Here is a 52990-nt window from a genome sequence, read left to right on the forward strand (position 1 = left end):
CGACGTCGGCGACAGGCTGGCCTCAGCCGATGTACGGCTCGCCTGCCCGGCGTAGGTGCTGCTCGATCCGCATCCGCATCGAGCGGTCCATCGGCAAGGCGGCGACATCAGTTGCGGGGATCCAGCGGACCTCGCGCGACTCATCGCTCGGAGTCGGCTCGCCGTCCACCGGGCGGGCGGTCAGGACGATGGAGAACTCTTGGCGGGCCTCGCCGTTGCTGGTGTAGAGGATCACGTGGCGCGGGTCGGTGTAGGTGCCGACCAGGCCGGTGATCTCGCAGCGGATGCCGGTCTCCTCCAGCGTCTCCCGAACGGCCGCATCCGGGAGGGATTCGCCCAGGTCGATCGCACCGCCGGGCACGGCCCAGTTGTCGTTGTCGCTGCGGCGGATCATCAGCAGGTCCCCGGCGTCGTTGGTGACCACGACGTTGACCGAGGGGACGAGGCTGTTGGGCGCGGGGGCGTCCGGGTCGTCGTAGAAGTCGATGCGGCGGGCCACGTCAGGACCCCACCGGTCGGGCGCCGGTCCAGATGCGTTCGAAGCTGTCGAGGTAGGTGGCGACCATGTCCCCGCCGACGACCTTGCGCAGGTGCAGCACCGGCGCGTTCCCGGCTGGAGTGCCATAGATGTGCGTGTTGATCAGCAACTGATCGTCTCCGCGGTAGATGGAGTTGTACAGCACCGTGTCGTGCAGCCGGATCTCGACGTTGTCGCGGCCGATCAGCGGCCGGTACAGCACCAGCACGTTGCGGATCTTGGCGGCCATGCCGTCATCGATGCCCTCGTCCGCACCGCGCTGGGCGACCTCAGGGCATTCGGGGTCGCCGAGCAGGATCCGCACCCGCGTCCCCGCGTCGGCCTTCTGCCCGAACAGCCGGACCATCCCGGCGTCGTCCGCGAGGAACATGCCGCTGTAGACCAGCACGCCGATCTCCTGGTCGGCCTCGCCGAACAGCCGTCCCCACGCATCGCGCGGCACGGCCCAGCGATGCGGGTAGAGGGTGACGACCTCGCTCTCGGAGGCGGCGGCCACCTGCTCACGCGACAGGGCTTCGGGCCACAGGTAGGACTCCTCCATGCCCAGGAACGCGGCCACGGCGAACCGGTGACGGCGGTACGGCGTGCGGGCCTGGGTGATCCACCGCTCGACGGTCTTGGGATCGACGCCGGTCGCCTCGGCCAGGTCGCTCACCTGCGCACCGCGCTGGAGCAACGCCGCGCGCAGCCGCTCGTTCGCCATCTCACCTGCCCATAAGGACGTCCGGGGACCTGGCAATGGTACGCCGGACGTCTTGAACATGTCCCGTCGTGCAGTGATCTCGTCCTGCCGTCTCGGCGCACTCTCGGTATCGCAAGCAGTTACGGACAGTGACCGAGAGGAGTGATCATGAGTAGCAAAGATCCTCAGCCGGGCGAGAGCGCGGCGTGTGAGTGCGGCGCGCGTCTGGAGGAGGGACGCGACCGCTGCCGCAAGTGCCTGGCGTGGGACCGCTGGCGCAGGCGGCAGGCCGCCCGTCAGAGGAACCTCAGCAGGTCGCGCGATGACCGCCGTCCGCCGCGCGGGTCGCGCCGTACCGGCAGGCCGGGGGTGACCCGATGATGACGATGCTTCCGCTGATCATCGCCGCGGTGCTCGGGGCCGCTCTGCTCGTCGGCTACGCGGCCGTGCTGATCGGCATCCGCCGTGAGGACAAGATGATGAGCCTCGCCCACCCGCCCAAGAGCGCGGCCGCGTCACTGGCGCGACGGGTGACCGGCTGTCACGTCAGGACGGCGAGGCCGGGCGTTCAGTGGACTCGGGCAGCAGCGACTCGACCCGCGCCAGCCGTACGGACAGGTCCCGCACAGCGGTGCGCAGCTCACTGACCTCCCCGGCAAGATCGGCCGACGGCCCCGGGGCGACGTCGTCGCGGACGAACACGCCCTTGCCCTGCTGGCCGACGACCAGGCCCTCGTTGCGCAGGATCCCGACGGCCATCTTCACCACCGACAGCGACGCGTCGTACGTCTCGGCGAGCTGGGCCGTGGACGGCAGCGCGGCGCCGGGCGCGAGGGATCCGCCGTGGATCTGCTGGCGCAGGTCGTCGGCGATCTGAAGGTAGCCGGGCTGGCCGGTCTTCTTGATCATCGCTCCCCTTCATCCCCACGAGCGTGGGGAGCAAGCATTCGCAGGCTCCACCAGAGGAACCCGAGGCTCATCCCCGCGAGCGCGGGGAGCGGCCTCTGTCATCACATCACGAAGTTTCAACCAAGCCAACCGAGAGCACATTGACAACTGAGCCAACTAGGTTAACTATGTTGCTCACGACGAAAGAGGAGGTCACAGCACATGCGCAACATCCCGATCCCGGTCGACACCGGCCGACTCCGCTTCACCTGCGTCAAACCGCCCCGGCCCCGCCTGCTCAACCGCGAGACCGGCGAACTCAAGACCGACAAGTCCAGCGGCCAGACCATCTACGAGGTGATGCTGTCGGTCGAGGACGACTCCGACCGCATCGAACTCGTCAAGATCGGCACCGTCGGCGAGCCCGCCGTGTCGCCCGGCGACGAAGTCACCCCGGTCGGGCTGGTCGGCTACGTCTGGGAGATGGCCGGCCGCTGGGGCATCTCCTACCGCGCCGCCACCATGGTCCCGGCCACGGGGGCCAAGAGTGCCTGAATCGCTGCACCTGCCGCTCGCAGTCCTGGCCCTCCTCGGGGCCGGGCTGTGGGCCTGGCGCCGCTGGCACCCCGCGTCGTTCTGGCTGGTCATCGGCTACCCGCTCAACGCGATCACCGTCCGGGCGACCTGGCGCAAGATCGCGCTCGGCTGCGGGCTGACCAAGAAGCGGCAACGCTGGTGGTTCACCACCGTGCCCGGCGCGATCGCCTCGACCGGCCTGGTGCAGGTACGGCGGCGCTTCCAGCGGGTCGCCGTGGACACCAAGCCGTTCATGTGGCTGCCGCTGCCCACCCGGTACGGCTGGCGGGTCACCGTCCACACGCTGGAAGGGCAGATCCCGGACGACTACGCGGCAGCGGCCGAGCGGCTGGCGCATTCGTGGGGCGTGCACGCCGTACGGGTCTCCTCGCCCCGGCCGGGGCGGGTCGTGCTGGCCGCGACGATCCGCGATCCGCTGGTCACCGTCAACGAGCTACCACCCTCCAGTGACCTGCTCAAGGTCACCGTGGGACGGCTGGAGACCGGCGGCCCGTGGACGATCGACTTCCGGGTCGTCCCGCACTGGCTGAACGCCGGAGCCACCCAGTCCGGCAAGTCCAACCTCGCCAACGTGCTCATCGTCGGCCTGGCGCCGCAGCCGGTCGCGCTGGTCGGCTTCGACCTCAAGGGCGGCGTGGAGTTCACCCCCTACGCGCCCCGGCTCTCAGCGTTGGCCACCTGCCGCACCGAGTCCGTCGCGTTGCTCGATGACCTGGTGACGCTGATGACCGAGCGTATGGGGCTGTGCCGGACGGCGGGCGCGCGCAACATCTGGCAACTCGCCCCGGCCGTCCGCCCGACCCCGATCGTGGCCCTGGTCGACGAGCTGGCCGAGCTGTACCTGATGGCCGACAAGTCCGAGAAGGACGAGATCGCCCATACCTCCACGGCCCTGCTGCGCGTCGCCCAGCTCGGCCGGGCGTTCGGCATCTACCTGTTCTGCTGCGGCCAGCGCATCGGCTCCGACCTTGGCCCCGGCGTTACCGCGCTCCGTGCTCAGTGCTCCGGGCGGATCTGTCATCGGGTCAACGATCCGGAGACCGCCACCATGACCCTCGGCGACCTCGACCCCGCCGCCCTGGCCTCCGCCCGGACCATCCCGGCCGAGACACCCGGCGTGGCCATCGTCGCCTCCTCCGACGGCCAGTGGTACCGCGCCCGCTCCTTCTACGTCAGCGAGCAGGCCGCCGAACACGCCGCTCGGATGTACGCCGACCTCGCCCCGTCCTGGGCCGAGATCACCACCACCAGGCCCACCGAACTACAGAACGCCTGATCAAGGAAAGGGGACACGATGCGACGCCTCGCCTGCCGACTGCTGGACACCGGACCCGTCGTGGTCCTGGCCGTCATCGCGGGTGCCGGATCGTTCACCCACATCCGCGACACCGCGCACCAGAGCGGCCAGACCGGCTGGATGTCCTACGCCATCGCCGTGTGCGTCGATCTGACCTGCGTCATGGCCGCCCGCGAACGGCAACGCGACAAGAAGACCGGCCGTACCCGGCGCGGGCCGATCTCCTGGCCCGCCCTCGTCCTGACCGGCGGCGTCGTCCTGTCCTTGGCGGCCAATCTGCACCAGGCCGCCCCAAGCGTGTGGGGGTGGATCACCGCTGCCACCCCGGCGGGCGCGTTTCTGATCGCCGTGTCCATGCTCGAACGCCGCGCCACCACCTCGGAACCGCTCCCCGAAGAGGACGAACAACAGGTCGCCCAAGACGAGGCTCCAGCACCGTCCTCAACCCTCATCGACTACGCCCGCCGTGTCGCCGACGAACACCACGCCCGGCACGGCGAGCCCATCACCTGCGACGCGCTGCGCGCCCGCCTGGGCGTTTCCCACCAGCTCGCCTCTGACCTCCTCCAAGCCCTGCGCATCACACCCGAACCCGCCTGATGAAAGGAGACACATCATGAACGGCCCCGACCGAACCGCCTTCACCACCGGACTACGCGCCCTGGCCGACTTCCTGGACGCCAACCCGGCCGTCCCGGCTCCGCCGTACCTCACCGCCCACCACTTCCCGGCCCGCGCCGACGACACCACGATGCGCGCCGCCATCGACCAGATCGCCGCCCGTCTCGGCACACCGGCCGAGATCGAAGACGCCGACTGCGGCCACTACAGCACATCGATCCACTTCGGCCCGGTCGAGTACAAGGCCCTGGCCATCTTCGCCGACGCCCGCGCCCGCCATGCCGCCGAGACCAGCTACTCCGGCTGCGTCCGCCCCGACCACACCACCAGCGAAAGGAGGTGACACCCCACATGGACACCGACGAGCCGCCCGAGCCTGAGCCCCAGCCGCAACGCTGGCGCTGCTGCCACTGCGGCGGCACCGGAGTCGACTCCTACGGCGACACCTGCCGCCACTGCGACGGGCTCGGCTTCTGCTGAACCCCGCCGACGCCCCCGGCCTGGCCGTACATCCGCCAAGACAACCGCCAGGTCGGGGGCCATCCCTTCACCCGAACGAGCGAAAGGAGACCACCATCATGCCCACATCCACCGCAAACGCGCACGCGATCCGCACCGCCATCACCCGTCTGAACCACCAGGACTACACCCGCTGGGCCACCCAGACCCGAAAGATCGGCGGCTGCCGACAGCCCATCCACCTGCGCGGCAAGGTCGAACACCACGACCGCGCCACCGGCGCCCTGCTCCACCGCTACACCACCCGCACCGAACCTGACGGCCTGCTTCGCGTCCCGTGCAAGACCCGCCGCGCCTCCCGCTGCCCGTCCTGCGCCGAGACCTACCGCGCCGACACCTACCACCTCATCCGCGCCGGCCTGGCCGGTGGCAAAGGCGTCCCGGAAACGGTCACCACCCATCCCACGCTGTTCGTCACCCTGACCGCCCCGTCCTTCGGCCCCGTCCACACCCGGGCAGGCAACCGCTCCTGCCACCCCCGCCGCGACGCCCCGATCTGCCCGCACGGCCGGACCATGTCCTGCATCGCCAAACACCACCCCGACGACCCGCGCCTCGGCGAGCCGCTCTGCCCGGACTGCTACGACTACACCGCCAGCGTTCTGTTCAACGCCCTGGCCCCGCTGCTGTGGAAACGCTTCACCGACGCCCTGCGTTGGCAACTCGCCAAACTCGGCGGCCTCACCCTCACCGAGCTACGCCGCCACCTGGTCCTCTCCTTCGCCAAGGTCGCCGAATACCAGCGACGCGGCGTCGTCCACTTCCACGCCATCATCCGCCTGGACGGCCGCACCGGCCCGACCACCACACCACCGGCCTGGGCCACCACCGACCTACTCACCGCCGCCGTCCAGCACGCCGCGACCGCCGTCACCGCCACCGCCCACGGCCACACCCTGCGCTGGGGCACCCAACTCGACATCCGCCCCATCACCACGAACGGCGACCTCACCGAACAAGCCGTCGCCGGATACGTCGCCAAGTACGCCACCAAAGCCGCCGAATGCGTCGGCACCCTCGACCGCCGCATCAAACCCCTGGAAGACCTCACCGCCCTGCCCATCCGGCCGCACGCCCGCCGCCTCATCGCCGAATGCCTCCGCCTCGGAGCCCTCGACGACCTGACCGATCTCCGCCTCACCGCCTGGGCCCACATGCTCGGCTTCCGAGGCCACTTCTCCACCCGCTCCCGCCGCTACTCCACCACCCTCGGCCAAATCCGCGCCGACCGCGCCACCCACGCCCGCGACCAGACGATCACCACCGGCCGCCTCCCGCTCTTCGACGAAGACACCGTGCTCGTCGTCGCCGAATGGCAATACACCGGACGCGGCTACAGCCTCGGAGACGCCCTCATCGCCGCAGCGCTGAACCAGTCGCCTACGAAGGGCAGCGGGCTTTGACCCGCCTCCTCCTGCGCGTCCCTGAAGCAGCGGAAGCGCTGGCCATTTCCCGGGCCAAGCTCTACCGCCTGATGGACGCCGGAGAGATTCCTTATCTCCACATCGATCGCTCTCGCCGTATCCCCCTGTCCGCTCTGGAGACGTATGTCGCCGCGCTGATCGCAGAGGAGAGCACACCTTGACCAGCGCTGCTGCTTCCCAGACCCCGGCAAGAAGGCCAAGACGAGCACGCCGAAGCTTCGCGACGGCGTGATGAAGCGCGGTTCCACCTGGTCATACGTAATCCGCGTTAAGGATCCCGAGACAGGCACCAGCAAGCCCAAATGGGTCGGCGGGTTCGCGACCGAGAACGACGCCAAGGAGGCCCGCGACGACGCGCGCGTCAAGGCTCGGCGCGGTGAGTACGTAGACCGGAACGCGGTCACTGTCGCCGAGTACATGGAGGAATGGATCAACGGCCACGCCATCGAAATCAAACCCAAGACGCTCCGCGACTACCGGCTGATGATCCGGCTCTACATCGTGCCGCGCATCGGGGGCCTTCGCCTTCAGGCCATCCGACCCGCCACCCTGACCAAGCTCTATCGAGATCTCCACACCAGCGGCGGAGCGAAGGGCAAGGCGCTGTCCGCCCGCACGGTCCGCTACGTCCACACCGTAATGAGAAAGGCCCTGCGTGATGCTGTGGAGGTCGAGGAACTGCTGCCCAGCAACCCGGCGGAACGGGCCAAGCTCCCGCGCACGGACACCCCTGAAGCTGGGACGATATGGACCACCGCCCAACTCCGCGCCTTTCTCACCCACGCCCGCCCGCATCGCTTGTACGCCTTCTTTCACCTGGCCGCCTACAGCGGCGCTCGTCGGGGTGAACTGTTGAATCTCCGCTGGCGTGACGTCGACTTCGAAGGACGGCAGATCCGCATCACCGGCACGACGAACGTGATCGATCGCCGACGCGTCGAAGGCACCACCAAGAACGGCAGATCGCGGACCGTCAGCCTGGACGGCGAGACGGTCAAGGTCCTCCAGGATCACCGTGAGCGGCAGGAGGCCGAACAGCTCAAGGCCGGTGAGGAATGGAAGAACGGACAGCACTACGTCTTCGTCACAGGCTTCGGTGAGCCCGTCTACCCCGACACCGTGTCGTCGCTGGTGCGTACGTTCATCGCGGCCTACAACGCGCCGAAGGGCGGCCCCAAGCCAGCCGTACCGCTCCCTCCGGCTCGTCTGCACGACCTGCGGCACCTCCACGCGACGACACTGCTCCTGGCGGGCGTGGCCGTACACGTCGTGGCGGCCCGGCTCGGGCACACGGACCCGGCGATCACGCTTCGCGTCTACGCGCACGTGATCTCCGAGCAGATGGCCACGGCGGCCGAGGTCTTCGCTGAGGCGATCAACAGCCCGGCGGCGTGACGGAGCCGCTGTTAGCAAACCCGTTAGCAAAAGGCCCCTCGCGGTAAGCGCAAGGGGCCTTTGACGTGCGAGCCGACGAGGGGAATCGAACCCCTGACCTGCTGTTTACAAGACAGCCGCTCTGCCGATTGAGCTACGTCGGCGACGACTCACCAAGTCTAGTCGTCGTGAACGCTCAGCGTCACCATGAGGGCTTGCGTGGTGGTCAGCGGCGGCGGTGGCGGGCGGCTTCGTAGAGGGCGATGCCGGTGGCGACGCCGGCGTTGAGGGATTCGGCGGCGGCGTGGATGGGGATGCGGGCGACGGTGTCGCAGGTTTCGCGGACGAGGCGGGAGAGGCCCTTGCCCTCGGAGCCGACGACGACGACGAGGGGCTCGGTGAGGAGGTCGACGGCGGCGAGGTCGGTGCTGGCCTCGCCGTCGAGGCCGACGACGAAGAGGCCGGACTCGCGGTACTGGCGCAGGGCGGCGGTGAGGTTGGCGGCGCGGGCGACCGGCATGGTGGCGAGGGTGCCCGCGGAGGTCTTCCAGGCGCCCGCTGAGACTCCGGCGGAGCGGCGGGAGGGGATGAGCAGGCCGTGGGCGCCGAAGGCGGTGGCGGAGCGGGCGATGGCGCCGAGGTTGCGCGGGTCGGTGACGCCGTCGAGGGCGACGATGAGGGCGGGCTCCGCGGCGTTGAGGGCGGCCGTCACGAGGTCTTCCGGGTGGGCGTACTCGTACGGCGGGAGCTGCAGCCCGAGCCCCTGGTGGACGGCGCCGTCGGTCAGCCGGTCGAGCTTGTCGCGGGAGACCTCGAGGAGGGCGATGCCCCGGTCGGTGGCGAGTTTGATGGCCTCGCGCACGCGGTCGTCGTTGTCGATGCGCTGGGCGACGTAGAGCGTGGTGGCCGGGATGGCGGCGCGCAGGGCCTCGACCACCGGGTTGCGGCCGCCCATGACCTCGGGCGCGTCGTCGCGGCGGGGGCGCCGGGCACGGATCTGGGACGCGGACGTGCTGGAAGAGCCCGTGTCGGAGCCGGACGCGGCGCCCGGGGGCTTCTGCCGGTCTTTGTACCAGTGCCGCATGTGGGCGGGCGGGGTCGCGCCGCGCCCTTCGAGCCCGCTGCGGCGCTGGCCGCCCGTGCCCCGGGTCGCGCCCTTACGCTTGGACGGCTTGCCCGCCTTCTTACCCCCACCAGCCATACGCCTAAGCTTATCGGGGGTTCAGCGGGCCATTTCCCATCGAGGACCAGAAGGGGTGTCCTCCACGAGGATTCCGGCCGCGGCGAGCTGGTCGCGGATGGCGTCGGCCGCCGCGTAGTCCTTTCGGGCGCGGGCCGCCTGCCGCTGCTCCAGCGCCACGGCGACCAGTGAGTCGATGGTCATCCGCAGCCCCGAGTCGTCGCCCGAGGAGCGCCACTGCGGCGAACGCGGGTCGAGGCCGAGCACGTCGAGCATGTTCTGCGTCTCGGCGAGCAGCCTGGCGACCTGCTCCTTGTTGCCCTGGGCCAGCGCGACGTTGCCCTCGCGGACCACCTCGTGCACGATCGCCAGCGCCTGCGGGACCCCCAGGTCGTCGTCGAGGGCGGCGGCGAACTCGACGGGCAGTGGCGCGTGCGCGTCGACGTCGTGGATGACCTCGGCCGCGCGGGTGACGAACCCCTCGATGCGGCGGTAGGCCGCGGCGGCCTCCTGCAGCGCCTCGTCGGAGTAGTCGATGCGGCTGCGGTAGTGCGGCGCGACCAGGTAGTAGCGCAGCTCGACCGGCCGGACCTTCTTCAGCATCTCCGGGATCAGCAGCGAGTTGCCGAGCGACTTGCTCATCTTCTCGCCGCCCATGGCGAGCAGCCCGTTGTGCATCCAGTAGCGGGCGAAGCCGTCGCCCGCCGCCTGCGACTGGGTCAGCTCGTTCTCGTGGTGCGGGAAGATCAGGTCGACGCCGCCGCCGTGGATGTCGAAGGTCTCGCCGAGGTACTTCGTGGCCATCGCCGAGCACTCCAGGTGCCAGCCGGGACGGCCCGGCCCCCACGGAGTCGGCCAGGTCGGCTCGCCGGGCTTGGCGCCCTTCCACAGCGCGAAGTCGCGCGGGTCGCGCTTGGCGGTGTCGGCCTCGGTGTCACCGGCGGGCCGCATGTTCTCCAGCCGCTGGTTGGACAGCGAGCCGTAGCGGTCGGCGTAGGACACGACGTCGAAGTAGACGTCGCCCTCGGAGGCGTAGGCGTGACCGCGGTCGATCAGGCGCCGCATCAGCTCGATCATCTCCGGAACGTGCCCGGTGGCGCGCGGCTCGACGGTGGGCGGCAGGCAGCCGAGCACCTGATAGGCCCAGCTGAAGGCGCGCTGGTTGCGCTCGGCGACCACGAACCACGGGACGCCTTCCTGACCGGCGACCCTGATGATCTTGTCGTCGATGTCGGTGACGTTGCGGCAGAACGTGACGTCGAACTCACACCGGGTCAGCCAGCGCCGCAGCACGTCGAAGTTGACGCCCGAGCGGATGTGCCCGATGTGCGGCGGAGCCTGCACGGTGGCCCCACAGAGGTAGATCGAGACCTTCCCGGGCTCGATCGGAACGAATTCGCGGACCGTCCGCGTGCTTGTGTCGTAGAGGTGCAGGCTCACGTAGCAAAGGCTAACGCCTCACCCCGCCTCACATGCCTGGTTACGCCACGATGTAGCACCTGCACGCGATGAAGAATCCGGCATGTGTGTCATTAGCCCCACACGCCCACGCAAAGTCTGCACCGATCGCGCGGGAGGGCTTCTGTAGGCTCGAAGTGCCATGGACGTCTCTCCCCCCGCGGCGGTGGGTGCGAACACCCGCCCTTCCGCGTACACCGATCAGCGCACCGACCGGCCCTCCGCGACGCCCATCGGGCGCGAGGGCCGGCCGAGGCTGACGTTGCGCCACGTCGCGATCGTGCTGGCGGGTGCCGGGGTCGTCGCGCTGGGCGCGGTCGCGTGCGTGCTGTCCTTCGAGGACCTCCGCGCGCTCGCCCTCGCCGGCCGGGCCCGCCCCGATCTCGCCTATCTCTACCCCGCCGGATTCGACGCGCTGCTGGCCGTCGCGCTGATCAGCGTGCTGCTGCTGCGCACGGGCCGGGCGCTGGTGCGCTTTCAGGCGAGCGCGGTGCTGGTGCTGCTCCTGCTGGCGGCGGGCGCCGCCGAGGTGCTCACCACGCTGGGCCTGATCGTGGTACCGCCGGTCGCGACCGCTCCCGCCGACGGCATCGCCATCGGCGTGGCCGTCGCGCCCTGGGTGATGCTGACGATCGCGCTCTGGCTCTGGCTGCTGATGATCAAGCACGCGCAGGCGCGCCGCGAGCCGGCCGTACGGCCTGCGGTCGAGCACGACATCGTGCCCTTTACTCCGCCCGGTCCGCCCAGACACGCCGGGGCCCCTGGGGCATTGTTCGAACCCGCTCACGCGCCGGTTCTGGCGGCGCCGACGCCGCCGGACCCGGCGAACACGGCGAACACTGTGGACACTGTGGAGCAGGTCGCGCCGCTGCCCAAGCGGGAGCCGGGGGCGTCGCCGATTCCCAAGCCTCTGCCCGGCGGCCCGGAGCCGGAGGAGGAGGAACCGGAGGCTCGGCGGCCCGCTGTCGAGCCCTTCGCCGAGCCCGTCGTAGAGCTTGACGTCGAGGAGCCGCGCGACGAGTTGCCGGAGCGCGCTCCGGACCTTCCGCTCCGCTGGGGCGATCTGGCCAAGACGCTGCCGCGCAAGCGGCCGGGAGACGTGCTGGTGCACCCGCGTCCGGCGGCGAGCGACGCCGAGGCGGATGAGGCGCATGAGGCGCATGAGGTGTCCGAGCGGGATCAGGACACTCAGCCGCTGCGCGTGTTCGGCGCGGGCGACCGGCGTTCTCGTCCTCAGGCCGAGGAGCCCGCCGACGAGCCCGCTGACGAGGTGTGGGACGCGCATGTGGCGGGTGCGGTGGCCAACTCCTCGGCCCACCGCGACCCCGCACCTGAGCGCGAGGAGCAGGACGGCGAGGGCCGCGGCTCCGACTCCGGCCCGCCGTCCGGCCGGATGCGCAGCACTCCGGTTCCGCCTGAGGAGTGACGCACCCCGCAGCCGCGGGCTGTGAACAGACAAAGGCCGGGCCTTTCGGCCCGGCCTTTGGTCTGCCGCGTGTCTGCCGCGCTTGTCGTGCCCGCCACGGGGCGCGGCTCGCCTTACGTATATCGCGCCAGTGAAGAAGGTCAGCGGGCACCGCGTCGAAGTCCGGCGACCAGGCCGACGCCCACGACCGCCAGGACGACCTGCATCACCAGCTCGATCCAATCGATCCCCGGTGTCGTCTCCACCTGCATCGCCTGGGCGATCGCCGTGCCGATGAGGGCTGCGACGATGCCGACGACGATGGTGAGTATCCAACCGATCGGCTGCCTGCCGGGAAGCAGGAGCCGGCCGATCGCGCCGATTACGGCACCGATGACGATCGCGCCGAGGATGGACTCGATGGTCATGTCAACCTCCCCGTGAGGGCGAGACCTTCACTCTCACGGGGATGCCGCTACCCGAAATTTCCGTACTATTCGTGCATTCCGGGAATTCGCAGGTCAGCCCGGCTAAGCCCGACCTCGTCCGCCGGTCGTCAAACGGGACACGATCAGCACGCCGATGACCGCCAGGATGATCTGGAAGGCCAGTTCGATCCAGTCGATGCCCGGTGTCGTCGCGACGCCGAACAACTGGGCGACCAGCGTGCCGAGCAGAGCGGCCACGATCCCCACGATGATCGTAAGGCCCCAGCTCATGTTCTGCCTGCCCGGGACGATGAGCCGCGCGAGCACACCGATGATGGCGCCGACCACGATCGCCGAGATGATGGTTCCAAGCATGTCGCGCTCCCCCGTTTGCGATGACATGTCTCTTATAGGAGGGCTTACCCAATCTCTCGCGGCAATAAAGCGGGTGGCGGTCCGCACCGCGCCAGTAGACGGACCGCCACCCTTGAGGTTCGGGCGAGCATCCGCGCCGCTCGCCGGGTTTACCTAATCGGTGTCCCGCTAATGAGACGCCCGTATGGGGGCGCCGGTTGGCGTGTGCTTTGCCAAAACTTGCGACATGCACATGATTCCCAGCAAACCCGGCAGTCAACCGAATCTCGCTGGTAACACGGGTCACATTCGGGCAATGACCAGGGCGGTGGCGACGGCCGCGATGCCCTCGCCGCGGCCGGTGAGGCCCAGGCCGTCAGTGGTGGTGGCGGTGAGCGAGACGGGCGCGTCGACGGCGGCGCCGAGGGTCTTCTCCGCCTCGGTACGGCGGGGCGCCAGCTTGGGCCGGTTGCCGATCACCTGGATCGCCACGTTGCCGATCTCGAACCCGGCGGCGCGCACCTGCCGGGCCGTCTCGGCGAGGAGGGCCACGCCCGAGGCGCCCGCCCAGCGCGGGTCGGCGGTGCCGAAGAGCCCGCCGATGTCGCCGAGCCCGGCGGCCGAGAGCAGGGCGTCGCAGGCGGCGTGGGCCGCCGCGTCGCCGTCTGAGTGTCCCGCGAGGCCGGTCTCACCGGGCCAGTGCAGCCCGGCGAGACGCAGCTCGCGACCGGATGCGAACGGGTGGACGTCGACTCCGACGCCCACCCGTGGAAGTATCGCGCTCAGGAGTTGAGGACCTCGTCGAGCAGGGCCTCGGCCTTGTCCTCATTGGTCTTCTCGGCGAGCGCGAGCTCGCTCACCAAGATCTGACGGGCCTTGGCCAGCATCCGCTTCTCACCGGCGGACAGGCCGCGCTCCTTGTCGCGCCGCCAGAGGTCGCGCACGACCTCGGCCACCTTGTTGACGTCGCCGGACGCCAGCTTCTCCAGGTTGGCCTTGTAGCGGCGAGACCAGTTGGTGGGCTCCTCGGTGTGCGGCATGCGCAGCACGTCGAAAACGCGCTCCAAGCCCTCCTGGCCGACAACGTCGCGCACGCCGACGAGTTCGGCGTTCTCAGCCGGCACCTGGACTGTGAGATCGCCCTTGTCGACCTTCAGCACCAGATAGGTTCTTTCCGCACCCTTGATGGTCCGGGTCGTGATGGCTTCGATGCGAGCAGCCCCATGATGGGGGTAGACGACAGTGTCGCCGACCTGGAAAGTCATGTGACAGATACCCCTTCCGCTGTACTCCAGAGTACCACGCATCCACAGCCTCCCGGAACAGTGAAATCACCATAACTGCAGGTCAAAGGCTCATATTAGGGCTTGACAATCCATCGACTATGTGAATCGCAAACGCTGACATAGCGGGTGACCTGCGTTGGTATAGCCGTTTCGGCAATGATCAGGAGTGCGATTCGCGGCCATCGGGCTTCCCTGGGAGCGTCTCCGGTTCGCCGGGTCGGGGCGAGGAGCGGACGGCGTGCTGGATAGGGTTGCCGTGCTTCAGCACACTCCTCAGAGCTTCCAGACACACTCCTCCACGCGAAGGGGAATCCGACCGTGACCCGCACCAGCCGCCGCTGGGCGATCGCCGCCGCCGCGTTCCTCGCAGCAGCCCCGGCCCTGGCCGGCTGCGCGACCGGGTTCGACGCCACGACCGCCACGCACTACTCGCCCACCGAGGCACGGGCCACCACCGTGCGGGGGATCCAGATCTCCCAGGGGTTCGTCCTCGGCCCGGAAACGGGCAACACTCTGCCCAAGGGCGGCTCAGCGCCGGTCTATCTCACCCTCGCCAACATCGGCGAGGACAAGGAGCAGCTCGTCGGAGACGACGACCAGCTCACCGGAGCCACCGCCGAGGGCGTCGGCACGGTGAAGCTCACCGCGCCCGTCAGCCTGCCGCTGGGGCAGCGGGCGACCACCTCGGGGGCCGGAGACCAGGCGGGCGCCGCGACGCCGCAGGCGGCCTCCACGGGGCCGCAGATGGTCATCGAGGGACTCGTCAACCCGCTCGCGGGCGGCGAGTACGTCCCGATCACCCTCCAGTTCGCCAACGCGGGCGCGGTGCAGGTCACCCTGCCGGTGATCCCGCGCACCAGGGAGTTCGCCAACTGGTCGCCCGCGCCCGCGCCGAGCGGCGCGACGTCGGCCACCCCCAGCACGACCCCGGCCCCGAGCGGGTCGCCGAGCGCCGAGGCCCCGACCCCGACTCCGAGCGAGTCCGCCGCGCACTGAGCGGGGCGGCACCGAAACGACGACGCGGCCCGCCGTACCACCTCGGTACGGCGGGCCGCTCCCATACGAAGCCTCAGTCGGCCTCGGTCGGCCTCAGTCGACCTCAGTCTTCGACGGGGTCGAACTTGTAGCCGAGCCCGCGCACCGTGAGGATGCACCTCGGGTTCGACGGGTCGGACTCGACCTTCGCGCGCAGGCGCTTGACGTGCACGTCGAGGGTCTTGGTGTCGCCGACGTAGTCGGCCCCCCAGACCCGGTCGATGAGCTGCCCCCGGGTGAGCACCCGGCCGGCGTTCCGCAGCAGCACCTCAAGCAGCTCGAACTCCTTGAGCGGGAGCTGCACCTGACGCCCCCGCACCGCCACGATGTGCCGGTCGACGTCCATCCGCACCGGCCCGGCCGTCAGGACGGCCGACTCCAGTTCCTCGACGTCGCCCTGTCTGCGCAGCACGGCGCGGATGCGGGCCACCAGTTCGCGCGATGAGAAGGGCTTGGTCACGTAGTCGTCGGCGCCGAGCTCCAGGCCCACCACCTTGTCGATCTCACTGTCCTTGGCGGTGAGCATGATCACCGGCACCTTGGAGCGCTGCCGCAGCGAGCGGCAGACCTCGGTGCCGGGCAGGCCGGGGAGCATCAGGTCGAGGAGCACCAGGTCGGCGCCGTTGCGGTCGAAGGTGTCGAGCGCCTCGGGGCCCGTGGCCGCGACCGCGACCTCGAACCCCTCCTTGCGCAGCATGTACGACAGCGCGTCGGAGAACGACTCCTCGTCCTCGACGACGAGTACGCGGGTCACTTCGCGGCCTCCAGGGGATTCGTGGTTGAGCTGGGCGGCACGGCGATCGCCGTGCCGCCGAACGCGGGCAGGCGAAGGGTGAAGGTGCTTCCGGAGCCCTCCTTGCTCCACACCGACACCTCACCGCCGTGCGCGACGGAGACGTGTTTGACGATGGCGAGCCCGAGACCGGTGCCGCCGGTGGCCCTGGACCGCGCGGCGTCCACGCGGAAGAAGCGCTCGAAGATGCGCTCCTGGGCCGACTCGGGGATGCCGATGCCCTGGTCGCTCACGCTGACCTCGACGGCCTCGCCCGCGGGGCGGGTGCTGACCACCACGCGGGTGTGGTCGGGGCTGTAGGCCACGGCGTTGTCGATGAGGTTGCGCAGGGCGGTGACGAGCAGTTCGTCGTCGCCCCAGACGCGCAGGCCCTCGGTGCCGCCCGCGACGAGGGTGATGTCCTTGGCGGCGGCCTTGGTGTTGCAGCGGTCGATGGCCTCGTGGATGACCTCGTCGACCGGGACCGGCCCGGGCGTGGGGATCGGCTCGCCGCCCTGGATACGGGACAGCGTGATGAGGTCTTGGACGAGGTAGTTGAGCCGCGCGGCCTCGTGCTGCATCCGGCCCGCGAAGCGGGTGACGGCCTCGGGGTCGTCGGCGGCGTCCTGGATGGTCTCGGCGAGCAGGCTGAGCGCCCCGACGGGGGTCTTCAGCTCGTGGCTGACGTTGGCCACGAAGTCGCGCCGTACGGCCTCGACCCGGCGGCGCTCGGTCTGGTCCTCGGCGAGGACGAGCACCTGGCCGTGCGAGCCGAGGGGGGCCACCCGGACGGCGAACGTGGTCGCCTCCTGGCCGAACTTGTGCCCCGCCACCTCGATCTCGCTCTCTCTGATCTCGCCGTCCCTGCGGACCTTCCTGGCCAGCGCGAGCAGTTCGGCGGCCATCATCCGGTCGCCCTTGACGAGCCCGAACGCCCGCGCGGCCGAGCTGGCGCGCAGGACGCGGTCCTCGTGGTCGAGCACCACGGCCGAGGACGGCAGGACGGCGAGCACCGACGCGACGCCGTGCGGCAGCGCCGTGGTGTCGGTCTCGTCCACGGTCGCCGGCCTGCGCCGGTTCTCGGCGTGGCCGCGCACGACCATTACGGCCAGCGCTCCCACGACGAATCCGGCCAAGACCAACAGACTCGCGAGCAACTCGCTCACGGAACCTCCCGGGAAGCCCCGCGTCCGAGCGGAGCCGGACCACCGATGTGTCCACTCACGCCTTCGATGTTAGGCGGACGGACCAGTGTCATCGACGGGTAAATGCCCGTTGACCACGGCGTTTCCCGTAAAGTTCATTTTGTGGTCGAAGTTCGTTCATCGCCGCGCGCGTAACTTTGGTACATGCGTGACGCGTACCACGAAGAGCTTGACGCTCTCACCGACCGGCTAGTCGAAATGACCCGTCTGGTGCGGTCGGCCATCTCGCGGGCCACAACCGCCCTGCTCGACTCCGACCTGCACCTCGCCGAAAGTGTGATCTCCCAGGACGACGAGGTCAACCGCCTCTACGCGGAGATCGAGGCGTCCATCTTCGACCTGATGGCGCGTCAGCAGCCGGTGGCCGTCGACCTGCGAATGGTCATCACGGCGCTGCGCATGGGATCGGACCTGGAGCGGATGGGCGACCTCGCCGAGCACGTCGCCAAGATCAGCCGGTTGCGGCACCCGGAGTCGGCGATCCCGCCGGAGCTGCGCTCCACGATCCTGGAGATGGGCCAGATCGCCGAACGCCTGGTGACCAAGGCGGGCAGTTGCGTGGCCTCGCGCGACGTGGAGGCGGCGCTGGAGCTGGAGGGCGACGACGACGCGATGGACCGGCTGCACCGCAGGCTGTTCCGGGTGCTGCTGGCCAAGGACTCCAAGTGGGCGGTCGAGCAGGCCATCGACGTCACGCTGATCGGCCGCTACTACGAGCGGTACGCGGACCACGCGGTACGCGTGGCCCGCGATGTCGTCTACCTGGTGACGGGCTCCCGTCCCCAGGACATGACGGCGCTCTGAGCCGGGCTCCGAGCCTCAGCGGCCCTGGTTGGCCACGGCCTCGATGGCGGCCTTGGCCGCCTCGGGGTCGAGGTAGCGCCCGCCCTTGGTGACCGGGCGGAACGACTCGTCGAGGTCGTAGAGGAGCGGGATGCCGGTCGGGATGTTCAGCCCGGCGATCGTGTCGTCGCCGATGCCGTCGAGGTGCTTGACCAGCGCGCGCAGCGAGTTGCCGTGCGCGACCACCAGGACCGTGCGGCCCTCCGCCAGCTCTGGCACGATCGCGTCGTACCAGTACGGCAGCATCCGATCAACGACGTCCTTCAGGCACTCCGTGCGAGGCATCAGCTCCGGCGGGAGCGTCGCGTAACGTGGGTCGCCCACCTGGCTGTACTCGTCGTCGTCGGCGATCGGCGGCGGCGGGGTGTCGTAGGACCGCCGCCACAGCATGAACTGCTCGTCGCCGAACTCCTCGCGCGTCTGCGCCTTGTTCTTGCCCTGAAGAGCGCCGTAGTGACGCTCGTTGAGCCGCCACGACCGGCGGACCGGCAGCCAGCGCAGGTCGGCGGCGCCCAGCGCCAGCTCGGCCGTCTGGATGGCACGGTTCAGCAGGCTCGTGTGCACCACGTCGGGGCGGACCCCGGCGTCGATGAGGAGCTGCCCGCCGCGGCGGGCCTCGCTCTCGCCGGCCGCGGAAAGGCTGACGTCCACCCATCCGGTGAACAGGCCCTTCGCGTTCCAGTCGCTTTCTCCATGCCGCAACAGCACCAAAGTCGCCATGCGGACAACCTTACCGACGGCCGGTGAACGGCCCCGCCTACCTGGCCGGGTCGGCGAACCTGGCGAACGCCTGCAGGTTGGCCAGGGACTCGCCGCGCTTGGCCCGCCACTCCCACTCACGCCGGATGGAGGAGGCGAAGCCCAGTTCGAGGGCGCGGTCGAAGGACTCGTCGGAGTAGGTGAGCACGCAGCCGAGCAGCCGGTCGATCTCCTCCTCGGTCACCGCGCCGAGGGGGACCCGGCCGACGAGGTGGACGTCGCCGACCTCGTCGAGGGCGAAGCGCACGCCGTACATGGAGCCGTTCTTGGTGAGCAGCCAGCGGTAGAACGCGGCGTGGTTCTCGTCCGGCTGGCGGCAGAAGAACGCCTCGACGTGGAGCATCCGCTCGCCGACGATCAGCCAGGTCATCGTGGCCAGCTTGTGCCGGCCCGGCAGGTTCACCAGAAAAGTGCCGGGCTTGGGCTGTTCGTACGACGCCTCGGACGCCTTCAACGCCGACTCGACGACCTCCGCAACGTTCATGCGATCCACCCTACGGGCTCAGGAACTGAGCGCCACGGGCGAGCGGTTCAGGTGGGCCATCGCCCCGGCGTAGACCTCGGCCAGGCGGGCGGCCGTGGCGGACCACCCGAAGGCGTTGGCGTGCTCCACCGCTCCCGCCGAGAGCTTCTCCCGCCAGCGCGGGCGGTGCACGATGCGCCCGAGGACGCGCGCCCAGTCGTGCGGGTCGTGGCCCTCGACGAGCACCCCGGAGACGCCGTCGCGGACGGCCGTGCGCAGCCCGCCCACCGACGCGGCGACCACCGGCGTGCCGCACGCCTGCGACTCCAGCGCGACCAGGCCGAAGGACTCGTTGTAGGACGGCACGACGGTCACGTCGGCGGCGCGGTACCAGTCGGCCAGCTCGTCCTGCGGGGCCGGAGGCACCAGCCGCACCACGTCGCCGAGCCCCAGCGACTCCGTCAGGTCGGCGAGCAGCGCCGGACGGCGCAGCCCGCTGCCGCTGGGCCCGCCGACACAGGCGACGACCAGGCGCGAGCGCAGCGCGGGCTGCTCGATCAGGATCCTGGCCGCCGCGCGCAGCAGCACGTCGGGGGCCTTCAGCGGCTGGATGCGCCCGACGAACAGCAGCACGTGGGCGTCGTCGGGAAGGCCCAGGCGGTGGCGGGCGGCGCCCTTGGAGGCGGGCTGGAAGACCGAGAGGTTCACGCCGGGGTTGACCACGGCGACCCGCTCGGGGGCCGCGCCGTACAGGTCGATCAGCTCGCCCGCCTCGGCGTCGGTGTTGGCCACCAGGCGGTCGGCGATGTCCACCACCTGCTCCTCGCCCACGACGCGCACGGCGGGCTCGGGCTTGTCGTCGTCGGCGAGCGCCAGGTTCTTCACCTTGGCCATGGTGTGCATGGTGTGGACCAGCGGAACGCCCCAGCGCTCCTTGGCCAGCCAGCCGACCTGCCCGGAGAGCCAGTAGTGGGAGTGGATGACGTCGTAACGCCCAGGGTCGTAGGACGCCTCGGTGCGCAGCACGCCCGACAGAAAGGCGCAGAGCTGGCCGGGCAGGTCGCCCTTCTCCAGTTCCTCGTACGGGCCCGCGGTGACGTGTCGGACGGTCACGCCGGGGACGATCTCGGCCGTCGGAGGCAGGTCGCGCGCGGTCTGCCGGGTGAAGATCTCCACCTCCACGCCGAGATGGGCCAGGCGTTTGGCCGCCTCGACGATGTAGACGTTCATGCCGCCCGCGTCTCCCGTGCCCGGTTGGTCGAGAGGAGATGTGTGCATGCTGATCGTCGCCACCCGTTCGACGCGCCGTCGACTCACCTGACATCACCTCCGAAGGGCTAATAACCATCCGGATTCATCCGTGATTCCCGGCACCGGAGCGTTTCCGACATGTGATCACACACCCTCGGGGTGCGGGAGGCGGGGGGGCCTGCGATGATGCGATTCATGATGAAGACGGCTGTTGTGACTGGTGCGAGCAGCGGCATCGGCAAGGCGACCGCACGGCGTCTGGCGCTGGAGGGCTTCGACGTGGTGGCGGCGGCCCGTCGCCGGGACCGCCTGGACGAGCTGGCGGCGGAGGTGCCGAACATCCGCCCGATGACGCTCGACGTGACCTCCCAGGAGTCGGTGGACGCGCTGGCCGGGGCTCTCGACCGGTGTGACGTGCTGGTGAACAACGCCGGCGGCGCGCTCGGCCTGGAGCAGGTGGTCGACGCGGACCCGGCCGACTGGCAGTGGATGTTCGAGGTGAACGTGCTGGGCACGCTGCGCGTGACCAAGGCGCTCACGCCGCGTCTGGTGGAGTCCGGCGACGGCGTGCTGGTGCTGCTCACCTCCACGGCGGGACTCGTCGCCTACGAGGGCGGTGGCGGCTACGTGGCGGCCAAGCAGGCCCAGCGGTCGATGGCAGAGACGCTGCGCCTGGAACTGGTCGCCGAGCCGGTGCGGGTCGTGGAGATCGCGCCCGGCATGGTGGCGACCGAGGAGTTCGGGCTGACCCGCTTCCGCGGCGACAGCGACAAGGCGAGCAAGGTCTACCAGGGCGTGGATCCGCTGACCGCCGACGACGTGGCGGACGCCATCGCCTGGTCCGTCACCCGTCCGGCCCACTTCAACGTGGACCGTATGGTGATCAGGCCGCGTGCCCAGGCGGCTCAGCACAAGGTGCATCGCACGTCGTCCCCCTGATCCTGTCTTAGAGCTTTGATCCCCTATGAACCGTTGAACCGTCCCCCCGCTCCCCCTGGCCGGCCGGTCGGCGCCGTCACGCGCGGCACGACCGGCCACAACCGGCTGCGCCGCGCCGACCGCTGGATCGCCGCCGGGTACGCCGGGCTGCTCCGCTCCGCCGCCCGGCCGCTGGTCGTCGATCTCGGCTTCGGGGCATCCCACGTGACCACGACCGAGCTGTTCCTGCGGCTGCGCGGGATCCGGCCCGACGTGGAGGTGATCGGGGTGGAGATCGATCCGGAGCGGGTGGCGGCCGCTCTGCCGTACGCGCGGCCCGGCCTGTCGTTCGCGGTCGGCGGGTTCGAGATGCGGCCGGCCCCCCGTCCGCCGGTGCTGGTGCGCGCGTTCAACGTGCTGCGGCAGTACGGCGAGGCGGAGGCGGGCGCGGCGTGGGACCTGATGCGCTCACGGATCGCCCCGGACGGCGTGCTCGTGGAGGGAACCTGCTCCGAGGTGGGCCACCGGGCGGCGTGGGTGGCACTGGACGCCTCAGGGCCGCGCACGCTCACGCTGTCCACCCGGTTCTCCGGCTTCGGCCGCCCTTCGGACCTGGCCGAGCGGCTACCGAAGGCGCTCATCCACCGGAACGTTCCCGGGGAGGCCGTGCACCGGCTGTTCGAGGACCTCGACCGGGCGTGGGCGGTGTGCGCGCCGTACGCGGCCTACGGCGTACGACAGCGCTGGCCCGCCACGGTGGAGACGCTGGCGCGGACGTGGCCGGTGGTCCGGCACCCGCCGCTCGGCGGGCGGGCGCGCTGGCGGCTGGGTGAGCTGACCTTGCCGTGGAGCGCGGTCGCACCCGCTGTCCACAGGGGCTGACCTGTCAGGTTTACGGCGTATCCACAATCTCGCCAAGATCGCCCAGCGCCCGTTCGAAGTGCGCGTAGGCTGTGGAGTCGAACAGCACGAAACTGACCTCCTCGACGAGGGTCGCCGGGGCCGCGCGCACCGTACGCAGCGCGATCCTGGCCCCATCGTCGAGCGGCCAGCCGTAGATTCCCGTGGAGATGGCCGGGAAGGCCACGGTGCGGGCGCCGAGATCGCCCGCGACGCGAAGAGATTCCCGATAGCAGGAGGCGAGCAGATGCGAGCGGTCCTCCGATCCGGAGTGGACCGGGCCCACGGTGTGGATCACCCACCGGGCCGGCAGGCGGCCCGCCGTGGTCGCGACGGCCTGGCCGGTCGGCAGGCCACCGCCGTACTGCGACGCGCGCAGAGCCCGGCACTCGGCCAGGATCTCCGGCCCGCCGCGCCGGTGGATGGCGCCGTCCACGCCCCCGCCGCCCAGCAGCGACGAGTTCGCCGCGTTCACCACGGCGTCCACGCGCTGCTCGGTGATGTCGCCTCGCACGAGCACGATCCGCATGCCGAACCATCCCCCTCGCGGAATTCCCCGATTCACTCGACGACCCGTAGTACTACACCTCGTCGGCCGCAGGTTACCCTGGAAGGCGTGAAGGGTCTCGGCGAGCTCGAACGCAGCATCATGGACATCCTCTGGGCCCAGCGGGTCCCCGCCACCGCCCGCGAGGTCGGCAGGCACATCGCTGACCGCGACCTGGCCCCCACCACGGTCATGACAGTCCTCGACCGCCTCACCCGCAAGGGCTTCCTGGTCCGCACCCGCGACGGCCGTGCCTGGCGCTACGAGCCCGCCGCGAGCCGTGACGACTACGTCGCGGAGCTGATGCGCGAAGCCCTCGACATGACGGGTGACCGCTCCGCGGCGCTGACCCGCTTCGCCCAGACCGTTTCCGGCAGCGAGGCGGAGATCCTGCGCAAGGCCCTGACGGAGCTGGAGGAGGAATGACCGCGGCGGCCCTTGGGGCACTCGCCCTGGTCTGCGCGGTCGGAGCCTGGCGCTTCACCACTGCGCGCTGGACCTACCGCGCCCCCCGCACCGCGATCCTGCTCTGGCAGGCCCTCGGCATCGCCTGGGGCCTGGCCACCACGGGCGCCCTGCTCGCCTACGCGCTCCAGCCGTACGAGCGGGGCGTGCTGGGCGGGCTCGGCGCGTTCGCCGCCTCGGCGGCCACCGGCGGCTACGGCCCTCCCGCGGCCTACGACCTTCCGCACATCCTGGCGCTCATCGCGGGGGTGAGCCTGCTCGCCGTCCTGATCACGGTGACCGTGGCCGCGGCCGTGCAGACCATCAGGGCCCGGCGGCGGCACCGCGCGTTGCTCGCGCTCATCTCGCGCGATGACCCCGAGATGCCCGGCGTGCGCGTGGTCGACCACCCGGGCGCCACCGCCTACTGCCTGCCCGGCCTGCGCTCCCAGGTGGTGATCAGCGCGGGCGCGCTGCGCCTGCTGTCGGCCGACGAGCTGGCCGCCGTGCTGGCCCACGAGGCCGCCCACGTGCGCGAGCGGCACGACCTGGTGCTGCTGCCGTTCTCCGCGCTGCGCCGGGTGCTGCCCTGGTCGGCGGTGGTCCGTGACACCCAGGCCACGGTCGAGCTGCTGATCGAGATGGCCGCCGACGACCGCGCGCGGCGCTTCTGCTCGCCGCGCCGTCTCGCCACGGCCCTGCTCCGCTTCGGCACCGCGCCCGCCGTGCCCACGCCGCAGGGCGCGCTCGGCGCGGTCGGCGGCAGTCCCTCCTGCGTGATGCTCCGCGTGGAACGCCTGGTCACGCCCGGTCCCGCGCTCCCGCGCCGGATCCGCGCGGGCGCGCTCACGCTCGCCGTCACCCTCGCCGTGTCCGCCCCGCTGTTGTGGTTGATGCCCCACTGACCATCTCTTGGTGCTAGCTAGAGTTAACCAGTGCGTTTGCAATTGCAAGCACTCTGGTGCAGACTGGTGGCATGGCACTACCGAAGGTCGGCTCGATCGGGGAGTACATCCGCGAGCAGCGCAAGCAGGCGAAGATCTCGCTTCGCCAGCTCTCCGCCGCCGCCGGCGTCTCCAACCCGTATCTGAGCCAGATCGAGCGCGGGCTGCGCAAGCCCAGCGCGGAGATCCTCAACCAGATCGCCAAGGGCCTGCACATCTCGGCGCAGGCGCTGTACGTTCAGGCCGGCCTGATCGAACACCGCGAAGCCGACAGCGATGTGGTCGCCGCGATCCGGGCCGACACTTTCATCACCGGACGGCAGCGCCAGGTCCTTATCGACATCTACGAGTCGTTCCGCAAGGAGAACCGCGCCGGAGCCCCGGCCGAGGACGCGCAGACCTCCCAGAACGCGCAGTCCCGGCCGGAGCCCGGAAGCGACGAAGAAAACCCGCTGCCCGAGTCCTTCACCTCGACGCTTGAGCCCTTCGTGGCGGAGGACCACTTCTTCGGCAACGGCAACGCCACTCCGCGAACCAAGGAAGGTTAACCCATGACGTTCGCCACCGAGGTCAAGAAGCTCACCGAGTCCAAGCCCTTCTACGCCGTGGCCGGGGCGAGCGACTTCGCCATCGAGAAGCTCCGCGAGATCCCCGAGCACCTGGAGAAGCTGCAGTCCCGTCGGGGCGAGCTCGGCCGTACCGCCAAGGACCTGCCGACCAGGGCGCGCGCCTACGCCTCCAAGGCCGAGGAGTACGCCAAGGACCTCCCGGAGAAGGCCCGTGGCTACGCCGACATCGTCGGCGTGCGGGCCGTCGAGATCTACGAGGGGTTCGCCGACCGGGGCCGCAAGGTCGTCAGCCGGGTCAGCGGCGACGCCGCCCTTGAGCTGGAAGACGTCTCCGAGGCCGCCGAGCCGCCGGTGGCCAAGCCCGCCTCCCGCAAGCCCGGCACCACCGCCGACAAGTCCTGACCTGGTCAGCTCCCGTGGGCCCGCCCGACAAGCGGGCCCACACCCATGTCACGGCCCGGCCGCTCACACCTTCGAGGCGGTGAGGCGGAGCACGGCGGTGTGGTCCGGGGTGCCGGGGGTGCCCACCGGGCGACGAGGACGACACCCTGCTCCTGCTGTTCATGTGCTGCCACCCCGCGCTGAACGCGCCCGCCCAGGTCGCGCTCACCCTGCGGGCGGTCGGCGGCCTGACCACCGCCGAGATCGCCCGCGCGCTGCTGCTTCCCGAACCGACGCTCGCGCAGCGGACCAGCCGGGCCAAGAAGCGCGTCCTGGAGGCGGGCGGACGGTTCCGGATGCCGGACGAGGACGAACGCGCCCGCCGTCTCGACGTCGTCCTGCACGTGCTCTACCTGATCTTCAACGAGGGCTACACCGCCACGGCGGGACAGTCGCTGCACCGGGGCGAACTGTGCGCCGAGGCGATCCGCCTGGCCCGGATGACCTACCGGCTGCTGCCCGACGTCCCCGAGGTGGGCGGGCTGCTCGCCGAGATGCTGCTCACCGACGCCCGCGCGCCGCCCGCACGGGCCCGGACGGCGAGCTGATCCCGCTGGCGGAACAGGATCGCGGGCGCTGGAACCGGGCCATGATCGAAGAGGGCATCGCCCTGCTCACCGCCGCCCTGCCGAGCAGACGGCCGGGCCCCTACCAGTTGCAGGCCGCGATCGCGGCCGTGCACGCCGAGGCGGAACGCTTCGAGGACACCGACTGGGCCCAGATCGTGGCCCTCTACCAGGTGCTCGACCGCCTCGCCGACAACCCGGTGATCACCTTGAACCGCGCGGTGGCGGTGGCGATGCCGAGCGGCCCGGCGGCGGGCCTGGCCGTCCTGGAAAGGGCGGCCGGCGACCGCCGCATGACGGACAACCACCGGATCCACGCCGTCCGCGGCCACCTGCTGGAACAGGCGGGCGAAACCGAGTCCGCGATCACCGAATACCGCACCGCCGCCCGCCTCACCACCAGCCGCCCTGAACGCCACTACCTCCTGACCCGCGCCACCCGCCTGACCCGGGCTTGATCACTGGCGGTAGGGCATTTGTCAGATATCCGGCCCTTATTGGCAGTGTTGCGCATGGTGGGTGGCCGACGGGGTCCCTATCGTCGAGACATCGAGATCACTGCACGGGGAGGGTGAAGCGACTTGCGCACACAGATCCTCAAGGCGATCGGCGGGACGCTGGCCGCACTGGCGCTGGCCACGGCACCGGCGTACGCCGGCACCACAACGGGGGCGGCGACCGGGAACACGACCCGGACGGGGATACTCGCCTGCGGCTATTACGAAGAAGGCGGAGAGTCCTACTACAACCACTGTGGTACCACCTCCGTGGTGATCCGGGTCGAACGGTGGCTCGGACTGCCGGGCTCCGACTGGTGTGTCGCACCCGGCACGACCTGGCTCGGCCACAGCTTCGAGATCAAAGACGCCTGGTACAAGGGCAGGCTCTGCTGACGCACGCGGCGGATCGGCGCATGCGGCCATCACAGCCGGCGGTACCCGCCGGGACGACGGTTTCCGAGCGTTCGCCGGAGTGAGGCGATCGGCCGACTTCGGTGCACATCGCACACCGTCCGGACGGCAAGCGGCGGGGCCGGCCCTTTCGGCGCTGTAGAGGTGGCGCTGAAAGGGCCGGGGGTGGTCACGCGGGAGGGGCGAAGTCCTCGGGGCCGAAGAGGCGGAGGACTTCGGCCTGGCCCTCCCAGCCCGCCCAGTGGTCGCGGTGGACGCGGACGAACCGCGCCGCCCACTCGACCGCCTCGTCCTTGGTGGCGACCTCGAAGAGGGCGTAGCTGATCAGTTCCTTCGCCTCCGCGAACGGGCCGTCGGTGACGCTGATCGACCCTCCGGTCAGCGTCACCCGCGCGCCTTCGGCGCTCGGGGCCAGGCCCGAGGTCTCCAGCAGCGCGCCCGACTTGGTGGCCTCCTCACCGAGGACCGCGATGGCCTCCATGAGCTCGGCCGGGACCGGGGTGGCGGGCTGGGCGGTGACGCGGACGGTTATGAGGTAACGCATGGTCGTTCTCCTCGTGGTTCCGGAGGCACCCACGTGCCTCCGGAGGTGGACTCGGGCCGGTCCGTTCCGGCCCTTCTTCCACGCTTCGAATGGAGAAGCGCCGGTTCGACAACCCGGCACGAGATTCTTTCAAGAACTTTTCCGGCCGACGCCGGCGCCCCCGGCGGCGCTCAGCAGCTGTTGACCCAGACGTGGGCGTAGACGCGGTTCCAGATGGTCTTGCCCTCGTCCGGCCCGTTCGTCCAGTAGTTCGGAGGAGGGGCGCTGTAGCCCGGACGCAGGCACGCCCAGCTACCGGCCCCTCCCGGGCGCGAGAAGATCTTGATGTGCGAGTAGGAGCCCTGGCCCGCGTTCATGAAGTACGCGATCCTCGGCGGGTTGGCCAGCCACTGACAGTTGTCGCGCCAGTCCCAGTCGTCGCCTTCCCACATGCATCGAAGGCTGCCGTAGTTGCTCCACACGCAGAAGTTCCCCACGCGGCACTCGTGGGTCTCGGACGCCTTCGTGTCGGCGGATGCCGCCGCCCCCGTCAGGCCGGACATCGTGATCGCGGCGACGGCCGCCACGGCCGCGCTCGCCCACCGGCTGCTCGACTTTCCCTTTGTACGGATCATGCGGCGAATCTAAGGATTCGCCCTATGGGTTCCCTTAACCCCGGGAACCAGCAGGAGGGGTGAGGCGTTGGGAGGTAACGGTAGGAGTTCGACACGGTGGGAACGCCCGACGGCCCGTTAGTGTTGCTCTCAGGGCCGGGCGTGTTGACGGGAGCGGCAGCGATGGTGTTTGGAGTCCTGGATCTCATCTACTGGGTGCTGGGCGTCGCCGCGTTTGGCATGTCCGGGTTCGCGCTGATCCACGCCATCCGCACCCCTGCCCGCGCGTTCGCGATCACGGGGAAGCAGTCCAAGCAGCTCTGGCTGATCATCCTCGCCTTCTCCACGCTCTTCGCCTTCTCCGCCGCGGTGCAGTACCTCCCGGTCCTCGGCATCCTGACGATCATCTCGGTGATCGCCTCGGGCATCTACCTCGCCGACGTGCGACCGGCCGTCCGCGAGATCGGCAAGGGCGGCAACTCGGGCCCGTACGGCCCCTGGTGACCCGCCGCGCCGGTGACGGCGCGGCGCACCCCGCCCCGGCGTCCGTCGCCGGGCACAATGGGGTCGCGTGGTCCATGGCTGGAAGACGATCGGGGGGCTCGGCGCGGCGCTGATCCTGTTCGCCGCCCCGCCGGCCGCCACGCCACGACCGACCCCGCCGGTCACCACCCCGGAGCCGACCCCGCCACCGGCCGTGGCCGCGAAGGGCCTGCGGGTGGCGGGCACCGAGATCGTCGAATCCACCGGCGCCCCGTTCGTCATGCGCGGCGTCAGCCATCCGCACGCCTGGTTCCGCGACCGCACCACGGCCCTGGCCGACATCAAGTCACTCGGCGCCAACACCGTGCGGATCGTGCTCAGCGGGGGCCGCTGGCCGCCCAGCGACGCCGCCGACGTGGCGAACGTGGTCACCCTGTGCGTACGGCAGCGGCTCATCTGCGTGCTGGAGGACCACGACACCACCGGGTACGGCGAGGAGCCCGACGCCCGCACCCTCGACCAGGCCGTGGACTTCTGGATCGGCGTCAAGAGCGCCCTGGACGGCCACGAGGACCACGTCATCGTCAACATCGGCAACGAACCGGCCAGTGCCACCACCCCGATCAGCCCCGACTGGGGCACGGCCGCGCGAGACGCGGTCGGGCGCATGCGCCGGGCGGGCTTCGCCCACGCGCTGATGGTGGACGCCCCCGGCTGGGGTCAGGACTCCGCCTTCGCCATGCGTGACGGCGCCAGGGCCGTGTTCGACGCGGATCCGGACAGGAACGTGGTCTTCTCCATCCACATGTACGGCGAGTTCGACACGGCGGCGAAGATCAACGACTACCTCGACGGGTTCCGGCAGGCGGGGCTGCCGCTGGTGATCGGTGAGTTCGGCCACCTGCACTCCGACGGCGACCCGGACGAGGACACCGTCATGGCCCAGGCCAGGGCGCGCCGTCTCGGATATCTCGGCTGGTCCTGGAGCGGCAACTCCGCCGAGGTCGGATATCTCGACATGGCCAGGGACTTCAACGCGGGCCGCCTCACCGACTGGGGCCGCCGGATCTTCAAAGGCCCGGACGGCATCGCCGAGACCGCCCGCGAGGCGACCGTCTACACCGGGGACACCGCCCCGCCCACCGCGCCGGGAACGCCCGCCGTATCGGAGGTCACCCCGACCACCGCCCGGCTGACCTGGACGGCGGCCACCGACGACATCGGGGTCACCGGCTATGACGTCTACGACGGCACCACGCTCCTGGGCTCGTCGGCGACCGAGTCGGTCACGCTGACCGGGCTGACCCCCGACACCGCCTACAGCGCGCACGTGGTGGCGCGTGACGCCGCGAACAAGGTCTCCCCCGCGTCGCCGCCGGTCGCCTTCCGCACATCGCCGGCCCCCACCCCAACGCCCCGCGGGTAGGTCACTGGGACAGCGGCATCTCGCGCAGCGAGTCGACCAGCCAGCGGGCCAGCCGCTGGTGGCCCACCGGGGTGGGGTGCACGCCGTCCGGGAGCACCAGCTCGGAGCCGCCGCCCGTGTCCGCCCCAGCCGTCTTGGACAGGCCGGGCAGCGGGTCGAGGAAGGCGACTCCGGCCCGGCGGGCCGCCGACGACACCGAGTCGCGCACGTCGAGCGCCCAGGACGGCGCGGGCGTCATCCAGATCGGGCCGATCACGATCACGCGGGTCTTCGGCCACCGCTTCTTCGCCGTGGTGATCAGGCGGTAGCAGGCCGTGCCGACCCGTCTGGGGGTCCAGCGGCGGTCGTTGTGGCCGCCGGAGATGATCAGCAGGTCGGGTGCGGGCCGCCAGGACAACTCGTCGGTGAACGACGCCAGGAAGTTGCGTCCGGCCCGGCCCCGGTTCAGGTATCCGGTGCCCGACGCGCCCGCGATGACCGGCTGCCAGCCGAGTTGCCGGGCCGCGCCCGCCAGGTAGGTGTTCCAGCTTCGCACCGGGCCGGAGCCGACGGTGAAGCTGTCGCCGACCGCCATCACCACCGGCGAGCGGCTGACGGTGTGCGCCACGGCCTTCGGCGTGGGCCGTCCGGCCCTCTCGCCCGAGGCCCCGCTGCACGCCGTGGCGGTGAGCAGTAAGGCGCAGGTCAGCAGCGCGGCCGTGCCCCGGTGCTGCGTCAATGAGCGATGCGCTCGCGAAGGACCGCGCATAACCGCCTCTCGGGGCCGTGAGACCGTAAGCTGCCGACATGAGCAGCGACCTCCACGGGAGAACCCTCCGCCTCGAACTCTCCGACCAGAATCTCCGCGACTGGGAAGCGGTCGTGCTCGAAGCCTCGCCCGAAGGGATCGTGCTAAGCAAGTCGGCATTCTATCCGGGAGGCGGCGGCCAACCCGCCGATCAAGGAGTGCTGATCTGGCAGGGCGTGGAGACCCGGATCGCGGGAGTGCGCAAAGGAGACGATCTCTACCTGATCCCCGCCGAAGGCGACCCGATCCCCCCGGCGGGCACGACCGTCCGGGCGGCCCTCGCCGACGAGCGGCGTTCGGCGCTGATGCGCACCCACTCCGCCCTGCACGTCCTGTGCGGGGTCGTGCACCGCGACTACGGCTCGCTGGTCACCGGCGGCAACATGGAGCCGCTGACGGCGCGGATGGACTTCGACCTGCCCGAGGTGCCGCCCGGCTTCAAGGAGGCCGTGGAAGACGCCTGCAACGCCGAGATCGCCGCCGACCGCCGGATCGACGTGCGCGTGCTGCCCCGCGCCGAGGCGTTCCAGATCCCGGACATCATCCGCACGGCCACCAACCTGGTCCCCGAGTCGGTGGCGGAGGTCCGCATCATCGACATCGTCGGCCTGGACACCCAGGCCGACGGCGGCACCCACGTCGCCTCGACCAAGCAGATCGGGCGCATCAAGGTGGCCAAGATCGAGAACAAGGGCAAGGGGTTCCGGCGGCTGCGCATCCAGGTGAGCGACTGAAAGTGTGCTGCTGAGACCTTGACTCTGCGCGCGTTGCGGCACACGATCTCCGTGTCCGCTACACACGATGAAGGCAGGATCACAGAGGATGAAGCTCAGGTTCCTCGGCAGCACGAGCGACGGCGGCCAGTGTCCCACCCTTTACGAGACCGACCGGGACACGTTCGTCGTCCAGGGCATGCGGGTGACCGACCCCGAAGCCCTCTCCGAACTCCGTGACATCCTGCCGGGCGAGGATTTCGTCGAGATCCCCAAGGAGCTGCTCCGCTTCGCGGACGAGCAGTGACCGCGACGGCCGCGCCCCGACCAGCACGAACGAGTGCGTTCTGACGGGCGCGGCGGTCACGCCTTGTCGAGGAAGCGCCGGTGGAGTGCGCGCACCTCGTCGGACAGCCCGGGGATCGGCCCTTCGACCGCCACCCCGGGCGCGACCTCCTGAACGGGCAGCGGTCGCACCGCCGACGCGGGCAGCCCCCACTCGGCACGCCACTCCGTGAGCTGGGCCGAGGAGCATACGTAGACGATGCGTCCGAGGCCCGCCCAGGCGTGCGCCGCGGAGCACATCGGGCAGTGCTCGCCGGAGGTGTACACCGTCGCGCCCGCGCGGTCCTCGGGGCTCATGTTGGCCGCCGCCCAGCGCGCCAGCTCGAACTCCGGGTGCCGGGTGGCGTCACCGGTGACCACGTGATTGTGGTCCTCCCCGAGGACGGTGCCGTCCGGGCCCACCAGCACCGACCCGAACGGCTCGTCACCGATCTCCAGCGCGTGCGCCGCGAGCTCCACACACCGCCGCAGATGGCGCATCTCCGAGTCGTCAACCATGACCGGCCTCCCTTGATCGCTACTCCGGCCCATGCTAGGCCGCCCTCCTTGATCACACGTACACCCACCCGGAGCTGCTGGTGAACAAGATCGGCGATGTTGGCGGGCGTGTCGTACTCCCGGAGGGCACGAAGTACGTCAGCGTCCAGGCCGACGGGAACTGGTACCTCACCCGCCGGTGACGCCGTCAGCGCACCTGGGAGGCGGCGACGGCCCAGGTGTTGCAGTAGGCGATGCGGCCGTAGCGCCAGCCCTGGTGGAGCCAGGCGACGTAGCGGTCGCCGGTGCCGTGGTCGTCGCGCCCGCCGCGCCGGTCGTCACCCCGGGTCAGGCTGTCGCGCAGGGTCTCGGTCCACTGCCCCGAGGTGATGCCGAGCGTACGGCGGGCGCTGCGGGCGAAGGTCCCGGCGAAGCACTGGGCCTGGAGCTCGCTGCGCCGGGTGTGGGCGTCCTGGGCGGAGCGCGACCGGCTGGATACCTCCCACCACCAGGCTCCGCCGATGCCGGACATGCTCTGGGCGTGGTGACCGTATTCGTGGGCGAGCACCCGCAGATAGATGGTGGGGTTGGCGGCCGGATTCGCACCGCCCGACGCCTGGACGACGTGCCGGAGGCCGATGTACATGCCCCGGTTGGAGGGACAGTAGTAGGCGGAGGTGCCCGAGGCGGGATAGACGCCGCAGGGGCCGCGCCCGCTGCCGCTGTAGAAGACCCGGCGCGGAGGCATGAACAACGCACGGGCCTGCGCGAACTTCCCGGCCCACGCCCGATCCAGGCAACCGGTGGCGGCATCCAGGAAGCGCCTCATGTCGGCGGGCCGGGTGCTCGGCCGCGGTGCCCGGCAGGCCATGGGGCGCATCACGCCGGTGCCGTAGAGGGGGTTACGGGTGAGCCGGGCACGCGTGTCGGAGCGCCGCATCCTACGTAGATCGACAAGCATCCGCGACGCATCCACGACGGCCCCCTGCCCCGCCGGGCGGTTGAGAACCGAGGACACGGTAACTCCGGACGGGGGGTTGGGGGCCGAGGAGTCGGTGGTTCCGGCCGCGGTCCCCCGGCCGGAGTCGGGGGATTTGGCGCGTGGCGCTTCGGAGCCGGTCTTGGGGAGTCTGGTCAGCGGGGCCACGGACGGCGGGCCGATCTCGGCGGGCGCGTCGTCCGGAACCACGTCCGCCGTGGTGGTGGCCCGGGGACCGGAGCCCGCGTCGGCGGGCGAGATCGCCTCATCACCCCCGGTCAGCGCGGCAGCGACCACCACCGCGGCCACCGTCGCGGTAAGCAGCCCGACCGACCCGAGCATCAACGTCCCCACCGCCGCCGGATGACGCCTCCCGCGCCCTCCCGCTCTCCCCGGCCCTTCCGGACCGCCCGAGTTCCCGGACGCTCCAGGGCCTCCGGCGCCTCCGAACCTCTCAGGGCTTTCCGGGGGAGCGGGTTTTTTGTGTTTTCCGGGGGTTTGGGGGCTCGGCGTGGCGGGGCCCGAGGTGGGGGTTGAGGGCATTGGTCCGCCTTGGGGGAGGGTGGCGTGTGCTTGGTGCCGAGGGCGGCGAAACCGCTTCGGGCCGTGGTCACGCGCTGATCATCTTTCGGAGGAAATCTAGCCATAAATTGCAGTAGTTTCCATTAATCCCACCTTCCGTGAAATGTTCTGAATTTGGTGAAATATCGCGATCATACCCGTGTGTCCGCTGGCGCAGTCGGTTTCTCGGTAGGCTCACCTGCCATGGCGGGATCTACCTCGCGCCGCACGGCCGTCCGCGTGACCACCGGGATGGCCGTCGCCACGGCGCTCTGCACGACATTTCTCTCGGCTTTCTCGGCCGCGTCGCCCACCGCGCATGCCGCGACCGGCGCGGCCGACGGCGTCCGCGCGGGCGTCGTTAAGATCGACGCCGTCGAGCTGTCGCTGCGCCCCGGTGGGGCGCTGCACGTCAAGGAGACGGTGACCTACGAGGGCGGCGCGCCCACCAGGAAGCTGGTCACCAGGACCCGCTACGACGACTCCAGCGACCGCCTCTACAAGGTCGAGAACCTCAAGGGCAACGCCGCCATCGCCGGTGACACGATCACCGTGACCGGCGGCGCGAGCGGCACCGCCACCTTCGAGTACGACGTCAAGGGCGTCATCACCCCGCTCGGCGACGGTGAGGAGATGCGCTGGTACGCCGCGGGCGGCTGGTCCGCGCCGGTCGAGCAGGCCACGGTGAAGGTCACCGGCAGCGCGCAGATCCAGAACCTGTCCTGCTTCGCGGGCGCGCTCACCTCGGCACTGCCCTGCACCGCCGCCTCGATGGACCACACCGGGGCCACCGGCGACTTCGAGCAGCAGGGGCTGGCCGGCGGCGAGACGCTGACCATCGTGATGGGCTACCCGAAGGGCACCAGCGGCGGCGGGCCGATCCTGGAGCGCCGGTTCGAGCTGTCCAACGCGTTCACCGTCAACGCGGTGACCGGCGGCGCGCTGGCCGGTCTGCTGCTGGTGCTGCTCGGCGGCATCGGCCTGCTGTACTGGACGCGCGGGCGCGACGCCCGCGTGGTCGGCCACGAGTCGGGCGCGCTCAACCCCATGCGGGACGGCCACTTCACCCCGCCGGACGGCGTGCGCCCCGGCCAGATCGGCACGCTGCTCGACGAGCAGGCCGACGTCATCGACGTGACCGCCACCATCGTCGATCTCGCGGTGCGCGGCTACGTCCGCATCGACGAGCAGCCCAGGCAGACCTACGACGCGCCGGACTGGACGCTCGTCAAGCTCCCCGACGCGCCGGTGTCCGCGCTGCTCCCCTACGAGCGCGCGCTGTACGACGCGATCTTCGCGGACCGCGACAGCGTGCTGCTCTCCGAGTTGCGCGGCTCGTTCGCCAAGGACCTCGGCCGGGTGCGCGACGCCCTCTACACCGACGTGGTCAGGCAGGGCTGGTTCGCCCGCCGTCCCGACGGCGTGCGGACCCGCTGGACCCTCGTCGGCGGGGCGCTCACCGTGGCGGGCGTGCTGGCGACCGTCGCGCTGGCCTGGTTCAGCGCGTACGGCCTGCTCGGGCTGGCGGTGATCATCGCGGGCGCCGCGCTGGCCGTGGGCGGGCAGTACATGCCGGCCAAGACCGCCAAGGGCGCCGCCGCGCTCGCCCACACCCTCGGCTTCCGCGAGTACCTGGCCGAGGGCGACCTCGACCAGGTGCCCCCGGACAAGCGCGTCGAGGTGTTCTCCCGCTACCTGCCGTACGCGGTGGTCTTCGACAACGTGGACCGCTGGGCGCGGGTGGTGGCCTCGGTCAACGGCAACGGCCGTCCGGCGGACAACCTGTACTGGTATCACGGCCCGGCGGAGTGGGACCTGTCCAAGTTCGCCGGGTCGATGCGCACCTTCGCCACCACCACCTCCGGCGCGATCTCCGCCTCCCGGCAGTTCAGAAGCCTTTAGCCGCGCACCCCGCGAGCACCCCCGCGCGGTGCACGGACTCCACGAACCCCGAACGGACTACCTCGATCGCCAGTGACTCCATCTCGCCCCTTTCCGGGGTCGAGTGTAGGGAACGCGAGAAATGGCAGAATGGCGGGCCATGCGTGCGGTTGTGCAGCGGGTGAGTTCCGCGTCGGTGTCCGTGGACGGTGCGATGGTGGGGGCGATCGACGAGCCGGGCCTGATGGTGCTGGTCGGCGTGACCCACACCGACACCCCGGAGCAGGCGGCCAAGCTCGCCGCCAAGCTGTGGGGGCTGCGGATCCTGCACGGCGAGAAGTCGTGCTCCGACGTCTCCGCGCCACTGCTGGTGATCAGCCAGTTCACCCTGTACGGCGACGCCCGCAAGGGGCGCCGCCCCACCTGGCAGGCGGCGGCCCCGGGCGAGACGGCAGAGCCGCTGGTGGACGCCGTGGTGGCCGAGCTGCGGGCGCTCGGCGCGCGCGTCGAGACCGGCGTGTTCGGCGCCGACATGAAGGTGTCGCTGGTCAACGACGGCCCGATCACCCTCGTCCTGGAGATGTGACCGGGCCGTACGGCGAATGGAGGCGGCGGCTAGCGGATCCGGCGGCGCAGCGACGGGTCGATCGCCACGTTGCGGCCCGCGTCGGGCGGCACCACGACCTCCTGGGCGGCGGCGACGCCGTCGGCGAACAGCGTGGCCTCGACCGGCACCGCGCGCTTGACCACGGCCAGCGCGATCGGCCCCAGCTCGTGGTGGCGGGCGGAGCTGCCGACGAAGCCCACCGGCTCGCCGCCGGGCTCCTCGCTCACCGGCGCACCGTGCGGCGGCAGCTTGTCCACGCTGCCGTCGAGGTTCAGGAAGACCAGGCGGCGCGGCGGGTGGCCCAGGTTGTGGACGCGCGCCACGGTCTCCTGGCCCCGGTAGCACCCCTTGGTCAGGTGGACGGCGGCGCCGATCCACCCCACCTCGTGCGGGATGGTCTTGTGGTCGGTCTCGAAGCCCAGCCGGGGCCGGTGCTCCTCGATGCGCAGCGCCTCGTAGGCCCACAGTCCGGCCGGGCGCAGGCCCAGACGCTCCGGCAGGGCCTCGCGCGGCAGCAGGACGTCGCCGCCGATCGCGATGGAGCCCTCGGGCAGCGGGGGCCGCTCGGCCAGGCGGTGTGAGACGACGGCGTAGCGGGCGGTCTCGTCGGCCACCTCGACGCGGAGCATGAAGCGCATCCGGTCGAGCCAGCCGATCAGCGCGGCGCCGGTGCCGGGCTCGACGTGGCCCCAGACCGACTCGCCGTCGTCGACGAGGGTCAGGTGGTGTTCGACCCGGCCTTGGGCGTCGAGGAAGAGTGTCTCGGTGGGTTCGCCTGGCGAGAGCGTGTCGAGTTTCTGCGAGCTGAGGTCGTTGAGCCAGCGCAGCCGGTCGGGGCCGGTGATCCGGACGACCTCGCGGTCGCCGCGATCGACCACCGCCTCTCCCGCCAGCAGCGCGCGCTGCTCGGCGAACGGCTCGCCGTAGTGGGCCGCCACGCCCTCGTCGGGGGCCTCGGCGGGCACCGCGCCGGGCGTCTGGAGCAAGGGGCTGGTCATGTAATCCAGGTTACTTGCACGATCGGCAGCGGCCGAAGACGGTGAGGTGGTGCACGTCGGTGTCGAAGCCCAGTTCGGCGTCGAGCGTGGTGACCATGCTCTCGACCAGCTCCGGGCGCACCTCGGTGACCTCGCCGCAGCCCCGGCACACCAGGTGCACGTGGTCGGCGTCGGCCGCCAGGTGGTAGGTCGGCGCGCCTTGCCCGAGGTGGGTGTGGGTGACCATGCCAAGCTCTTCGAGCAGCTCCAGCGTCCGGTAGACGGTGGAGATGTTGACCCCTCTGGCGGTCTGGCGCACCTTGGCGCAGATGTCCTCGGGGGTGGCGTGCATGAGCTCCTTGACCGCCTCCAGGACGAGCTGGCGCTGAGGCGTCACGCGGTAACCGCGTGCGCGGAGTTCCTCATGCCACGACGTCTCGGTCATGCACAAAGTCTAGGTCGTCGTCCGCCCATCCCGTCCCGGCCGGTCGCACCCCGCGAGATCGGGGCGCGACCGGGACCGGACAGTGCGGGTCAGCGCGAGCCGATCGGGCCGAGCACACGGTTCAGCGCGGCGGCGTAGAGGATCGTGCCGGCGATCTTGGGGTGGAAGGACTGCTGGGAGGGCAGGAAGGACTCCGACTCCCCTTGGGTGCGGGCGAGGATGACGCCGTGGATGGACTCCGGGTTTCCGCAGACCGCCTTGCCCTGGAACTCGGGGAAGGGGTCGACGAAGGTCGCGTTGATCCCTTCGGCGTTCGCCTGGTCCACCGCGGCGTCCATCTCGTTGGCCAGGTGGGTGCTCACCGAGTTGAGCCAGGGTCCCTCGGTGTCCGGGTCGAGCCCGATCACGCAGTCCCCGTTGTCCTCGAACAGGAACGGGTAGCCCATCAGGGCGATCCGCGCGTTGGGCGCTCGTCTCTTGATCTCCCGTAGCACGGTCACGAGGGATGGTTTGACCAGGTTGGTAATCAACTGTGGCTGTTTCTGGCGCAGCGGCAGGTCGTCGCCCTGCAGCGTGACGTCCGGGCAGTCCTCGTTGACCAGGTCCGAGATGCACTCGGTGAGCACCGGACCGAACCGGGAGTCGTTGCCGCCCACGGACAGCATCACCAGCGTGGTGTTCTCGTCCAGGTAGCCCTTGTCGAGCTGGGACGGCTCGCGGTACTGCCCGTGGTTGCGGTTGCCGAACGCGTTGTGCGGGTCCCCCGCGCCCAGGATGTTCTCGGTCTGCGCGCCCGAGCACGCGTGGAACTGCAGATCGACGTTGACGTCGAGGGCGTCGTGGCGGGATCCCAGCGCGGCGCCCGAGTCCGCCGCCTTGACCAGGCGCGGCCAGGCGTACTTCGAGCGGTGACAGGCGTTGCCGTACTTCCAGGTGTACTCGTCGTCCTGGTAGGTGCCCTTGACGCCGCCGCCGTCGTCGTCGGTCTCCTGGTAGTAGTCGAAACGGGCGTCGTTGGATGCGCCCTCGCCGGAGGTGTAGGAGTCGCCGAGCGCCACCACCATGTGCTTGGGCTTGGCCGGGAGCGGCTGGAAGGCGATGGCGTCCCAGGCGATGTCCTCCGCCCACTCGCCGTCCTCGGTGATGTTCGACAGCGAGACCTTGGGCGTGCCGTTGAACTTGAACGCGCCGAGCGAGACCCAGCGGTGCTCCTGGGCGCGCTGCTGCACGACCCGTTTGCGTGGCGGCGTGCCGTCGCCTAGGTCGACCATGTAGGAGGCCTGCTGGGTGTGCGCCCCCTGGTCGGGCAGGTGGACCAGCACCCGTGCCCAGCCGCGCAGCGCCTGGTTCAGCTTCCAGCTTCCGGTGATCCGGTGCGCGGAGTTGGCCTGCGGCTGGGTGTGGGTGAACCAGAAGTGGCCGCCCATCCCGCCGCCGATCTGATGGAAGTCGATCTTCGATCGGTACGCGCCGGCCTGGTCCTGCGCGAAGTCCAGCGAGAAGGTGCCCTTGTTCGTCCAGTTACGTGAACAGTTCGGGCGGACCGATGGCACTGAGTCTGGTACGTCATCGATGATCAGTGAGTTCACCGGAAGGCCGCGGGTCGTGCTGAAGGGGTTGCAGTTGGGCGGGTAGTGCTCGGTCATCAGGCCACCGGACCCGAACGCGGGTTCGGCCGCGCCCGGCGCGAACCGCACGGCCGGGTAGCCGCAGCTCGTGGCGCAGTCCGTCTTCCAGACGGCGGGCTTGTGCCACCAGCAGTGCCACTTCAGCGCGGGCCTGGACTGGCACGGCTCGGACTTGCTCGCGTCGCAGCGGTTGCTCGCGTCGCAGAACAGCTCCCGGGGCGGCTTGGCGTTGTACCGGTTCTCGTTGGTGGTCCACCACGACTGGAGGTATCCGGCCTGGTAGCTGTCGTCCCGCCAGTCGGTCTTGACGATGGGGTAGGCGGCCCAGCCGATCACCTTCTCCGGGTAGGGCCACCACTGCGGGTTGCGCGCGTCGCTCTGGCTGGTCTCCAGGAACGGCTCGCGGTCCGCCGGATAGTCCGGGTTGATCGGGTTGTTGGTCCAGCCCAGGCCCCAGTTCCCGTCCGCGTCGGTGCAGGTGGGGCTGGGGGTGCAGTTGTTGGTGTTGCCGTTGCGGGCGTCGGGCTGGACACCGCTGTTGTAGGCCCACACGGCGGCGAACCAGTTCTCCGGGCGGGCCGGGTCGGCATTGTTGATCTTCAGGTAGTCGTAGACGCTGTTCCACTTCTCCTGCAGGATGCGCAGGCCCGCCGCGATGTTGGTGGCGTAGTCGAGCGCCACGGCGCGCTGCTTGGTCTCGGCTATCTGGCCGACGCGCATGCCGTCGGTGACCTGCGCGACGCCGTAGCCGCAGTCGGAGTCGCCCCACTGCACCGTCCAGCCGTCGGCCGACCCGCGGGCGCCGTAGTAGTCGCCGATCAGCGGGCTTCCGGTCACGCCCTCAAGGGCGTGGTAGGACGCCTGCCACAGGTTCGACTCCTGGGCCAGGATGCCCAGCATGATCTGCGCGGGCACCTTGCCGCCGCCCTTCAGCGTCAGCGGCGGGAAGAGCCCCTGCGGCGACCAGGCCGACAGCCCGGACCCGTGCCAGTTGGCGGGCCGCTGGATGGTCAGCGCGTTCTGGACGGCCAGGTTCGCCGCCCACTCCACCTGCCGCCAGTGCGGCTGTGTCGCCTGGCGGCGCGGGTCGTTGCGGGCGATCGCGCAGGTACGCTCGGCCTCCACGGGATCGGACGGCGAGCCCGCGAGCGAGGCCCTGTTCTCGGCGGAGCCGTCTTCGGCCACACCGTCCTTGGCCACACCGTCGGCCTTGACGCCGTCCGCGGCACCGGTCGGCCCGCCCGCCACGACGCCGAAACCGGTGTTCGCGCCGGTCGCGATGACCCGGGCGCGTAACGTGACCGGCCGTCCCTGGGCGGGCACGGACGCCGCGGTGCGGGAGCCGTCGTGGGTGACGGCCAGCCGTCCCTCGGTGGACAGCTCCTCCCGCACGCCGGCCGCGACCCTCGTCACCTGGGCGGGCAGCGCGCCGACCCGCTCGGGCGAGCCGGTCAGGAAGGCCCTGCCGCCGACGCCCCGGGTGAGACCGAGCTTGGTGAGCGGCCCCCTGGCGAACTCGCGCGGCGCGCCGTCCCCGGCGGCCAGGTGCTCGGCCACCGCCATGCCCTTGCCTTCGGTGCGCAGGAAGCTCACGCCGCCCTCGGCGTCGGGCCGCAGTGAGTACGGCAGGCCGCCGACCCGCGTCGGCGCGGCGCTCCGGCCGTCCCGGTCGATTCGGATCAGCCCGTCGCCGCCGGACGCCACGATCCGGTCGCCGACCGGCACCGCCGAGGTGATCTGGCCGGGCACCTCGTGCCGCCGGAGCGTCTTCCCCGAGGTCGTGTCGATGACGTGTAGCCGGGTCGCGCCCAGCGCCTGCCCGCCGGCCTGGCTGAGCACGGCCTGCTCCCCCGTGCCGCAGCCGGGGTCGTGGTAGGCGAGTGAGAACCGCGTGTCCAGCCTGCGGATCTTCCCGTCGGTGAGGTCCACGACGGCGGCGAACGCGCCGCGCTGGAACAACTGCTCGCGGTTGGTGAACTGGCGCGGCGCGTACACCACGACCGCGCGGCGTCCGGAACCGGTGAGGCACGCGTTGCCGACCCACCGGTCGGTCTCATAGCCGGGCTCGGACAGGGAGGCGGCGGTCCGCCAGGTGTAGCCGGTCCTGGACTCGGCGACCAGCAGGTGCAGTCCCGTCGGGTCGCCGGCGACGGTCCAGGCCAGGTCCTTGGAGGCCCGCCAGCCGGTGCCGAGGACCTGATCGCGGACCTTGGGATCGACGGTGTCCGCACGTGGCGCGGGAGCGGTCGGGGAGGACTTGGGCGGCGGGGCCGGCTGTGCGGGTGGTGTGGGCGCGGCATGAGCCGCCGGCTGCGCGGCCACCGGCACGGCGGCGAGCAGCGCGACCACGGTTCTCAACCAGCGGCGGGACAACGGCGTTCGGCTTCTGGCCACACGCCTCCTCCTTCTCGGCCATCGGGGATCACGACAGACGCGAGCAGTGTGCGGCCGGGCTCTCGGGGTGTAGAAGCCCTTGCTTCGCGGCGGCAAAACCTTGCGGAAAGGGAGGGTCTCTGCTAATGGATCACGGCTCGGAGCCGGTGCCACCGAGCAGCGCGTCGCCCAGCCGGGTCCGGCTGTGCAGCACGTGCTGGCCCTGCCGGACGGTGCGGATCAGTCCCGCCCTGCGCAGCGTCGCGGCGTGCCTGCTGGCCGAGGACGCGCTGGCGTTCAGGCCCGCCGCCAGGGCGGTGGTGGTCAGGCCGTCGCCCACCAGCTCCAGCACCGCGGCACGGCCGGGGCCGAGCAGTTCGGCGAGGTCGCGGACGCGGCCGTCGCCTCCCGGCGCCCAGAGGGCGGGACGGGCGACGGGATAGGTCAGCACGGGACCGAGCGCCCGGTCGGCCAGGGTGATCGGATGGTGGACGCCGAAGAAGGTGGGGATCAGCAGCAGTCCCCGGCCGCCGAGGCGCAGGTCGGCGTCCCGGGGGTAGTCGAACGACAGCACGGGCGGCTCCCAGCGCGCCGACGGGTGCAGGCCGCGCAGCAGCGTCTCCACGCCGCCCCTGGCGAGGTCCGTGACCCGCCCGGCCAGATCGGCCTGGACGGCCGAAGCCTGCTCGACGGCGTACGGCACCAGCACGGTCGCGTGGTAGGCCCGTACGGCCCCGCCGAGCCGGTCGAGGATCGCCGCCCGGCCCTCCGCCAGCTCGCCCAGCCACCCGGTGGCCCTGCGGCCCGCCGTCAGCAGCCCGATCTCCGCCTGTAATCGGCGGGTGGGCGTGGAGAGCACCGTGTCGAGACCGGTCTCCAGGGCAGGATGATGCCCCGGAGGCGTGAGGAAGTCGGGAAAGTACCTGGCGGCGGGCATCAGCTCACCCAGCGCCCGCACGACGGCGTCCAGACCGGCCCGCGTCACCACGCGGGCCGAGCTCCGCCGCCACAGCGCGAAGAACGGCGCCCGCTCGCCGGTGAGCTGCTGGACGCTCAGCACCAGCTCCCACATCGCGTCGGGGCCGGGAGCCAGCCGTACCCGGGCCAGGTCCTCCCGCTCGAAGTGCAGTCGCATCCGGTTCATGCCGGCCTCCCGATCCGAGACTGCTCCGAAGGCTAGGCAGCCCGGATTTCGAAGCTCTTACCGTTTGCGCGCCAGGTCAGCGGGTAGCGGCGGGCGAGAAACGGCCGGTTCCTCCCGACGGCCGCGCAGCGCCGTGAGGAGGAACGATGCGACACGACGAGTTCATCGGACAAGTACAGGCGCGGGCCAGGCTCGCCGGGCCCGGGCAGGCCGAGCGGGCCAGCAGGGCCACGCTCGAAACACTCGGCGAGCGCATCAGCGAGGGGCTCGCCGACAAGCTCGCCGCGCAGTTGCCGCACGAGATCGGCGAGAACCTGCGCCGCACCGACATGGGCACCGGGGAGCACTTCGGGCGTCACGAGTTCGTCCACCGGGTCGCCGAGCGCGCGGGCGTGGACGACGCCCAGGCCGCCTACCTGGCAAGGGTCGTCTTCGAGGTGACCGGGGAGGCGACCGAGGGCCGGATCATGGACAAGGTCCGCGGCTGCCTGTCGCAGGAGCTGCGCGGGCTGGTCACCGCGGGCAGCCAGGGCGGCGAGTAGGCCCGCGAACCTCGGAAAGGGCAGCGGAAAGAGCAAGGAAAAGGATCACCGTCAACCCTTCCGCAAGCTTGCCGTGTCGCTGCGTCCCGCGCGCGGCGGGCCGGGCTGGAATGGGGGACATGGCTGATCTTCTCGACCGTGCCCGCGACGACCGGGCCGCCCCCGGCGAGGCGCTGGCGCAGGACGCCGCGCTGATCGTGGCGGCCGCACGTGACATGTCCCGGCGGTTCGCGGGGGGCGGGCGGCTGCTCGCGTTCGGCTCCCCGGCGGACGCGGCGCACGTGGCGGTGGAGTTCACCCACCCGGTGATCGTGGGCAAGCGCGCGCTGCCCGCGCTCGCGGTGGACGCCGCGCTGCTCGGCGCGCACGGCCGGGAGGGCGACATCGCCGTCGCCATCGGGCGGCGCCTGGACGGCCTGGCAGCCGCCCGCGCCCTCGGCATGCTCACCGTGGCCCTCACGGATGCTCCTACCGGCACCCTCACCGGCGCCGATGTGGACGCCGACCACGTTCTGCTCGCCCGCACCACCGACCCGCTGGTGGCTCGGGAGCTGCACGTCACCGCCTACCACCTGCTCTGGGAGCTGGTCCACGTGTTCCTGGACGCCTCATGAGCGACTGTGAGAGCTGCCTGACCTGCGGCGACGTCGCCATCCCGGTACGGGTCGAGAGCCTGCTGCCCGGCGGCCTCGCGCTGGCCGACACCGGCTCGGGCATCGAGGAGATCAGCGTGGCGCTGGTGGACGCCCGGCCGGGCGACACCGTCCTGGTGCACGCCAAGGAGGCGATCGCGGTGATCGGGCGATGACCGGCACCCTCTACCCGTTCCTGCGCCGCGACCCGCTGGACGTCACCGGTTCCACCGCCGCCAAGGCCAGGGAGAGCCTGCGGCTGCGGCTGCACGCGCTCGGCGAGATGGGCCCGGCCCTGACGGCGTGCGCGGCCGCGACGGCGGCGGCGCTGCGCGGCGGCGGCCGGATCTTCGTCTTCGGCAACGGCGGCAGCGCCACCGACGCCGAGTCCATGGCCGGGGCGTGCACCGCCGCCGGGCTGCCCGCGATCTCCCTCACCGCCGACACCGCGCTGGTCACCGCGCTCGGCAACGACGTCGGCTTTGAAGTGATCTTCGCCCGTCAGCTCGCCGCGCTCGGCGGGCCCGGCGACGTGGCGGTGGCCCTGTCGACCAGCGGCGGCTCGGTCAACGTGCTGCGCGGCCTGGCCGAGGCCGAACGGCTGGGCATGGTGACGGTCGGCTTCGCGGGCGCGGGCGGCGGCCGGATGGCGCACGAGAGTCTCGCCGCCCACCTGTTCGTGGTGCCGTCGTCGTCGGTGCACCGCATCCAGGAGGCGCAGGCGACGCTCTACCACCTGCTGGTCGCGCTGGTCTCAGCAGATCCGCGGTAGCGGGTCGCCGACCAGCACGTCCACGACGCGGGTGCCGCCGATCGCGGTGCGCAGCAGCACCAGGGCGGCTGGTTCGGGCTCGATCCGGCCGACGATCGCGGCCTGCTCGCCGAGCGGATGGGCGCGCAGGGCGGCCAGCGCGTGATCGGCCCGCTCGCCGTCCACGATCGCGGCGAAACGGCCCTCGCAGGCGACGTAGAGCGGGTCCAGGCCGAGCAGTTCGCACACGCCGGTCACCTCGGTGCTCACCGGGATCGCGGTCTCGTCGAGCAGCACGCCCACGCCGGAGGCGGTGGCGACCTCGTTGAGCACGGTGGCCAGGCCGCCGCGCGTGGCGTCGCGGAGGGTCCTGACCCCGCCGGGCACCGCGTCGAGCAGCGCGGCGGCCGGTTCGTGCAACGGGGCGGTGTCGGAGACGATCGGGGCCTCGATCTCGAAGTCGCCCCGGGCCAGCATGATCGCCGCGCCGTGCGCGCCGATCGGGCCGGACACGAGGACGGCGTCGCCCGGACGCGCGCCCGAGGCCGACAGCGCGACCGGCCGCTCGACCAGACCGACGCCCGTGGTGGTGATGTAGCAGCCGTCGGCGCGGCCCCGCTGCACCACCTTCGTGTCGCCGGCCACGATCCAGACCCCGGCCCGTTCGGCGGCGGCGGCCATCGAGGCGGTGACCCGGCGCAGGTCCTCGACCGGGAAGCCCTCCTCCAGGATGAACCCGGCCGACAGGTAGCGCGGGCGCGCGCCGCACATCGCCAGGTCGTTGACGGTGCCGTTGACGGCCAGGTCGCCGATGTCGCCGCCAGGGAAGAACAGCGGCGAGACCACGAAGGAGTCGGTGGTGAAGGCCGCCCGCGCCGTGCCCAGGTCGAGGGTGGCGCCGTCTTCGAGCGCGGCGAGCACCGGGTTGCGGAACGCCTCCAGGAAGATCGCCTCGACCAGCGTCTGGGTGGCCTTGCCGCCGGCGCCGTGGGCGAGCGTGATCCGCTCCTCCCGGACGACCGGCCGCCGCCTGCGGGCCCGCTCGATCCGGTCGAGCACCTGCTGTTCCCGGCTCACGTCGCGGTCACCTCCGGCGCGCGGCCCCGCTCGCGGGTGAAGCGGCCGAAGTTGTAGTAGGCGGCGCAGGCCCCCTCGGAGGAGACCATGCACGTGCCGATCGGGGTCTCGGGGGTGCAGGCGGTGCCGAAGACCTTGCACTCCCACGGCTTGAGCACGCCCTTGAGCACCTCGCCGCACTGGCAGGAGCGCGGGTCGGCGACGCGCACGCCCGGCAGGTCGAAGACGCGCTCGGCGTCGAAGGCGGCGTACTCCTCGGCCATGGCGAGCGCGGAGTGGGCGATGAAGCCCAGGCCGCGCCACTCGAAGTGCGGGCGCAGGGTCATCACCCGGCCCATCGCGGCGAGCGCGACCGGGTTGCCGTACCAGGGCACGACCCTGGCGTACTGGTTCTCGACCTCGCGGCGGCCCTCGGCGAGCTGGCCCAGCAGCATGTGCACCGAGGCCAGAATGTCCAGCGGCTCGAACCCGGCGACCACCAGCGGCTTGCCGTAGTCGCGCGGGATGAACGCGTACGGCTCGCAGCCGATCACCGCCGACACGTGGCCGGGACCGATGAACCCGTCGAGCCGCAGGTCGGGCGAGTCCAGGATGGCCTTTACGGCCGGGATGATCATGACGTGGTTGCAGAAGACGGAGAAGTTCGTGATCCCCTCCGCCTCGGCCCGCAGCACGGTCATCGCGGTGGACGGCGCGGTGGTCTCGAAGCCGATGGCCATGAAGACCACCCGGCGGTCCGGGTTGGCTTTGGCGATCTTGAGCGCGTCCAGCGGCGAGTAGACCATGCGGATGTCGGCGCCCGCCGCCTTGGCGTCCAGGAAGGAGCCGGTGCCGCCGGGCACCCGGAGCATGTCGCCGAACGAGGTCATGATCACGCCGGGCTGCCCGGCGATGTGGATCGCGTCGTCCACCCGGCCCATCGGGATCACGCAGACCGGGCAGCCGGGGCCGTGGACCAGCGCCACCTCCTGCGGCAGGTGGTCCTCCAGGCCGTGCTTGTAGATCGTGTGCGTGTGCCCGCCGCACACCTCCATGAAGCTGTACGTCCGGCCGGGCTCACACCGCCGCGCGATCTCGGCGGCGACGGCGCGCGCCCGGTCCGCGTCGCGGTACTCATCGACGAACCGCATCCGCCCTCCCCTGCGAAGTCATGAGATGTCGGATGCGCGTAGCGCCTCGACCTCGTCCTCGTACGGCTGCCCCATCCCCTCCAGGTAGGCCAGGACGGCCTGCGCCTCCGACTCGGAGATCTTCGACAGCGCGAACCCCACGTGCACGAGGACCCAGTCGCCCGGCCGGAGGTCCTCCTCGGCCAGCAGCGCCACGTTGACGCGCCGCCGTACGCCGCCGACCTCGACCATGGCGAGGTCCTCGTGCTCTCCCGAGGGGCCGATCAGCTCACCTGGTATGCCCAGGCACATCGGCCGTCTCCTCGCCGAAGCAGACCGACTCCAGCACCAGCTCGTCGCCGCCGCGCACGCCCACCTGGTCGCTCGCGCAGTGCGGGCAGACCGCCAGCACGTCCGCGGACTCCGCCCGGCCGCCGCAGGTCAGGCATTCGAGAGTCGCGGGCGTCACGACCAGCTCGATCACCACGCCGGTCAGGTCGGTCCCCTCGGCGGCGAGCGCGAACGCCTGGTCGAACGCCTCGCCGACCACCGCGTGCCTCGCGCCGACGCGCACCCGCGCCGAGGTGACCCGGCGGCCCTCCGCGCGCTGCTGGATCAGCTCGACAAGCCCCTCACAGAGCCCGATCTCGTGCATCTACATCCGCTCCATCTTCAGGTACCGGTAGATTCCCGGCCACTGCGACGCGACGGCCGCCACCACCCCGCAGACCAGGAGCAGCCCGATCGCCCACTTCCACATGCCACGTCACCTCACTAACGCGCGTGATCGCGGCAGCCCGGTCCGGGGCTTTCCGCAATCATTTCCATAACCAGGGACTTCACCAGATTCGCCGCCTCCCCGACGGCGGCGCGGACCGGCTCGCTCAGCTCGTACAGCGCCTCGTCCACGACCGCGGGCTCGCAGCACACGACCCGGACCACGCCGGGCACCCGGCCCAGCTCGCCGGCCAGCCCCAGCACCCTGACCGGGTCCATGCCGTGCGTCTCCAGCGGCGTGCCGGCGGCGTCGCCGGTGGAACCGGGGTCCAGGACGGTCAGCGTGCCCGGCGGCTCGCCGCGCGGGGCCGCGTCCACGAACACCACGGCGTCGTAGGCGCCCTGCAGCGCGTAGGCGAGGTCCATGCCCCGGATGCCGAAGTCGGTGACGTCGACGCCCGGCGGGAGGTCCTCCGCGCCGAGCCGCCGGGTCACCTCGACGCCGAAGCCGTCGTCGCCCAGGAACACGTTGCCGATCCCGGCCACCAGGACGCGCGGGCCGCGCTCGCCGAGCGGTTCGATCTCCTCGGCCGAGTAGAAGAACCGGTGGCCGGGCAGCCGTGCCTCGCCGAAGTCGCGGCCGGGGTCGTCGTCCAGGGTGATCGCGAAGTGCAGCGCGCCCTCGTCGTCCTGCTCGACGGTCTCGACCACGCCCTCCCGGCCGGTCAGGGCCAGGTCGAAGATGTCGGCGGTGGCCTTCGGACGCAGCCGCACCCGGCTGCCGGCGCCGACGGTCACCCCCGAGACGACCGTCTCGGTAGGGCCCGGGGTCTCCATCGTGGCCCAGAAGCCCCCGCCGTCTTCCTCTGTGTCGCTCACGCGGTGGGCTCCGTTCCTCGCATGACGCCGTGCAGGCGCATCAGTTCCTCCTCGGTCAGCGCGGCGCAGCGGTCGACGATCTCGCGGGCGCGCGGATCGCCCTCGGCGATCTCCCGGCGCTCGTCCTCGCCGAGCGCGAGCACGCTGAGCGTGAGCAACTGGTCGATCTCGGTCGCGTCGAACAGGTCTCCCGGGCTCTCCGGGGCGATCTTGGGGTGGTCGTAGAGGATGATCGGCGCGGCCAGCATGGTCCGCAGGTCGTCCCCGACGAGCACCGGCCAGGAGCCCTCGCCCCGGCAGCCCTCGGCGTGCTCGCGCAGGTCGTCGGGCGGGTCCATCAGCGAGACGAACCGGCCCTCCGGCGCGTGCAGCACCATATGGGCGGACACGAACGTGCGCGCCATCGCGCCGGGGCGGTCGCGGCCCGGCCAGGTCGTGGTGTTGACGATGTCGGCGGTGACCCGGAAGAGGCCGGGCTCAAGGGCCTCGGCGCTCACCTCGACATGGCCGTCGAGCGCCTCCCAGCGACGCCCGCCTGCGTCGGTACCGGCCGGGACGCCGATCTCCGTGCGGACCGGGACGCCGCAGCCCAGCGCGAACGGCGGCGCGCTCACCTCGCGCTCGCCGGCCTCCTCGCCGTGCCCGCCCTCGCGCGGGCGCGTCACCACGTGCAGGAACCGCACCTGGACGTGCACGGTGGCGGTCTCGGCGGCGCGCAGCAGGCACTGGGCGCGGACCCTCCGGCGGTCGCCGTGCTCCCCGGCGTACGCCTCGGGGTGGACCCCGCCGATCGTCCAGCGGTGCCGGTTCTTCAGCGCGGACTCCCGGTACGGCCACAGCAGGTAGCCCTCGTACAGCACGGCCCGCGCGATCCGCCCGATCTCGTCCACCGGCTCAGCCCTCCGCCAGCAGTGCGCGGACCACGTCGTCCCAGCCGGTCAAGGTGTGCCGGACCTTGTAGGCGTACAGCCGGTCGAAGGCGTCGCGGCTCAGGCGCACCCAGGCGTTGTCCTGCCGGTCCATCAGCTCCCGCCACACCTGAACCGGCATCCGGAACTCGGCGTCGGTGTCCCTCGGCAGGTGCGCGACCTGCAGGCGCCCGCCGTCCGCGTAGAAGAGCGTGCCGGTGAACAGGAAGTCGAGCGGCGCGTCGCCGTCGCGCAGGCCGTGGAAGAACTTGGCCGCCGCCACCTCCAGGTCGTACGTGCACGGCACGGTGAGCACCACGCGCGTCTCCCCGATGAACCCCGGGACCTGGACGGCGGCCTGCGCCCACAGCAGGCTGGACAGGTTGCGCGACCAGTCGCCGGGTACGCCGAACAGCGCGACCAGGCGTTCCCGGTCGCGGTCGTCGTAGCCCCGGCGCGTCGCGTCGATGCGGATCTGGACGGCCAGCGCCAGCGACCGGACCTCCGCCCCGTCGCCCACGCGCACGGCGAGCGTGAAGTCGAGGGCGGGCACGGCCGTGGCGGCGGCCGGCTCCACGCCCTCGACCTCGATCCGCACCTGCGGAGAGATCATCGGCATCAGGCCGGCGAGAGGTTCGGCATGGACGGGTCGATCGGGTTCTGCCTGCCGGGGTTGATCCCGGTCGAGCGCTCGGCCGTGGAACGGCCGTCGGGCAGGTGCCCCTTATCCCGGCTGTAGTTGCCCTTCGCGTTGCCCTCCTTGACGCCCCTGATGTGCGAGGGCGTGTCAGGGCGGGCGTCGGGCCTGCCGGTCCTGATCGTGCTGTGGTGGCTCATGCCGGACTCCTTTCTTCGGTGAGGTCGGCGAGTTCGGCGAAGAACCGGGCGATCTGCTCGCGCGCCTCGGGGCCGCCGGTCAGCCCGTGCCAGTGCGCGCGGACCATCCCGACGAGGCGGTAGCAGTCGTCGATCGGGACGATCCAGGCGCCGTGGTCGCGGTCCAGCAGCAGCGCCTCGACGTCGGGCGTGACGCGGGCGAGCAGCGGGTCGTCCCAGGCCGGGCCCGCCACGGCCCCGGCCGGGCTCGGGTAGTACATGACCGGACGGTCGGACTCCGAGTCGCGCACCAGGAACACGGTGCGGACCGGCGCGCCCACGCCCGCCCAGGTGAAGCCGGTCACCCGCTCGCGCCGCCGGGGCACCAGGCGGTAGTGCCCGCCCCCGGCCGCGGTGTGGTCGAAGAGCACCTGGCAGGCCCGGCAGGCGCAGCGCAGCTCGCGGACGGTCAGGTCGAGCACGTGGCGGTGCTCGGCGGGCACCGGGTCGCCGCACAGGTCGCACCGCTCCCGCGGTGTGTCGTCGTCGGTCCTGCGCACGGCCAGCCGCCGCAGCCGCCCGCCCGTCACGCCTGCGCCCCCCGCCGCACGGTCAGCGTGTCGACCGGGATGACGGGACGCGTGTCGGCCTCGACCTCGACGCGCTCCACCTCGGGGGCCGCCGCGCGCACCGCGCGCTCGGCGGTCGCCACGGCCGAGGACCGGCAGCCGGACGCGCCCACCCGCAGGCGCACCAGGCCCTCACCGACCTCGACCAGGCTCGCCCCCTGCGGGAGCGCCGCCGTGACCCGGGCCCGGAGGTCCAGCGGGTGCAGGTCGTGCAGCACGAGCAGCGGCCCGACCAGGTCGTCGTCGGCGAGCTTCGCGGCCACCGCCTCGCCGGCGAGGGCCATCACCCGGGCCAGGCCCTCGCCGTACATCTCCAGCAGTTCCCGGACCAGCTCCTCGGCCGGCGGATCCGCCGACTCCAGCAGCGCCTCGATCCGCTCGATCCGCTCCGACATCGGGGCCCGGCCTAACCGTTGGCGCCGAAGGTCGGCGAGTGCACCTGCTTGAGCACCTTGCCGCCGCCGAGGTACATGTGCACCCCGCACGGCAGGCACGGGTCGAAGCTGCGCACCGTGCGCATGATGTCGATGCCCTTGAACGAGTCCGGGCCGTTCTCCTCGAAGATCGGCAGGCCCTGCACGGCGTCCTCGTACGGCCCCGGCGTGCCGTAGCTGTCGCGCGGGCTGGCGTTCCACGGGGTCGGCGGGTACGGGTGGTAGTTGGCGATCTTGCCGTCCTTGATCACCATGTGGTGCGAGAGCACCCCGCGCACCGCCTCGTGGAAGCCGCAGCCGATGGCCTCCTCGGGCACGTCGAAGTCGTTGAACACCTTGGTGTTGCCCGACCGGATCTCGCCGAGCGCCTGCTCGACGAAGTAGAACGCCATCGCCGCCGCGTAGGCGACGAAGTAGATGCGGGCCCGGTTGCGCTCGATGGTGTTCGCCCAGCGCGGGATCCTCCAGGTGAAGGTGGTCTCCGGCAGCGCCATGCTCTTCGGCAGGTTGATCTCGACGGCGTCGTCCCTCGCACGGACCGTGCCGGTGTCGACGCGCCCGGCCAGCGCGGTCGCCCAAAGCCTGGCCAGCGCCCCGCCGCCGGTGTCGAGGGCCAGGTGGTCGCCGGTGCGCTTGTCGAACCAGCGCGGGCTCATCACCCAGCTGTAGTTGCCGTTCTCCAGATCGCGCTTCTGCGGCTTGGGCAGCGTGGTCTGGTTCCACGGGTGGCGCTGGTCGATCGGGTTGCCCAGCGGGTCGTGCGTGACGAACTTCGTCTCGCTCTGCCAGTCGTCGTAGTAGGAGCTGCCGAGCAGGATGCGCATGCCCAGGTTGATGTCGACCAGGCTGGTGGTGATCAGCTCGCCGTCGACCACGATGCCCGGGGTGACGTACATGGCACGCCCCCAGTCGGCCATGTTCCGGTAGTCGTAGTCCACGACGGACGGGTCCTGGAACGCCCCCCAGCAGCCGAGCATCACCCGGCGGCGGCCGACCTCCTCGTAGCCGGGCATGGCCTCGTAGAAGAAGTCGAACAGGTCGTCGTTCATCGGCACGACCCGCTTGACGAAGTCGAGCACCCGCAACAGCCTGGCCAGGTAGTCGGTGAACACCTGCGGTGTGGCCACGGTGCCCACGCCGCCCGGGTACAGCGTGGAGGGATGCACGTGCCGCCCCTCCATCAGGCAGCACATCTCCCTGGTGACCCGGCTGATGTGCAGCGCCTCGCGGTACATGTCACCGGTGAACGGGTTGAACGCCCGCATGATGTCGGCGATGGTCTTCTGGCCGTGCACCCCCGCGTTCGGGGCCTCGGTGCTCTCGGCCCGCCGCAGCACGCTCGGGTTGGTCTCCTTGACCATCTGCTCGCAGTAGTCGACGAAGACCAGGTTGTCCTGGAAGAGGGTATGGTCGAACATGTACTCGGCGGCCTCGCCGAGGTTGACGATCCACTCGGCCAGCGCCGGGGTCTTCACCCCGTAGGCCATGTTCTGGGCGTAGATCGAGCAGGTCGCGTGGTTGTCACCGCAGATGCCGCAGATCCGGCTGGTGATGAAATGCGAGTCGCGTGGATCCTTGCCCTTCATGAACACGCTGTAGCCGCGGAACAGCGACGAGGTGCTCCGGCACTCGACGACCTCGCGGTTGTTGAAATCGATCTTCGTGTAGATGCCGAGGTTCCCGATGATCCTGGTGATCGGGTCCCAGGACATCTCGACCAGCTCACGGGCGGTGTCCGTGGGCTGCCCGCGCCCCGCGATACGGGTTGTCACCGTGCCGTTCCCCCTAGTTTCCCCATCGCGGGTCGTACCCGCTCGTCAGCTTGCGGCCGTTGTGACGCCACTTGGGCTCCTTGTTGGCCGTGTTGTTGGTGATGGCGCGGAGCTTGCGGATCAGCCCGCCGTAGGCGCCGCT

66 protein-coding genes, 1 tRNA gene and 1 pseudogene (2 of these 68 cut by a window edge) are annotated in these 52990 nt (G+C 71.0%); 31 read left to right on the plus strand and 37 right to left on the minus strand.

Annotation, left to right across the window (positions count from 1 at the left end):
• Positions 1 to 55: the 3' portion of an HD domain-containing protein gene (locus P3X83_RS03515; RefSeq protein WP_277303008.1), read on the plus strand. Its footprint begins 518 nt before the window's first position; only the last 55 of its 573 coding nucleotides appear in the window; the start codon falls outside the window, past its left edge; its stop codon occupies positions 53 to 55.
• Here P3X83_RS03515 and P3X83_RS03520 read toward each other — a convergent pair.
• Both P3X83_RS03520 and P3X83_RS03525 read right to left on the minus strand, forming a co-directional pair.
• A complete protein-coding gene (locus P3X83_RS03520) occupies positions 23 to 499 on the minus strand; it encodes an NUDIX domain-containing protein (RefSeq protein WP_277303009.1) in 477 nt (158 codons plus the stop codon). The genes P3X83_RS03515 and P3X83_RS03520 overlap by 33 nt on opposite strands.
• Before the next feature lies 1 nt (position 500).
• Positions 501 to 1241, minus strand: a complete 741-nt coding sequence (locus tag P3X83_RS03525; RefSeq protein ID WP_277303010.1) for a helix-turn-helix transcriptional regulator — start codon at positions 1239 to 1241, stop codon at positions 501 to 503.
• A gap of 147 nt (positions 1242 to 1388) precedes the next feature.
• On the opposite strand from P3X83_RS03525, the gene P3X83_RS03530 reads away from it, so the two are divergent.
• Positions 1389 to 1601, plus strand: a complete 213-nt coding sequence (locus P3X83_RS03530; RefSeq protein ID WP_277303011.1) for a hypothetical protein — start codon at positions 1389 to 1391, stop codon at positions 1599 to 1601.
• Positions 1602 to 1766: 165 nt separating this feature from the next.
• Here P3X83_RS03530 and P3X83_RS03535 read toward each other — a convergent pair whose 3' ends face one another.
• Positions 1767 to 2129, minus strand: a complete 363-nt coding sequence (locus P3X83_RS03535) for a winged helix-turn-helix domain-containing protein (protein WP_277303012.1) — start codon at positions 2127 to 2129, stop codon at positions 1767 to 1769.
• Positions 2130 to 2330: 201 nt separating this feature from the next.
• On the opposite strand from P3X83_RS03535, the gene P3X83_RS03540 reads away from it, so the two are divergent.
• The 8 genes from P3X83_RS03540 (at position 2331) to P3X83_RS03575 (ending at position 7961) form a co-directional block, all read left to right on the plus strand.
• Positions 2331 to 2663, plus strand: a complete 333-nt coding sequence (locus tag P3X83_RS03540; protein WP_277303013.1) for a hypothetical protein — start codon at positions 2331 to 2333, stop codon at positions 2661 to 2663.
• Positions 2656 to 3981, plus strand: coding sequence for an FtsK/SpoIIIE domain-containing protein (locus tag P3X83_RS03545; RefSeq protein ID WP_277303014.1), 1326 nt, complete (start codon positions 2656 to 2658; stop codon positions 3979 to 3981). Before P3X83_RS03540 ends, P3X83_RS03545 begins: the two co-directional genes overlap by 8 nt.
• Before the next feature lie 18 nt (positions 3982 to 3999).
• Complete coding sequence (locus P3X83_RS03550) at positions 4000 to 4602, plus strand: DUF2637 domain-containing protein (protein WP_277303015.1); 603 nt, start codon at positions 4000 to 4002, stop codon at positions 4600 to 4602.
• A 16-nt stretch (positions 4603 to 4618) separates the two neighbouring features.
• The gene (locus P3X83_RS03555; RefSeq protein WP_277303016.1) at positions 4619 to 4966 is read left to right on the plus strand and encodes a hypothetical protein; all 348 of its coding nucleotides are present in this window, start codon (positions 4619 to 4621) and stop codon (positions 4964 to 4966) included.
• 8 nt (positions 4967 to 4974) lie between these two features.
• Complete coding sequence (locus P3X83_RS03560) at positions 4975 to 5103, plus strand: hypothetical protein (protein ID WP_277303017.1); 129 nt, start codon at positions 4975 to 4977, stop codon at positions 5101 to 5103.
• Positions 5104 to 5201: 98 nt separating this feature from the next.
• Positions 5202 to 6545 carry a replication initiator gene (locus tag P3X83_RS03565; protein WP_277303018.1) on the plus strand — a complete coding sequence of 448 codons (1344 nt, stop codon included), beginning with the start codon at positions 5202 to 5204 and terminating at the stop codon, positions 6543 to 6545.
• Positions 6542 to 6727 (plus strand): helix-turn-helix domain-containing protein, encoded by a 186-nt coding sequence (locus P3X83_RS03570; protein WP_277303019.1) that lies wholly within the window; start codon positions 6542 to 6544, stop codon positions 6725 to 6727. Before P3X83_RS03565 ends, P3X83_RS03570 begins: the two co-directional genes overlap by 4 nt.
• 70 nt (positions 6728 to 6797) lie before the next feature.
• On the plus strand, positions 6798 to 7961 hold the full coding sequence (locus P3X83_RS03575; protein ID WP_277303020.1) for a tyrosine-type recombinase/integrase: 1164 nt from the start codon (positions 6798 to 6800) through the stop codon (positions 7959 to 7961).
• 70 nt (positions 7962 to 8031) lie between these two features.
• Here P3X83_RS03575 and P3X83_RS03580 read toward each other — a convergent pair.
• From P3X83_RS03580 to cysS, 3 genes are all read right to left on the minus strand, one after another.
• Positions 8032 to 8104: transfer RNA gene (locus tag P3X83_RS03580), tRNA-Thr, on the minus strand.
• Between the two features lie 62 nt (positions 8105 to 8166).
• The gene (gene rlmB, locus P3X83_RS03585) at positions 8167 to 9141 is read right to left on the minus strand and encodes a 23S rRNA (guanosine(2251)-2'-O)-methyltransferase RlmB (protein ID WP_277303021.1); all 975 of its coding nucleotides are present in this window, start codon (positions 9139 to 9141) and stop codon (positions 8167 to 8169) included.
• Between the two features lie 21 nt (positions 9142 to 9162).
• On the minus strand, positions 9163 to 10560 hold the full coding sequence (gene cysS, locus P3X83_RS03590) for a cysteine--tRNA ligase (protein ID WP_277303022.1): 1398 nt from the start codon (positions 10558 to 10560) through the stop codon (positions 9163 to 9165).
• Between the two features lie 160 nt (positions 10561 to 10720).
• Here cysS and P3X83_RS03595 point away from each other — a divergent pair, with 160 nt between their 5' ends.
• Complete coding sequence (locus P3X83_RS03595) at positions 10721 to 12004, plus strand: DUF2637 domain-containing protein (protein WP_277303023.1); 1284 nt, start codon at positions 10721 to 10723, stop codon at positions 12002 to 12004.
• A 140-nt stretch (positions 12005 to 12144) separates the two neighbouring features.
• Here the strand turns inward: P3X83_RS03595 and P3X83_RS03600 are convergent, their stop codons facing one another.
• From P3X83_RS03600 to P3X83_RS03615, 4 genes are all read right to left on the minus strand, one after another.
• Complete coding sequence (locus P3X83_RS03600) at positions 12145 to 12411, minus strand: GlsB/YeaQ/YmgE family stress response membrane protein (RefSeq protein WP_277303024.1); 267 nt, start codon at positions 12409 to 12411, stop codon at positions 12145 to 12147.
• Positions 12412 to 12513: 102 nt separating this feature from the next.
• A complete protein-coding gene (locus P3X83_RS03605) occupies positions 12514 to 12786 on the minus strand; it encodes a GlsB/YeaQ/YmgE family stress response membrane protein (RefSeq protein ID WP_277303025.1) in 273 nt (90 codons plus the stop codon).
• A gap of 282 nt (positions 12787 to 13068) precedes the next feature.
• Entirely contained in the window at positions 13069 to 13530 is a 462-nt protein-coding gene (gene ispF, locus P3X83_RS03610) for a 2-C-methyl-D-erythritol 2,4-cyclodiphosphate synthase (protein ID WP_277303026.1), read from the minus strand.
• Positions 13531 to 13547: 17 nt separating this feature from the next.
• Positions 13548 to 14030, minus strand: a complete 483-nt coding sequence (locus P3X83_RS03615) for a CarD family transcriptional regulator (protein ID WP_238499483.1) — start codon at positions 14028 to 14030, stop codon at positions 13548 to 13550.
• Between the two features lie 339 nt (positions 14031 to 14369).
• On the opposite strand from P3X83_RS03615, the gene P3X83_RS03620 reads away from it, so the two are divergent.
• Positions 14370 to 15047, plus strand: coding sequence for a copper chaperone PCu(A)C (locus P3X83_RS03620; protein ID WP_277303027.1), 678 nt, complete (start codon positions 14370 to 14372; stop codon positions 15045 to 15047).
• A gap of 103 nt (positions 15048 to 15150) precedes the next feature.
• Here P3X83_RS03620 and P3X83_RS03625 read toward each other — a convergent pair whose 3' ends face one another.
• Positions 15151 to 15840, minus strand: a complete 690-nt coding sequence (locus P3X83_RS03625; RefSeq protein WP_277303028.1) for a response regulator transcription factor — start codon at positions 15838 to 15840, stop codon at positions 15151 to 15153.
• Positions 15837 to 16961, minus strand: coding sequence for an ATP-binding protein (locus P3X83_RS03630; protein ID WP_277303509.1), 1125 nt, complete (start codon positions 16959 to 16961; stop codon positions 15837 to 15839). The genes P3X83_RS03625 and P3X83_RS03630 overlap by 4 nt, the downstream gene beginning before the upstream one ends.
• A 246-nt stretch (positions 16962 to 17207) precedes the next feature.
• Between P3X83_RS03630 and phoU the strand changes: the two genes are divergently transcribed.
• Positions 17208 to 17867 carry a phosphate signaling complex protein PhoU gene (gene phoU, locus P3X83_RS03635; protein ID WP_277303029.1) on the plus strand — a complete coding sequence of 220 codons (660 nt, stop codon included), beginning with the start codon at positions 17208 to 17210 and terminating at the stop codon, positions 17865 to 17867.
• Positions 17868 to 17882: 15 nt separating this feature from the next.
• Here the strand turns inward: phoU and P3X83_RS03640 are convergent, their stop codons facing one another.
• Genes P3X83_RS03640 through mshA form a run of 3 tightly spaced genes read right to left on the minus strand, consistent with a single transcriptional unit; the run spans position 17883 to position 20406 of the window.
• Positions 17883 to 18626 carry a phosphoglyceromutase gene (locus P3X83_RS03640; RefSeq protein ID WP_277303030.1) on the minus strand — a complete coding sequence of 248 codons (744 nt, stop codon included), beginning with the start codon at positions 18624 to 18626 and terminating at the stop codon, positions 17883 to 17885.
• Between the two features lie 37 nt (positions 18627 to 18663).
• Complete coding sequence (locus P3X83_RS03645; protein WP_277303031.1) at positions 18664 to 19149, minus strand: YbjN domain-containing protein; 486 nt, start codon at positions 19147 to 19149, stop codon at positions 18664 to 18666.
• Positions 19150 to 19167: 18 nt separating this feature from the next.
• The gene (mshA, locus tag P3X83_RS03650) at positions 19168 to 20406 is read right to left on the minus strand and encodes a D-inositol-3-phosphate glycosyltransferase (RefSeq protein WP_277303510.1); all 1239 of its coding nucleotides are present in this window, start codon (positions 20404 to 20406) and stop codon (positions 19168 to 19170) included.
• A gap of 168 nt (positions 20407 to 20574) precedes the next feature.
• Here mshA and P3X83_RS03655 point away from each other — a divergent pair, with 168 nt between their 5' ends.
• Together P3X83_RS03655 and P3X83_RS03660 are read left to right on the plus strand one after the other, a co-directional pair.
• Positions 20575 to 21318: an SDR family NAD(P)-dependent oxidoreductase gene (locus P3X83_RS03655; protein ID WP_277303032.1), complete on the plus strand. Its 744-nt coding sequence runs from the start codon at positions 20575 to 20577 to the stop codon at positions 21316 to 21318.
• Between the two features lie 33 nt (positions 21319 to 21351).
• The gene (locus P3X83_RS03660) at positions 21352 to 22179 is read left to right on the plus strand and encodes a class I SAM-dependent methyltransferase (protein ID WP_277303033.1); all 828 of its coding nucleotides are present in this window, start codon (positions 21352 to 21354) and stop codon (positions 22177 to 22179) included.
• A gap of 10 nt (positions 22180 to 22189) precedes the next feature.
• Here P3X83_RS03660 and P3X83_RS03665 read toward each other — a convergent pair whose 3' ends face one another.
• On the minus strand, positions 22190 to 22726 hold the full coding sequence (locus P3X83_RS03665) for an O-acetyl-ADP-ribose deacetylase (RefSeq protein ID WP_277303034.1): 537 nt from the start codon (positions 22724 to 22726) through the stop codon (positions 22190 to 22192).
• 87 nt (positions 22727 to 22813) lie between these two features.
• Here P3X83_RS03665 and P3X83_RS03670 point away from each other — a divergent pair, with 87 nt between their 5' ends.
• From P3X83_RS03670 to P3X83_RS03695, 6 genes and pseudogenes are all read left to right on the plus strand, one after another.
• Positions 22814 to 23170, plus strand: coding sequence for a BlaI/MecI/CopY family transcriptional regulator (locus P3X83_RS03670; protein ID WP_277303035.1), 357 nt, complete (start codon positions 22814 to 22816; stop codon positions 23168 to 23170).
• Entirely contained in the window at positions 23167 to 24093 is a 927-nt protein-coding gene (locus P3X83_RS03675) for a M56 family metallopeptidase (RefSeq protein WP_277303036.1), read from the plus strand. Before P3X83_RS03670 ends, P3X83_RS03675 begins: the two co-directional genes overlap by 4 nt.
• A gap of 71 nt (positions 24094 to 24164) precedes the next feature.
• Entirely contained in the window at positions 24165 to 24680 is a 516-nt protein-coding gene (locus tag P3X83_RS03680; RefSeq protein WP_346742666.1) for a helix-turn-helix transcriptional regulator, read from the plus strand.
• 3 nt (positions 24681 to 24683) lie between these two features.
• A complete protein-coding gene (locus P3X83_RS03685; RefSeq protein WP_277303037.1) occupies positions 24684 to 25103 on the plus strand; it encodes a hypothetical protein in 420 nt (139 codons plus the stop codon).
• 134 nt (positions 25104 to 25237) lie between these two features.
• Positions 25238 to 26166 (plus strand): annotated as a pseudogene (locus P3X83_RS03690) (DUF6596 domain-containing protein); the annotation flags it as partial.
• A gap of 123 nt (positions 26167 to 26289) precedes the next feature.
• Positions 26290 to 26601 (plus strand): DUF6355 family natural product biosynthesis protein, encoded by a 312-nt coding sequence (locus tag P3X83_RS03695; RefSeq protein WP_277303038.1) that lies wholly within the window; start codon positions 26290 to 26292, stop codon positions 26599 to 26601.
• A 187-nt stretch (positions 26602 to 26788) separates the two neighbouring features.
• On the opposite strand, the gene P3X83_RS03700 is transcribed toward P3X83_RS03695, so the two are convergent.
• Both P3X83_RS03700 and P3X83_RS03705 read right to left on the minus strand, forming a co-directional pair.
• Positions 26789 to 27163 (minus strand): YciI family protein, encoded by a 375-nt coding sequence (locus tag P3X83_RS03700; protein WP_277303039.1) that lies wholly within the window; start codon positions 27161 to 27163, stop codon positions 26789 to 26791.
• 170 nt (positions 27164 to 27333) lie between these two features.
• Entirely contained in the window at positions 27334 to 27777 is a 444-nt protein-coding gene (locus P3X83_RS03705) for a hypothetical protein (protein ID WP_277303040.1), read from the minus strand.
• A gap of 162 nt (positions 27778 to 27939) precedes the next feature.
• On the opposite strand from P3X83_RS03705, the gene P3X83_RS03710 reads away from it, so the two are divergent.
• Together P3X83_RS03710 and P3X83_RS03715 are read left to right on the plus strand one after the other, a co-directional pair.
• Positions 27940 to 28260, plus strand: a complete 321-nt coding sequence (locus P3X83_RS03710) for a DUF2516 family protein (protein ID WP_277303041.1) — start codon at positions 27940 to 27942, stop codon at positions 28258 to 28260.
• Between the two features lie 67 nt (positions 28261 to 28327).
• Complete coding sequence (locus P3X83_RS03715) at positions 28328 to 29665, plus strand: cellulase family glycosylhydrolase (RefSeq protein ID WP_346742667.1); 1338 nt, start codon at positions 28328 to 28330, stop codon at positions 29663 to 29665.
• A 1-nt stretch (position 29666) separates the two neighbouring features.
• On the opposite strand, the gene P3X83_RS03720 is transcribed toward P3X83_RS03715, so the two are convergent.
• Entirely contained in the window at positions 29667 to 30383 is a 717-nt protein-coding gene (locus tag P3X83_RS03720; protein ID WP_277303042.1) for an SGNH/GDSL hydrolase family protein, read from the minus strand.
• A 68-nt stretch (positions 30384 to 30451) separates the two neighbouring features.
• Between P3X83_RS03720 and P3X83_RS03725 the strand changes: the two genes are divergently transcribed.
• Together P3X83_RS03725 and P3X83_RS03730 are read left to right on the plus strand one after the other, a co-directional pair.
• Positions 30452 to 31186 carry an alanyl-tRNA editing protein gene (locus P3X83_RS03725; protein ID WP_277303043.1) on the plus strand — a complete coding sequence of 245 codons (735 nt, stop codon included), beginning with the start codon at positions 30452 to 30454 and terminating at the stop codon, positions 31184 to 31186.
• 88 nt (positions 31187 to 31274) lie between these two features.
• Positions 31275 to 31472 (plus strand): hypothetical protein, encoded by a 198-nt coding sequence (locus P3X83_RS03730; protein WP_277303044.1) that lies wholly within the window; start codon positions 31275 to 31277, stop codon positions 31470 to 31472.
• A 56-nt stretch (positions 31473 to 31528) separates the two neighbouring features.
• Here P3X83_RS03730 and P3X83_RS03735 read toward each other — a convergent pair whose 3' ends face one another.
• Positions 31529 to 32008, minus strand: a complete 480-nt coding sequence (locus P3X83_RS03735; RefSeq protein WP_277303045.1) for a nucleoside deaminase — start codon at positions 32006 to 32008, stop codon at positions 31529 to 31531.
• Positions 32009 to 32195: 187 nt separating this feature from the next.
• Positions 32196 to 33308 (minus strand): neutral zinc metallopeptidase, encoded by a 1113-nt coding sequence (locus P3X83_RS03740; RefSeq protein WP_277303046.1) that lies wholly within the window; start codon positions 33306 to 33308, stop codon positions 32196 to 32198.
• A gap of 423 nt (positions 33309 to 33731) precedes the next feature.
• On the opposite strand from P3X83_RS03740, the gene P3X83_RS03745 reads away from it, so the two are divergent.
• Together P3X83_RS03745 and dtd are read left to right on the plus strand one after the other, a co-directional pair.
• Positions 33732 to 35429: a DUF2207 domain-containing protein gene (locus P3X83_RS03745; RefSeq protein ID WP_277303047.1), complete on the plus strand. Its 1698-nt coding sequence runs from the start codon at positions 33732 to 33734 to the stop codon at positions 35427 to 35429.
• 139 nt (positions 35430 to 35568) lie between these two features.
• The gene (gene dtd / locus P3X83_RS03750; RefSeq protein WP_277303048.1) at positions 35569 to 35994 is read left to right on the plus strand and encodes a D-aminoacyl-tRNA deacylase; all 426 of its coding nucleotides are present in this window, start codon (positions 35569 to 35571) and stop codon (positions 35992 to 35994) included.
• 29 nt (positions 35995 to 36023) lie between these two features.
• Here the strand turns inward: dtd and P3X83_RS03755 are convergent, their stop codons facing one another.
• The 4 genes from P3X83_RS03755 to P3X83_RS03770 all read right to left on the minus strand — a co-directional run bounded on the left by P3X83_RS03755 (position 36024) and on the right by P3X83_RS03770 (position 42582).
• Positions 36024 to 37013 carry a glycine cleavage T C-terminal barrel domain-containing protein gene (locus P3X83_RS03755; RefSeq protein ID WP_277303049.1) on the minus strand — a complete coding sequence of 330 codons (990 nt, stop codon included), beginning with the start codon at positions 37011 to 37013 and terminating at the stop codon, positions 36024 to 36026.
• 10 nt (positions 37014 to 37023) lie between these two features.
• A complete protein-coding gene (locus P3X83_RS03760; protein ID WP_277303050.1) occupies positions 37024 to 37437 on the minus strand; it encodes a Fur family transcriptional regulator in 414 nt (137 codons plus the stop codon).
• Positions 37438 to 37526: 89 nt separating this feature from the next.
• Positions 37527 to 41459 carry a GDSL-type esterase/lipase family protein gene (locus P3X83_RS03765; protein ID WP_277303051.1) on the minus strand — a complete coding sequence of 1311 codons (3933 nt, stop codon included), beginning with the start codon at positions 41457 to 41459 and terminating at the stop codon, positions 37527 to 37529.
• A 130-nt stretch (positions 41460 to 41589) separates the two neighbouring features.
• Positions 41590 to 42582 carry a helix-turn-helix domain-containing protein gene (locus tag P3X83_RS03770; protein WP_277303052.1) on the minus strand — a complete coding sequence of 331 codons (993 nt, stop codon included), beginning with the start codon at positions 42580 to 42582 and terminating at the stop codon, positions 41590 to 41592.
• Positions 42583 to 42728: 146 nt separating this feature from the next.
• Here P3X83_RS03770 and P3X83_RS03775 point away from each other — a divergent pair, with 146 nt between their 5' ends.
• The 4 genes from P3X83_RS03775 (at position 42729) to P3X83_RS03790 (ending at position 44528) form a co-directional block, all read left to right on the plus strand.
• Positions 42729 to 43124 (plus strand): DUF2267 domain-containing protein, encoded by a 396-nt coding sequence (locus tag P3X83_RS03775; RefSeq protein WP_277303053.1) that lies wholly within the window; start codon positions 42729 to 42731, stop codon positions 43122 to 43124.
• 119 nt (positions 43125 to 43243) lie between these two features.
• A complete protein-coding gene (locus P3X83_RS03780; RefSeq protein WP_277303054.1) occupies positions 43244 to 43738 on the plus strand; it encodes a phosphoheptose isomerase in 495 nt (164 codons plus the stop codon).
• Entirely contained in the window at positions 43735 to 43932 is a 198-nt protein-coding gene (locus P3X83_RS03785) for a HypC/HybG/HupF family hydrogenase formation chaperone (protein ID WP_277303055.1), read from the plus strand. Before P3X83_RS03780 ends, P3X83_RS03785 begins: the two co-directional genes overlap by 4 nt.
• Entirely contained in the window at positions 43929 to 44528 is a 600-nt protein-coding gene (locus tag P3X83_RS03790; protein WP_277303056.1) for an SIS domain-containing protein, read from the plus strand. The genes P3X83_RS03785 and P3X83_RS03790 overlap by 4 nt, the downstream gene beginning before the upstream one ends.
• Here the strand turns inward: P3X83_RS03790 and hypE are convergent.
• The 12 genes from hypE to P3X83_RS03850 form a co-directional block, all read right to left on the minus strand.
• Positions 44511 to 45584 (minus strand): hydrogenase expression/formation protein HypE, encoded by a 1074-nt coding sequence (gene hypE, locus P3X83_RS03795; RefSeq protein ID WP_277303057.1) that lies wholly within the window; start codon positions 45582 to 45584, stop codon positions 44511 to 44513. The genes P3X83_RS03790 and hypE overlap by 18 nt on opposite strands.
• A complete protein-coding gene (gene hypD, locus P3X83_RS03800; protein WP_277303058.1) occupies positions 45581 to 46714 on the minus strand; it encodes a hydrogenase formation protein HypD in 1134 nt (377 codons plus the stop codon). The genes hypE and hypD overlap by 4 nt, the downstream gene beginning before the upstream one ends.
• Positions 46715 to 46732: 18 nt before the next feature.
• The gene (locus P3X83_RS03805) at positions 46733 to 47005 is read right to left on the minus strand and encodes a HypC/HybG/HupF family hydrogenase formation chaperone (RefSeq protein WP_277303059.1); all 273 of its coding nucleotides are present in this window, start codon (positions 47003 to 47005) and stop codon (positions 46733 to 46735) included.
• Complete coding sequence (locus P3X83_RS03810) at positions 46983 to 47348, minus strand: hydrogenase maturation nickel metallochaperone HypA (RefSeq protein WP_277303060.1); 366 nt, start codon at positions 47346 to 47348, stop codon at positions 46983 to 46985. The genes P3X83_RS03805 and P3X83_RS03810 overlap by 23 nt, the downstream gene beginning before the upstream one ends.
• 119 nt (positions 47349 to 47467) lie before the next feature.
• Complete coding sequence (locus tag P3X83_RS43275) at positions 47468 to 48289, minus strand: hydrogenase maturation protease (protein ID WP_346742668.1); 822 nt, start codon at positions 48287 to 48289, stop codon at positions 47468 to 47470.
• Positions 48286 to 49179, minus strand: a complete 894-nt coding sequence (locus tag P3X83_RS03820; RefSeq protein WP_277303061.1) for a hypothetical protein — start codon at positions 49177 to 49179, stop codon at positions 48286 to 48288. Before P3X83_RS03820 ends, P3X83_RS43275 begins: the two co-directional genes overlap by 4 nt.
• 4 nt (positions 49180 to 49183) lie before the next feature.
• On the minus strand, positions 49184 to 49810 hold the full coding sequence (locus P3X83_RS03825; protein WP_277303062.1) for a DUF6084 family protein: 627 nt from the start codon (positions 49808 to 49810) through the stop codon (positions 49184 to 49186).
• Positions 49811 to 49815: 5 nt separating this feature from the next.
• Complete coding sequence (locus tag P3X83_RS03830) at positions 49816 to 50034, minus strand: hypothetical protein (protein WP_277303063.1); 219 nt, start codon at positions 50032 to 50034, stop codon at positions 49816 to 49818.
• Complete coding sequence (locus P3X83_RS03835) at positions 50031 to 50603, minus strand: DUF5947 family protein (protein ID WP_277303064.1); 573 nt, start codon at positions 50601 to 50603, stop codon at positions 50031 to 50033. The genes P3X83_RS03830 and P3X83_RS03835 overlap by 4 nt, the downstream gene beginning before the upstream one ends.
• On the minus strand, positions 50600 to 51037 hold the full coding sequence (locus P3X83_RS03840) for a hypothetical protein (protein ID WP_277303065.1): 438 nt from the start codon (positions 51035 to 51037) through the stop codon (positions 50600 to 50602). The genes P3X83_RS03835 and P3X83_RS03840 overlap by 4 nt, the downstream gene beginning before the upstream one ends.
• A gap of 11 nt (positions 51038 to 51048) precedes the next feature.
• Positions 51049 to 52788, minus strand: a complete 1740-nt coding sequence (locus tag P3X83_RS03845; protein WP_277303512.1) for a nickel-dependent hydrogenase large subunit — start codon at positions 52786 to 52788, stop codon at positions 51049 to 51051.
• Positions 52789 to 52861: 73 nt separating this feature from the next.
• Positions 52862 to 52990: the 3' end of a hydrogenase expression protein HypE gene (locus P3X83_RS03850; RefSeq protein ID WP_277303066.1), read on the minus strand. It continues 918 nt past the right edge of the window; the window shows 129 of its 1047 coding nt (coding positions 919-1047); its start codon lies beyond the right edge, outside the window; the stop codon is at positions 52862 to 52864.

The sequence above is a fragment of the Spongiactinospora sp. TRM90649 genome, from assembly GCF_029382225.1.
Taxonomy (GTDB): Bacteria; Actinomycetota; Actinomycetes; order Streptosporangiales; family Streptosporangiaceae; genus Spongiactinospora.

Coding starts and splice junctions, on each gene's coding strand:
- dtd (WP_277303048.1), top strand. CDS start 35,569: ATGCGTGCGGTTGTGCAGCGGGTGAGTTCCGCGTCGGTGTCCGTGGAC.
- P3X83_RS03605 (WP_277303025.1), bottom strand. CDS start 12,786: ATGCTTGGAACCATCATCTCGGCGATCGTGGTCGGCGCCATCATCGGT.
- P3X83_RS03555 (WP_277303016.1), top strand. CDS start 4,619: ATGAACGGCCCCGACCGAACCGCCTTCACCACCGGACTACGCGCCCTG.
- P3X83_RS03540 (WP_277303013.1), top strand. CDS start 2,331: ATGCGCAACATCCCGATCCCGGTCGACACCGGCCGACTCCGCTTCACC.
- P3X83_RS03845 (WP_277303512.1), bottom strand. CDS start 52,788: ATGTCCTGGGACCCGATCACCAGGATCATCGGGAACCTCGGCATCTAC.
- P3X83_RS03575 (WP_277303020.1), top strand. CDS start 6,798: ATGAAGCGCGGTTCCACCTGGTCATACGTAATCCGCGTTAAGGATCCC.
- P3X83_RS03680 (WP_346742666.1), top strand. CDS start 24,165: ATGGCACTACCGAAGGTCGGCTCGATCGGGGAGTACATCCGCGAGCAG.
- P3X83_RS03530 (WP_277303011.1), top strand. CDS start 1,389: ATGAGTAGCAAAGATCCTCAGCCGGGCGAGAGCGCGGCGTGTGAGTGC.
- mshA (WP_277303510.1), bottom strand. CDS start 20,406: ATGCACACATCTCCTCTCGACCAACCGGGCACGGGAGACGCGGGCGGC.
- P3X83_RS03550 (WP_277303015.1), top strand. CDS start 4,000: ATGCGACGCCTCGCCTGCCGACTGCTGGACACCGGACCCGTCGTGGTC.
- P3X83_RS03805 (WP_277303059.1), bottom strand. CDS start 47,005: ATGTGCCTGGGCATACCAGGTGAGCTGATCGGCCCCTCGGGAGAGCAC.
- P3X83_RS03730 (WP_277303044.1), top strand. CDS start 31,275: ATGAAGCTCAGGTTCCTCGGCAGCACGAGCGACGGCGGCCAGTGTCCC.
- P3X83_RS03745 (WP_277303047.1), top strand. CDS start 33,732: ATGGCGGGATCTACCTCGCGCCGCACGGCCGTCCGCGTGACCACCGGG.
- P3X83_RS03725 (WP_277303043.1), top strand. CDS start 30,452: ATGAGCAGCGACCTCCACGGGAGAACCCTCCGCCTCGAACTCTCCGAC.
- P3X83_RS03565 (WP_277303018.1), top strand. CDS start 5,202: ATGCCCACATCCACCGCAAACGCGCACGCGATCCGCACCGCCATCACC.
- P3X83_RS03760 (WP_277303050.1), bottom strand. CDS start 37,437: ATGACCGAGACGTCGTGGCATGAGGAACTCCGCGCACGCGGTTACCGC.
- P3X83_RS03665 (WP_277303034.1), bottom strand. CDS start 22,726: ATGCGGATCGTGCTCGTGCGAGGCGACATCACCGAGCAGCGCGTGGAC.
- P3X83_RS03710 (WP_277303041.1), top strand. CDS start 27,940: ATGGTGTTTGGAGTCCTGGATCTCATCTACTGGGTGCTGGGCGTCGCC.
- P3X83_RS03675 (WP_277303036.1), top strand. CDS start 23,167: ATGACCGCGGCGGCCCTTGGGGCACTCGCCCTGGTCTGCGCGGTCGGA.
- P3X83_RS03770 (WP_277303052.1), bottom strand. CDS start 42,582: ATGAACCGGATGCGACTGCACTTCGAGCGGGAGGACCTGGCCCGGGTA.
- P3X83_RS03525 (WP_277303010.1), bottom strand. CDS start 1,241: ATGGCGAACGAGCGGCTGCGCGCGGCGTTGCTCCAGCGCGGTGCGCAG.
- P3X83_RS03640 (WP_277303030.1), bottom strand. CDS start 18,626: ATGGCGACTTTGGTGCTGTTGCGGCATGGAGAAAGCGACTGGAACGCG.
- P3X83_RS03645 (WP_277303031.1), bottom strand. CDS start 19,149: ATGAACGTTGCGGAGGTCGTCGAGTCGGCGTTGAAGGCGTCCGAGGCG.
- P3X83_RS03780 (WP_277303054.1), top strand. CDS start 43,244: ATGGCTGATCTTCTCGACCGTGCCCGCGACGACCGGGCCGCCCCCGGC.
- P3X83_RS03740 (WP_277303046.1), bottom strand. CDS start 33,308: ATGCTCGGGTCGGTCGGGCTGCTTACCGCGACGGTGGCCGCGGTGGTG.
- P3X83_RS03655 (WP_277303032.1), top strand. CDS start 20,575: ATGATGAAGACGGCTGTTGTGACTGGTGCGAGCAGCGGCATCGGCAAG.
- P3X83_RS03790 (WP_277303056.1), top strand. CDS start 43,929: ATGACCGGCACCCTCTACCCGTTCCTGCGCCGCGACCCGCTGGACGTC.
- P3X83_RS03630 (WP_277303509.1), bottom strand. CDS start 16,961: ATGGTCGTGCGCGGCCACGCCGAGAACCGGCGCAGGCCGGCGACCGTG.
- P3X83_RS03615 (WP_238499483.1), bottom strand. CDS start 14,030: ATGACTTTCCAGGTCGGCGACACTGTCGTCTACCCCCATCATGGGGCT.
- P3X83_RS03775 (WP_277303053.1), top strand. CDS start 42,729: ATGCGACACGACGAGTTCATCGGACAAGTACAGGCGCGGGCCAGGCTC.
- rlmB (WP_277303021.1), bottom strand. CDS start 9,141: ATGGCTGGTGGGGGTAAGAAGGCGGGCAAGCCGTCCAAGCGTAAGGGC.
- P3X83_RS03755 (WP_277303049.1), bottom strand. CDS start 37,013: ATGACCAGCCCCTTGCTCCAGACGCCCGGCGCGGTGCCCGCCGAGGCC.
- P3X83_RS03840 (WP_277303065.1), bottom strand. CDS start 51,037: ATGTCGGAGCGGATCGAGCGGATCGAGGCGCTGCTGGAGTCGGCGGAT.
- P3X83_RS03810 (WP_277303060.1), bottom strand. CDS start 47,348: ATGCACGAGATCGGGCTCTGTGAGGGGCTTGTCGAGCTGATCCAGCAG.
- P3X83_RS03700 (WP_277303039.1), bottom strand. CDS start 27,163: ATGCGTTACCTCATAACCGTCCGCGTCACCGCCCAGCCCGCCACCCCG.
- P3X83_RS03535 (WP_277303012.1), bottom strand. CDS start 2,129: ATGATCAAGAAGACCGGCCAGCCCGGCTACCTTCAGATCGCCGACGAC.
- P3X83_RS03785 (WP_277303055.1), top strand. CDS start 43,735: ATGAGCGACTGTGAGAGCTGCCTGACCTGCGGCGACGTCGCCATCCCG.
- P3X83_RS03600 (WP_277303024.1), bottom strand. CDS start 12,411: ATGACCATCGAGTCCATCCTCGGCGCGATCGTCATCGGTGCCGTAATC.
- P3X83_RS03560 (WP_277303017.1), top strand. CDS start 4,975: ATGGACACCGACGAGCCGCCCGAGCCTGAGCCCCAGCCGCAACGCTGG.
- P3X83_RS03595 (WP_277303023.1), top strand. CDS start 10,721: ATGGACGTCTCTCCCCCCGCGGCGGTGGGTGCGAACACCCGCCCTTCC.
- P3X83_RS03830 (WP_277303063.1), bottom strand. CDS start 50,034: ATGAGCCACCACAGCACGATCAGGACCGGCAGGCCCGACGCCCGCCCT.
- P3X83_RS03685 (WP_277303037.1), top strand. CDS start 24,684: ATGACGTTCGCCACCGAGGTCAAGAAGCTCACCGAGTCCAAGCCCTTC.
- P3X83_RS03825 (WP_277303062.1), bottom strand. CDS start 49,810: ATGATCTCTCCGCAGGTGCGGATCGAGGTCGAGGGCGTGGAGCCGGCC.
- phoU (WP_277303029.1), top strand. CDS start 17,208: ATGCGTGACGCGTACCACGAAGAGCTTGACGCTCTCACCGACCGGCTA.
- hypD (WP_277303058.1), bottom strand. CDS start 46,714: ATGCGGTTCGTCGATGAGTACCGCGACGCGGACCGGGCGCGCGCCGTC.
- P3X83_RS03735 (WP_277303045.1), bottom strand. CDS start 32,008: ATGGTTGACGACTCGGAGATGCGCCATCTGCGGCGGTGTGTGGAGCTC.
- P3X83_RS03705 (WP_277303040.1), bottom strand. CDS start 27,777: ATGATCCGTACAAAGGGAAAGTCGAGCAGCCGGTGGGCGAGCGCGGCC.